Raw genomic sequence first — 55723 nt, forward strand, 5'->3', positions numbered from 1 at the left:
TGAGCTCCTCCCCGAAAATCGGACAGTGACGGAAGCTACTATCTGACGTCTGCTGGTCTCTAAGAACGAGGAGATCAGAACATGTCGAAACGCAGGAACCATGACGCGGGCTTCAAGGCTCGCGTGGCGCTGGAAGCCCTGAAGGGCGAGCGCACGGTGTCGGAGCTGGCCGCGGAATACGGCGTGCATCCGACCATGATCCATCAGTGGAGCGAGCCATTGTGCGCCATTGGTTCAAGAACAATGGCGAGCGCGCTGCTTGAAGGCGCATCTGACATTTTCGAGCGCGGCGGGAAGAAGAAGGCCGAGGTCGACGAGGAGACGGTGCGGTCGCTTCACGCCAAGATCGGGGAACTGGCCGTCGCCAACGATTTTTTGTCCAGAAAGCTCAAGCCTTGGACCGGCAAGTGAGGCGCGGGATGATCGAACGCTCTCACCCCACGCTGTCGGTCGGGGCGCAATGCCGCCTGCTGTCGATCTCGCGGTCGTCGTTCTACTACGCACCGCTGGGCGAGACCGCAGTGAACCTGGCGCTCATGCAACTGATCGACCGGCAGTTCCTCGAAACCCCGTTCTACGGCGTCCAACAAATGACCTGGCACCTGCAGAACGAGGGCCACGCTGTGAACGTGAAGCGTATCCGGCGGCTGATGCGGCTCATGCGTTTGATGCCGATTTATCAGAAGCCGAACACCAGCAAACCGGCCAAGGGGCACAAAACCTACCCCTACCTGTTGGGTGGCCTGCGGGTGGAACGGCCCAACCAGGTCTGGTGCGCCGACATCACGTACCTTCCGATGCGGCGGGGCTTCCTCTACCTGGTTGCCATCATGGACTGGTTCACCCGCAAGGTGCTGACTTGGCGCATCTCGAACACGCTCGAAGCCGACTTCTGCGTCGAGGCGCTGAACGAGGCGGTCCACCGCTTCGGCCCGCCCGAGATCATGAATACCGATCAGGGGTCGCAGTTCACGTCCTTCGCCTGGACCGACCGGCTGAAACGGATCGGCACCCGGATCTCGATGGACGGCAAGGGCCGGTGTCTCGACAACATCTTCATCGAACGCCTCTGGCGGTCCCTGAAGTATGAGTGCGTCTATCTGCACGCCTGGGAGACGGGCTCGCAGGCGAAGGCCGGGGTTGGCCAATGGATCACCTTCTACAACCACCAGCGGCCTCACGCCGCCCATGGCGGACAGCCGCCCGCCGTGGTCTACTTCAACCAGATCGAAACCGACCAGCAGGGGCAGAGAGTAGCTTAAACCACCCCGGAAACTGGCCAAAAGATGGGGAGTAGCTCAAGCGCCAGCTTCGGCTATGTATTCGAAGGATGAAATAGTCTCGAAGACTTCAATAACGCGGTTTCGGAGCCGCTGATAAAGCAACTGACGACTGATCTGTTCCATCCCCTCATTCATGGCGGTGCGTGCGTTGCATTCAAGGGTAGCTTTGCCCCGCATACCCGCCATGCCCAATCCACAACTCCCCCTCTAACCCCCTGAAAACGAGCAGTAGGTGCAGGGGGCACTCGGCAACGGGTGGGATGCGTCACATGGCCTTGCGGCCCCGTGGTACTGGTAAAACCCCCTGCAAGTCTCTAATACGGAACGCAACGTCACATCTTCGCGGGGAAAATACCGTGCGCGATCTCAAGATTCCGTCCGAACGCCATCCCGAAAAGGCCCACCGTCCCGACAACGCCCAGCCGAAGAAGCCGGACTGGATCCGCGTCAAGGCGCCGGGCGGCGAAGGGTACAACACGACGCGCAAGATCATGCGCGAGCACAAACTCGTCACGGTCTGCGAGGAGGCGGGCTGCCCCAACGCCGGCGAATGCTGGAACCAGGGCCACGCGACCATGATGATCATGGGCGAGATCTGCACCCGCGGCTGCACCTTCTGCAATGTCGCCACAGGCAAGCCCGACACGCTCGACGCCTTCGAGCCGGGGCGGGTGGCGGATGCGGTGCAGAAGCTTGGTCTCAATCACGTCGTCATCACCTCCGTCGACCGCGACGATCTGGAGGACGGCGGGGCGGAGCACTTTGCCCAGACCATCCGCGCCGTCCGCCATCGCTCGCCCGGCACCACCATCGAGATCCTGACGCCAGACTTCCTGAAATGCGCCCCGGAGGTGCTGGAGGTTGTCGTGGCGGCCAGACCGGATGTCTTCAACCACAACCTCGAAACCGTGCCGGGCCTCTACCCGACGGTGCGCCCCGGAGCCCGCTACTTTCACAGCCTGCGCCTGCTGCAACGGGTGAAGGAACTCGATCCGTCGATCTTCACCAAGTCCGGCATCATGGTCGGCCTCGGCGAGGATGCCCAGTCGGTGCGACAGGTCATGGACGACATGCGGGCCGCCGACGTCGATTTCCTGACCATCGGCCAGTACCTGCAGCCGACGCCGAAACACCACCGCGTCGACCGTTTCGTGACGCCGGAGGAATTCGCGTCGTATGAAAAGAGCGCCTATGGCAAGGGCTTCCTGATGGTCTCCGCCACGCCGCTCACGCGCTCGTCCTACCACGCGGGCGACGATTTCGCCCGGCTCTGGGACGCCCGCGCCGCGAAACTGGGCAGGGCGTGACAGTCCGGTCCCGGGCGGCGCAGGACTGAGCGGCCCGGAATTGACGAAACCCGTTCAGGCGATTACCCAAAAGCCACTTTCAACGAACTCAGATTACCGGAATCGACCCCAGATGCTTCGCACGATTGCTTTGTCCGCCCTTGCCCTGATCCCGGTTGCCGCCAGCGCCACCGTTATCACTCCCACCGGCTACACCTACACCGTCGGCCCGAACTCCTCCGGCTCCGCCTATGAGGACGACACCTACAACGGCACGACCGGCCAGCTGACGGACGGTGTCAGCGCCACGCTCGACTGGCACTTCACCGATGGCGGCGGCGCTGCTGGGCCGAACGTCGGATGGCTCAACGTCAATCCGGTCATCGTCTTCACCTTCGATCAGGCCTACGACTTCGGCACGATGATCGTGAACATGCAGGACGGCAAGGGCGCCCATGGCGTTGGTCTGGCAAACAGCATCACGGTGAACGGCCTGACCTCGCCGACACTGACCGGCAATGGCACAACCGACATCACCGGCTGGGACGTGAGCATGGACCTCAGCGCGCTTGCGCCGACCGACACGCTGAGCGTGACGGTCAATCGCGGTTTCCAGTGGACCTTCCTGTCGGAGTTCACTTTCAACACCGCCACCTCCGAGGTGCCGCTGCCCGCCGGGCTGCCCTTGCTGCTTCTCGGACTTGGGAGCATCGCGGCCTTGCGCCGACGCAAGGCCGGACACGCGCCGCGCCTACTTCTTTGGTCCGGAAATACCGCGGGGCAGCGCCTCGCAGAGGCGCGTTGGGACAGAGCCCCATCACGCGCCGCAGGCGCGTTCCGCGCGCGAAGCGCGTCGGTCGCCCCGCGCAAGCGGGGCGAAATCCCTCAGTCCGGCGCGGGCAGGGCCTTGACGTAAGCCGCCACGGCGGCGCGGTCCTCGGCGGGCAGTTTCGAGAAATTCTCGACCACCTCCACCATATGCCCGCCGACGCTGTCGAAGTCGGGGGTGAAGCCGGTTTCGAGGTAATAGGCCACGTCCTGCGCCGACCAGTCGAGTTTGTCCGGGGTCAGCGCCGGGATAGTGCCTTGCCCGGAGGGGTTGGGTGCGCCCGAAAGCCACTTCGATGTCTCCAGCCCGCCCAAAGGGTTGCGCGGGGTGTGGCATTCGCCGCAATGAGCCAGCGCCTCGACGAGATAGCGCCCGCGCTCGCCGCCCGCCGCCTCGGAGGCTCCCATGACATAGTCATCCGAGAAGAACAGCAGTTTCCAGCCGCCGAGGCTTCGGCGGATGTTGAAGGGGAAGCCCACGTCATGGGCTTTGGACGGCGTCGCGTCGGCCGGCAGGGTCCGCAGGTAGGCCCAGAGGTCCGCGAGGTCCTGCACCTCCATCTTGGTATAGGCGCTGTAGGGGAAGGCGGGGTAATAGTGCTGGCCCTCGGGCGAAGTGCCTTTCAGAACCGCGTTGGCGAACTCCGGGAAAGCCCAGCCGCCGATGCCCGCCGCCGGGTCGGGCGAAATGTTCGGGGCGTAGAAGGTGCCGAACGCCGTGGCGAAAGCCTGCCCGCCGCTCAGCACCGTCTTGTCCTTCGACTCCGGCGCATGGTGACAGGAGGCGCAGCCGGCGGCGGTGAACACCGCCTCGCCGCGCGCCGCGTCGCCAGTGACGCCTTCGAGCCGTGCCGCCTCCACCGTCTGCGGCGCGGTCAGCACCCAGCCGATCGCCCCGCCGGCCACGGCCAGCAGGACCAACCCTGTCAGAATGCGCTTCATGCGTGGTTACTCCGGAGCCCTGTAGGTATCATGGCAAGCCTTGCAGGCGCCACCGAGCTTGCCGAGCGCCGGGCCGACGGCCTCCTGTCCACCCGCGACGGTGCTCTGGGCTTCTGCCGCGGCCTCGCCGAGCGCCGCCCATTTCGCCTCGAAATCCCCGAAGTTCTCCCAGATCGCCGGTTCCGCCCGGGTGCCGTCGACGCTCATGGTGTCGGTGTCCATCGGGAACAGCGTCGCCTGGTGCACCATGGTGACGCCGACAATCGAATCCGCCGCGGCCTTCGCGCCTTCGGCATCGTAGGGGATCGACCCCTTCGCCATGCCGCCGAGCACGCCAAGGTTCAAGGCCAGGATGTTGAACTGCCCCTGCCGGGCCTTCAGAACCTGCGCGGTGTCCTGCGCGGTCGCGCCACCGGCACAGAGAAGGGCGAAGGCCGCGAGGGCCGCCGTCGTCTTGAACATTGTGATCTCCCTGACTGTTTCTGCTTCGTCTACGTTGAACGGACGGGCCGTGCCGCCACTATGACCAGAGTGCCGCAAGGGCACCATGGGGGTATACCCTGACTTGTGCACAGTGTCGTGAGCACGGATAAACAAGGGAAAGTCTGGCGGATTTGGCCATGCTTTCGCAAAGGTTTTTTGAAGGAGCAGGGTGATGCGCGCGGTTTTTCTCTGTCTTTGGCTCGGGCTGCCGGGCGCTGTTGCGGCGCAGGGCGAGATCGACCTGCCCATGTCCCCGGCGCTGGAGCAGGCGCGGGACAATTGGCTCGCCGGGCGCTATGACGGGATCTGGCCGGTGATCGAGGCGGAGGCGGCGGCGGGCAGCCCGGTGGCGCAGAACCTCCTGGGGGTCGGCCTCACCGAACAGGACGGCGGGCAGGGCATCGCCTACGATCCCGAACGCGGGTTTGCGATGCTGCAGGCGGCCTCGGATGCCGGGTTCCTCCGGGCCACCTACAACCTCGCCATGGTCTATGGCGAGGCGCACCCGGGGTTCGGGCCGGATTACGGGAAGAAGAAGGCGCTGGCGGAGGCGGCGGTGAGGGCTGGCTATGACGCCGGGCAGACGCTGCTTGGCGATCTGTACCACGGCGGGCAGGGGGTTGACCAATCCTACGAGACCGCGCTGCATCACTACCGGCTGGCCGCCGATGCCGGGGTGCCGGGCGGGCTCAGAGCCGTGGGCTACGCCTACTACCGCGGCGAGGGGGTGCACGAGGACGTCGGCCTCGCCCGCCTGTATCTCGACCGCGCCGTGGCGGCCGGGGACAAGGGCGCGATCCGCGACCTCGCCTGGCTCTACGAGGGCAACGATGGCGTCCAGCGCGATCTCGTCAAGGCCTACCTGCTGTACCGCGAAGGCGTGCGGCGGGGCGATGCGCGGTCGGCCTACGACCTCGGCGGCTTCGTCGCCTGGGCCGGATACGAGGGGTACTGGCATGACAGGGTGCAGGGATATGGCTACTGCCTGCTCGCCATCGACTGGGGGCATACGGTGGATGACGGCGAGATTGCCGCGAACTGCGAGGAGATGGCGGAGGGCTTCACCGACGCAGAGCGTGCGACGGCGAGGGCGTTTGCGGACGGGCTGAAGGCGGGCGATTGACCCTCCCCGGCGGGATGCGGGGCAAAGCCCCGCCCTACGAGACCCTCCCGGGAAACCGGGCGGGCGGGATCACTCCGTAAAGCGCACCTTGCCGATGTACGGCAGGTTGCGGTTCCGCTGGGCATAGTCGATGCCGTAGCCGACGACGAACTCGTCCGGAATCTCGAACCCGGTCCAGTCCGCCTTCACTGCGACCTCCCGCCGCGACGGCTTGTCCAGCAGGGCAATCGAGCGCAGCCGCTTCGGCTTTCGCGCCTTCAAGAGCCCCAGCACGTGCTTCATCGTAAAGCCGGTGTCGATGATGTCCTCCACCACCAGCACGTCACGCCCCTCGATCCCGCCGCGCAGGTCCTTGAGGATGCGCACCTCGCGGCTGCTCTCTGTCGCGTCGCCGTAAGACGAGGCTTCGAGGAAATCCACCTCCACGTCGAGATCCAGCTCCCGCACGAGATCCGCGATGAAGACGAAGGAGCCGCGCAGCAGGCCCACCACCACCAGCTTGTCCGTCTCGGCAAACTCGGTCTCGATCTCGCGGCACAATGCCTCGATCCGGGCCGCGATCTGTTTGGCCGAGATCATCCTGTCCACGACATAAGGTCGCCCTGTCATGACCATCCCCTTGAAATTTCGTCCGTAACATACGACATCACACCCCATTGTCACGAACCAAAGGGGCGACATGCCGACCCACTCCGAGACCCGCCACCTGCCGTACACCGCCCAGCAGATGTACGACCTCGTCGCCGACGTGGCCAATTACCCGAAGTTCCTGCCCTGGACGTCCGCCGCACGCATCCGCTCGCGCGAGGACGAGGGCGATCACGAGGTGATGCTGGCGGACCTCGTCATCAGCTTCAAGGTGTTCCGCGAACGGTTCGGCTCCAAGGTCACGCTCTGGCCGCAGGACAAGCGCATCGACACCGAGTACCTCGACGGCCCGTTCAAGCACATGGTCTCGAAATGGGGTTTTGCGGACGCGGAAGGCGGCGGCGTGGACGTGTCCTTCTTCGTCGACTTCGAGTTCAAGAACCGCCTGTTGCAGGGCGCGGCGGGGATGTTCTTCTACGAGGCCATGCAGCGTATCGTAAAGGCCTTCGAGCGCCGCGCGGCGGAGCTGTATGGCTGAGCGCGGGCCTCTCCGAAGGCTGCGTTAACCAGCTGTCAAGGTTCCCGCCACCCTGCCAGATTTAGGACAAATTTGAGCGGCATCCTTTGGGTCAGATCCCGTTACCCGGAGCCAATCCATGTCCATCGAAACCTTCGGCGCCACCGCGCCGGTCGCCCCCACGCCCGCCACCCGGTCCGCCGTCACCTCCACCCCGGCAATGCCGAAACCCGCGCAGGACCCGGCGCGGGTCAACCCGGAGACCTTCGAAGCCCCGGACGTCATCTTCGACTTCGGGCGCGGCTCGGAGGAAGAGGTCGTGCAGGTCGGCTATCCCGATCCCTACGCGCCGGGCACCGGTTTTGTCACCGGCGAGACACGCGAGGCACCGAAGCAGGGGCTGGAGAAAGCCATGGCGACCGCCGAGGAAGATCCCGTCGCCGTGATCCGCCGCCTCGCCATGCTGGCGAAGGCGCATGAGATGTTCTCCATCGCCACCGCGGAAGGGCGGGCGACCGCGGGCGCCATGCTGGACAAGGTCCTCTGACCGTTCAGGCCCCGCGCCGCCTCTGCGCCACCGTGACCAGACCCAGCGCTCCGGCCAGCAGCAGGCCGGTCGCGGGCAGGGGCACGGTGCTCGCCGGTACGCTGGACAGCGTGTAGGTGGCGGTCCACGTCACGTCGTCGTAGAAAGCGTCGGTGTAGTCCGGGGAAAATTGCTGGAAAAGCAGGCTGCCGTCGCCGTTCTGGATGCCGATCGCCGAGTCCAGGGCAAAGTTGTACGCGAGGTCGAACCGCCCTCCGAGCGGCAGGGGCAGCGGCCCGCCGTTGTCGACGAACCGGATCTCGCCACCGGGGTTCACATCCGCGATGGTGAACTGCAGTCCGGTCGGCCGGTCGGCAAAGTACAGCGCGGTCAGCAGCGTGTTGTCGATCCAGCAGCCGAATTCGCAATATTCGCCCGACCCAAAGATCGCGTCGTCAAGCTGGATCCAGCCGAGCCCACCGGAGGTTGCACTGGTGGCGGTGAACTGGATGGTCGCAGCCTCCGCCGCGAGCGGCAGGGACAGACAGGCGACCAGCGCTGTCCGTTTCAGGGTATTCATCACCATCGTTCTCCCGGATATGGCGTGTCACGGCTTTCGACACCGGGAGATTATCCTCTTCCCGAAGTTCGGCAATGCCAAAACAAAAGCCCCCCGCAGCGAGGCTGCGAGGGGCTTGTCTGTCCCGATTGGCCCGATCAGCTGGCGTGGTCGTAGGCGCGCTCGCCGTGGGTGGTGATGTCGAGGCCGTTGTGCTCGGTTTCGGCATCGACGCGCAGCGGGGTGATGGCCTTCACCACGAAGATCAGTGCAACGGTCACCATCGCGGTGAAGACCCCGACGATCACGAGAGAGCCAAGCTGTGCCGCCCACGATCCCGCGCCGAAGACGGCGATCATGATCGTGCCGAAGATGCCTCCGACACCGTGCACTGCGAAGACGTCGAGCGTGTCGTCGATCTTCAGCTTGTGGCGCACGAAGTTCACCGCCTCCTGGCACATCACGCCGGCAATCGCGCCGATGACCAGCGCCTCCACCGGGCCGACGAAACCAGACGCCGGGGTGATGGAAGCGAGGCCCGCGATGGTCCCCGTCACGATGCCCACGAGGCTGGCGCGGCCGAACTTGATCTTCTCCCAGAGTGCCCAGGTCAGCGAGGCGGTGGCGGCGGAGATATGCGTGACGGTCAGCGCCATGGCCGCACCGCCGTCTGCCGCCAGCTGCGAGCCGCCATTGAAGCCGAACCAGCCGACCCAGAGCATCGCCGCGCCGACGAAGACATAGCCGGGGTTGTGCGGCGGATGCTTGGCATCCTTGCGCGGCCCGAGGAAGATGGCGATGAGCAAAGCAGCCAGACCGGCGGTTTCGTGCACCACTATGCCGCCCGCGAAGTCCTTCACCCCGGTCTCGCCGAAGATGCCGCCATCCGCGAGGAAGCCGCCGCCCCAGATCCAATGCGTCACCGGCGCATAGCAAAGCAGCATCCACAGCGCCGAGAACAGCAGCACGAAGCCGAAGCCGATGCGCTCGACATAAGCGCCGACGATCAGCGCCGGGGTGATGATCGCGAAGGTCATCTGGAAGGCGAAGAACAGCACTTCCGGCAGGGTGCCCGAGACCGTCTCCGCGTCGATGCCGCTCAGGAAGGCCTTGCCGAGCCCGCCCCAGACCGCGTTGCCCTCGCCGAAGGCGATGGAATAGCCGAGCGCCAGCCAGAGCACGCTCATCAGGCAGGCGATGGCGTAGCAGTGCATGAAGACGCTGAGCACGTTCCGCGCCCGCACGAGGCCGCCGTAAAACAGCGCCAGCCCCGGCAGGGTCATGAACAGCACCAGGGCCGTCGCGACGATGATCCAGGCGGTATCCGCTCCGTTCATTTCTTGTCCTTCCCTTGTCCCTTTTTCGGATTGCGCGCGGTTGTGACGGAAACCGGGGCTGAGCGGTGCAACATTCTTGCGCGGGTCCGGGATTAAATCGGGAGCGGTTTGCGAACTGATGGAATATTAGGCGAACAATGCGGGTATTGATGGATTTTTGGGCGATATGGAAACGATTTCACCGCGCAAACGCCTGGTGCGGCGCGTGGTGTGCGAATCTTTTTCGCTCAATTCCAGGGCGGATCGGGGTGGGGCTTGCCGCGCTATTGCTTGGGAATTGAGCAGGGCGCGGACGGCGCCGCGTGCGGTCAGCCCAGCCCGGAGATCAGCAGGCGCAGGGCTTCCTGCGTCGCGGCCTGCCGCACCTCGGCGCGTCCCAAAGCCCCGTGCTCGATCGTCTGCGTGGTCACGCCCTCTGTGGTGGCGCAGGCGTAGCAGACCCGCCCCTCGGGCTTGAACTCCGACCCGCCGGGTCCTGCAATGCCGCTGATCGCCACGGCAACATCGGCCTTGGCCCGGGACAGCGCTCCGAGCGCCATCTCCCGCGCGACCTCTTCGGACACAGCGCCATGCGCCTCCAGCGTGGCCGCCGCGACGCCGAGCATTTCCTGCTTGGCGATGTTGGAATAGGTGACGAACCCGCGCTCGAAGATGGCGGAGCTGCCCGCGATGTCGGTGATCGCCGCCGCGACCTTGCCGCCGGTGCAGCTTTCGGCGGTGGTGACGGTCTTGCCCGCCGCCAGAGCCTTCTGAAGCAGGGTTTTCGCCAGCGCCTCCGTCACATCAGCACCCCGTGTGCGATCCCGGCGAGCATGGTGCTGACCACGGCGGCGAAAAGCCCCGCGATGATGTCGTCGAGCATGACGCCAAGCGGCGTGCCGAGCCGGTCCGCGCGGCCCACCAGCCAGGGTTTCCAGATGTCGAAGAGGCGGAAGAGCAGGAAGCCGGAGACCCAGCCCGGCCAGAGCCGATGCACCTCGACCCCCATCATCTGCGCCCCGTAGGCCACCGGGAAAAGCGCGATCCACATGCCGACGACCTCGTCGATGACGATCCAGCCAGGATCGTGGTCGTCGCCTGCCGCCGTGGCGACCTTGGTGGCCTGAAGTCCGGCAAAAAACGTCAGCAGGGTCAGCACCAGCAGCAGCCAGAAGCCGCCGGTCAGCAGGATCAGATAGGCAAAGGGCAGGGCGGCCAGCGTGCCCCAGGTGCCTGAGGCGGGGCGCAGGTAGCCGGAGCCGAAGAAGGACGCGATCAGGCGGGCGGTCTTCACGTTCATGGCTTCACCAGGGTGGCGGTTGCGATGGCGGCGATGCCCTCCTCGCGGCCGGTGAAGCCGAGCCGTTCAGAGGTGGTCGCCTTGACGGAGACGCGGCTACGCTCGATGCCCAGCACGGCCGCCAGCGCGTCCATCATCGCACCGGCATGCGGTCCGACCTTGGGCCGCTCGCAGATCAGCGTGACGTCGACGTTGGAAATCGCGAAGCCCTTGTCGCGGGCGAGGTCCACCGCGTGACGCAAGAAGATGTGGCTGTCCGCGCCTTTCCACTGCGGGTCGCTGGGCGGAAAATGGCGGCCGATGTCGCCCTCCGCCAGCGCACCATAGATGGCGTCGGTCAGGGCGTGCATGCCGACGTCGGCGTCGGAATGTCCTTTCAGCCTGCGCTCATGGGGCACGCGGACGCCGCAGAGGACAACGTGGTCGCCCTCCTCGAACGCATGTACGTCGAAGCCGTTGCCGAGGCGGATGTCCATGGTCTCTCCCTTGAGGATCGTGGCGGCGCGGGCGAAATCGCCCGGCGTGGTGATCTTGAGGTTCCTCTCATCGCCCGGAACGATGGCCACGTCCAGCCCTGCGGCGCGGGCAATCGCGACATCGTCAGCGGCCTGCGCCGCCTCCGGGACGGTGCGGTGGGCGTGCAGGATCTGCGCAAAGTCGAAGCCCTGCGGGGTCTGGGCGCGGTAAAGCCCGCTGCGATCCTGCGTCCCCGCGACGCGGCCTTCCGCGCCGATCCACAGCGCATCCGTCACCGGCAGAGCCGGGGCCGCGCCGGGGCCGGTCCGCAGGGCGTCAAGGACGGCGGCGATCACCGTGCGGGGCGTGCAGCAGCGGGCGACGTCCTGGATCAGCACGTGATCCGGCGCGAGGTCTTCGAGCGCCTCCAGACCCCGGTGAACCGACCCGGCGCGGGTGTCCGCGCCCTCCACAAGGGTCACGGGCAGGCCCGCCACCGCCGCCTCCGCCAGAGCCCGGTCGTCAGGGTGAATCACCATCACCAGAGGCCCGACATGGGCAAAGGCCAGCGCCGTCCAGCGCGCCACCGGCAGGCCCGCAACGTCCTGCCATTGCTTGGGAAACCCGCCGCCCGCCCGCAAACCGCGCCCCGCTGCCACGAGAATGACCGCTGTTGTCATGCCGCCCTCACATTTGTCGGGCCCTGTCTAAGCCGCGGGGGGCGCCGCCGCAATCGACCACACCTGTTTGCCCATTTTTTAATCAACCGCTATTTAACAGGGCGCAAAGCGGCTGCCGACTCATTGAACGGGGTTGGGGCAAGGGATACTCCATGAACAAAAGCACAAGGAACAGGCGCTTGAGCTTCTGCCTCAATAACAAGACCATAACGCCGCCGGTCCTGCTGGCTCCGCTGGCCGGAATCACGGACCTGCCGTTCCGCACCCTGGTGTCCAGCTTTGGTGCGGGTCTGGTGGTGTCGGAGATGATCGCCAGCGGCGAATTCCTGACCGAGCGTCCGGGCACGCGCGAGAAGGCGGAGCTGGGTGCGCAGATCGAGAATACCAGCGTGCAGATCGCCGGCCGCGCCGCAGAGCCGATGGCGGAGGCGGCGAAGATGGTCGCGGACATGGGCGCGAAGGTGATCGACATCAACATGGGTTGCCCGGCAAAGAAGGTGACGGGCGGCTGGTCCGGCTCGGCGCTGATGAAGGTGCCGGACCATGCGCTCTCGCTGATCGAGGCGGTGGTGAAGGCCGTGGACGTGCCGGTGACGCTGAAGACGCGCCTGGGCTGGGACGACGACTGCCTGAACGCCGCCGATCTGGCGAAGCGGGCCGAGGGGGCAGGGGTCCGGATGGTGGTGATCCACGGCCGCACCCGCTGTCAGTTCTACAAGGGTCGCGCCAATTGGGCGGCCATCGCGGAGGTCAAGCAGGCAGTAGGCGTGCCGGTGGTGGCCAATGGCGACATCGTGGATTCCGGCACCGCGCGGACCGCGCTGGAGCAGTCGGGTGCCGATGGCGTGATGGTCGGGCGCGGGGCGCAGGGCGCCCCCTGGGTGCTGTCCGAGATCGCGGCGGAGCTCTACGGCTCACCGAAGCCGGTGGTGCCGGAGGGCGCGGCTCTGGCGGACATGGTCAGCGGCCACTACGAGGCCATGCTGGACTTCTACGGGCCGGAACTGGGCAACCGCGTCGCCCGCAAGCATCTCGGCTGGTACATGGACCGGGTCGGCACCGGGGCGGGATTGCGCAAGGCGATCCTGTCGGAGAAATCCCCGAAGACCGTGCTGTCCCTGATCCCCGAGGCAGTGAACCGCCCGTTTGTTCCTGCGGGAGCAGTTGCGTGATGAACGACGAGACCGAAGCGATGATCTGGTCCTCCCTGCCGGTTCCGGCGATCCTGATCGACCCAGACGAAAACATCGGCGACATGAACCCCGCCGCCGAGGGCTTCTTCAACAACTCCGCCAAGTGGCTTACCGGGCAGCCGATCTGGGACCGGCTGGCGGTGGATGCGCCGCTCGAGGCGAGCCTCGCCCGCGCCCGCGAACATGGCACACCGCTGTTCGTCAACGATGTGGACGTCGGCACCGGCAGCCGACCGCCACTGGTGTGCAACCTGCAGATCGCGCCGCTTCAGGGGCGGGACGGCTGGATGATCATGCTGATCTCGCCGCGCGAGCTTGCGGGCCGCATGACGCAATCGCATTCGGTGAAGTCGGCGGCGAAATCCGCCATCGGCATGGCGGAAATGCTCGCCCATGAGATCAAGAACCCGCTGGCGGGCATCGCCGGCGCGGCGCAGCTGGTGTCGATGAACCTGCCGAAGGAAGACCTCGAACTGACCGACCTGATCGTCGCGGAGACCCGCCGCATCGTGAAGCTGCTGGAGCAGGTGGAGCAGTTCGGCAACCTTTCCGCCCCGGACCGGGTGCCGGTGAACATCCATGACGTGCTCGACCGGGCGCGGCGCTCCGCGGCGCTCGGCTTTGGCGCACACATGAAGATCATGGAGGATTACGACCCCTCGCTGCCGATGGCGGTGGGCGATCCGGACCAGCTCCTGCAGGTGGTGCTGAACCTCGTGAAGAACGCCAGCGAGGCGGCGGACCCGAAGACGGGCGGGGTGATCCGCCTGCACACCTTCTATGACCACAGCTTCCGCACCCGGCGTGCCGATGGCTCCGGCCAGTCGCTGCCGCTGCAGATCGAGATCATCGACGACGGCCCCGGCCTGCCGGACGACATCCGGGGCGACATCTTCGATCCGTTTGTCTCCGGCAAGGAGAACGGCACGGGCCTCGGCCTCGCGCTGGTGAGCAAGATCATCAATGACCATGACGGCTGGATTTCCGTGGACAGCGTCCCGGGCCGCACCGTCTTCCGACTATCACTGCCCCGCTACCGTGGCGAGACCAAGGAGAAAGCATAATGGATGGCACTGTCCTGGTTGCTGACGACGACCGCACGATCCGCACCGTCCTGACCCAGGCGCTGACCCGCGCCGGGTGCAAGGTTCATGCCACCTCCAGCCTGACCACGCTGATGCGCTGGGTCGGCGAGGGGAAAGGCGACGTGGTGATCTCCGACGTCATGATGCCCGACGGCAATGGTCTCGAGATGCTGCCGAAGATCAGCGCCGACCGGCCCGACCTGCCGGTGATCGTGATCTCGGCGCAGAACACCATCATGACCGCGATCCAGGCCGCCGAAGCGGAGGCTTACGACTACCTGCCAAAGCCCTTCGACCTGCCGGACCTGATGAAGCGCACGGCGAAGGCGCTGGAAAGCCGGGGACGCAAGCCGCGCCGGGACGAGCAGGTGGTGGGCGCCGACGAGCCGGACGAGCTGCCGCTGGTCGGGCGGACCCCGGCGATGCAGGCGCTCTACCGGCTGGTGGCGCGGGTGATGAACACCGACCTGCCGGTTCTGGTCGCCGGTGAGAGCGGCACCGGCAAGAGCCTGATCGCCAAGGCGATTCATGACTTCTCCGACCGCCGCACCCTGCCGTTTGTCACCGTTACGGGCGCGGATCTGGCCGATCTGGAAGGCCCGGCCAAGGTGCTGGCGCGGGTCAAGGGCGGCACGCTCCTGATCGACGAGATCGCCGACATCGGCGACGAGGTGCAGGCGCGGATCGTGCGCATGATGGACGTGCCGGGAGAACATGCGCCGCGCTTCATGGCGACGACGCAATACGAACCCAACTCGCTGATGGACGGCGGCAAGGTCCGGCAGGACCTGTTCTATCGTCTCGACGGGGCCACGATCACCGTGCCCAGCCTGCGCGAGCGGGTCGAGGACATCGCGCTGCTGACCGACCACTTCTTTGCCCGGGCCGAACGCGAGGGTGCGCCGAAGCGCTGGCTGTCGAAGGACGCGGCCGAACTGTTCCGCGTCTACAGCTGGCCCGGCAACGTACGGCAGCTGGAGAACGCGGTGCGGCGCCTCAGCCTGACCAGCATGACCGAGGAAATCTCCCGCGCGGAGGTGGAGGCGGTGCTCGGCAATCAGCCGGAGACCGGCCCGGTGATGCACAGCGGCGATACCGAGAAGCTGGGCGCGTCGGTGATGCGGCATCTGCGGCGGTATTTCGACCTGCACGGGGCCATGCTGCCGCCGCCGGGGCTGCACGGGCGGATCATCAAGGAGGTCGAAGGCCCGCTGATCGAGATCGCCCTTGAGGCGACCGGCGGGAATCAGGCGAAATGCGCCGACCTGCTCGGGATCAACCGCAATACGCTCAGGAAAAAAATCACGGACCTTGATATTCGCGTGACACGGCGCCGGAAATTGATGTAAAAGGGCCACATAACTGTGGCACCTGCGCACCGAAGCGGAGGGAGACCACAAAATATGGCGGTCGCTGTCAAAAGGCAGCACATCTTTCCGGGGGCAGGCTGTGTCCACACGAGCACGCCCCGATGACACAGGCAGCGTTTGGGCCAGGCTCAATCGCCTGCGTCGTGCGCGTCGGGTGCAGAACTGGATGACACTCGCGCTGGTTGCGCTGGGGCCGATTCTGGCGCTGGCGACCTTCGCGATCCTCGGGCCTCTGGGCGGCGGGCCATCGCAGATGAGCCTGCGGCTGATCCTGCTGGCCGACCTGGTCTATGTCCTGCTGGTGGCGACGCTGGTTCTGGGCCGGGTGGCGCGGATGATCGCGGACCGGCGGGCGCAATCGGCGGGCTCGCGGCTGCACCTGCGACTGACCGGGGCCTTTGCGCTCATGGCGCTCCTGCCGGCGATCACCGTGGCGGTCTTTGCGGTCATCACCATCAACATCGGTCTGGAGACGTGGTTCTCCAGCCGCGTCCAGAACGTGGTCTCCGCCTCCCGCGCCGCCGCCGAAGCCTATGAAAACGAACAGAGCGCCGCGTTGAAGCAGGACGCCTGGGCGCTTGGCGGCTTCGTCGACCAGAACCGGCGGCTCTTGCTGCTCAACCCCACCGCGACACTGCGCGAACTCCTGTCCGAAGGGCAGGGCCAGATCCAGCGCGGCCTGCGCGAGGCCTTCGTGATCGACAGCGCCGGGGAGATCGTGGCGCGGGGTGAACGCTCCTATCTCTTTGATTACGAACGCCCGTCCGCCGCCGACTTCACCCGCGCCGATGCCGAGCGCGTGGCGCTGATCGCGGACTGGCAGAACAACGAATATCGCGCTCTGGTGCCGCTGGCGGCTTTCGTGGACCGCTATCTCTACGTCAGCCGGGCCGTGGACGGGCGTATCCTGAGCCTGCTGGACGAGGCGCAGCAGACCGCGCAGTTCTACCAGCAGCAGGAGAGCGAACGCGGCCGCCGCCTGTTCGATTTCGCGCTCCTGTACCTCGGTTTCGCGCTGCTGCTGATCCTCGCCGCCACCTGGGCCGGTCTGTGGTTCGCCGAACGGCTGTCGAAGCCGGTGGGGCGGCTGGCGGGCGCGGCGCAGCGGGTCGGCTCGGGCGACCTCAACGTTCAGGTGATCGAGGACGAGGGCGACGACGAGATTTCCATGCTCGGGCGCTACTTCAACCAGATGACCCGGCAACTCAAGGCACAGCGCGAGACGTTGCTGGAGAACACCCGCCAGATCGAACGCCGCCAGCGGCTGTTCGACTCCGTGCTGACCTCCGTGACCTCCGGCGTGGTCGGGCTGGACGAGACCGGCAGTGTCACCTTCGTCAACCGCTCGGCGCAGCGTCTGCTCGGCTGGAGCGAGACCCACCGCGCCGATCCGATTTCCGTGGCGGTGCCGGAGTTTGGAGCGCTGTTCGACCGGATGCGCGAGGAGGGGCGGGAGGTCCTGCAGGAGGAGGTGAAGGTCAGCCGCGAGGGGCAACTGGAACACCTGCTGGTGCGCCTGTCCACCCGGCGGCGCGGCGATGGCTCGCTGGAGGGCTTCGTGGTCGCCTTCGACGACGTGACGGATCTCGTCAGTGCGCAACGCATGGCCGCCTGGGGCGACGTGGCCCGGCGCATCGCGCATGAGATCAAGAACCCGCTGACCCCGATCAAGCTGTCGGCGGAACGCATCCAGCGCAGCTTTACCAAGCGGCTGGGCGAGGCGGACGCGGAGAAGGTGTCGAGCCTGACCGAACGCATCGTCCGCCAGACCGACGACCTGCGCCGCATCGTCGACGAGTTTTCCAAGTTCGCCCGGATGCCGGAGCCGGAGCGCAAGCCCGAGGATGTCGGCGATCTGCTGCGCGGCATCGTGCTGCTGCAGGAAAGCGGCCAGCCGGGGGTCAGTTTCGACGTGCAGATCCCGGGCGAACCGATGCCTGCCGAGCTGGATGCCACGATGATCGGGCAGGCACTGACCAATCTCATCAAGAACGCCGGAGAAGCGATTGAAACGCTTCAGGAAAAGGGCGCACCGGAGGGGCATGAGCCGACCATCCGCGTGACCCTGGACCAGATCGACGGCCCGCGCGCCGAAATCCGCATCATGGACAACGGCATCGGCCTGCCGGAAGACCGCGCCCGGCTGTTCGAGCCTTATGTGACGACGCGCGACAAGGGCACCGGCCTCGGTCTGCCCATCGTCAAGAAGATCATCGAGGAGCACGGCGGCACGCTGACCCTCGAGGACGCACCCGCCTTTGCCGCAGGGGCGCACGCCGGAGCCATGGCGGTCATCCGGCTGGCGCTGAGCCCGGAGGCGGGAGAGGCCGCAAGGGCCCGGAAGGAAAGAGAAGAGCAGGCAAGAAAATTGCAGGAGGTTTGAAGGACAAGATGGCTGAGGGCACGACATGAGCGACATTCTGATCGTTGACGACGAGCGCGACATTCGCGAGTTGATCGGGGATATCCTCGAGGACGAGGGCTTCACCACGCGCCTCGCGGGCAACAGCACGGAGGCGATGAACGAGATCAACGCCGAACCCCCGGCGCTGCTGATCCTCGATATCTGGCTGAAAGACAGCAAGATGGACGGGATCGACATCCTCAAGACCGTCAAGCGCGACAACCCCGATATTCCCGTGGTCATCATCTCCGGCCATGGCAACATCGAGATCGCCGTGGCGGCGATCAAGCAGGGGGCTTACGACTTCATCGAGAAGCCGTTCAACATCGACCAGCTTCTTGTGGTGATCCGCCGCGCCATGGAAACCTCGCTCCTGCGCCGCGAGAACACGCAACTCAAGCGTGGCGAGACCAAGGTGTCCGAGATGATCGGCGACAGCGCCGCCTTCCGGGCGCTGGTCTCGCAACTGGACAAGGTGACGAAGTCCAACGGCCGGGTGATGCTGACCGGTCCGGCGGGCAGCGGCAAGGAGGTGGCGGCACGCTACATCCATTCCCGCTCGAACCGGGCGAATGCGCCGTTCGTCACGGTCAACTGCGCCGGGGTCGAGCCGGAGATGATGGAGGCCATGCTCTTCGGCCGCGAGACACCGCAGCGCGGGGTGGAACCGGGCCTGCTGGAGCAGGCGCACGGCGGGGTGATCTACTTCGACGAGGTTGCGGACATGCCCGTCGGCACCCAGTCGAAGATCCTGCGGGTGCTGGTCGACCAGCAGTTCACCCGCGTCGGCGGCAACGACAAGGTGCGCGTCGACCTGCGCGTGATCTCCTCCACCGGACGTGACCTGCTCGAGGAGATCGCCGGCGGGCGCTTCCGCGAGGAGCTGTATCACCGGCTGAACGTGGTGCCGATCGCGGTGCCCAGCCTCGCGGAGCGGCGCGAGGACATTCCGGTTCTGGCCGAGCATTTCATCGCCGAATGCCATGCTTCGCAGGGACTGCCGATCCGGGCGATTTCCGAGGATGCGGCGGCGCTCATGCAGACCATGGTCTGGCCCGGCAACGTGCGCCAGCTCAAGAACCTCGTCGAACGCGTGCTGATCCTCGGCGACGGCACAGGCCCGATCGCCGCGCGGGAATTGCCGCAGGAGACCGCCCCGGGCGAGGCGGAAGAGGACCGCGTGGTGCTCTCCGGCACGCTGGCGACGCTGCCGCTGCGCGAGGCGCGGGAGGCGTTCGAGCGCGAATACCTGCTGACGCAGATCAACCGCTTCGGCGGGAACATCTCGCGCACGGCGTCTTTCGTCGGCATGGAGCGCTCGGCGCTGCACCGCAAGCTGAAGTCGCTCGGTGTGGTGACCTCGCAGAAGGCGGGCACGCGGATCGCGATGATCGACGAGGACGCGGTCGAGCGGGTGTCCTGACCATGTTGAGGCGGTCGCTGCTCTGCGGGTTGGTCGCGCTGCCGCTGGCCGCCTGTTCGACCGGCGTCGTCTCCAGCGGTGGCGGCACGGACGCGCAGCGCATGGCGGATCTGACCGCCATGATCGCGGCGCTGGGGCCGGACGTGGACCCGGGCGAGGCGGCCCGGGTGGCCCGGATCGCCCTGACCGAACCGCCGCAGTGGGCGGTGCAATGGGGCATGACCGACCCGCCCATCGTGCACAACATGAAGGTCAATTCCGGGCTGCGCCCGCGGGGCCTTTGCAAGGAATGGGCGGACGATCTGGAGGCGCGGATGCGCAGCGAGGCGTTCCGGACGCTGGACTGGCACCGGGCGATTGCCAATCACGACAGCATCCTGATCGAGCATTCGACGCTGATCGTCTCGGCCAGGGGGGCAGGGATGAAGGACGGGATCGTGCTCGACCCCTGGCGGCTCGGCATGGGTCGGCTGTTCTATGTCCGCGTGCCCGAGGACCCGAAGTATCGCTGGGTCGAGCGGGCGGAGGTCTTTGCCTTCAAACGGGCGCGGGATGCACGGCGGGGGCGGTAGCCTTCGCACAACCGGCACCGCGCGGTCCCGCAAGGCCTCGTTAACCGATGCGCGGCAGTGTGAGCCCCGGTACCGATGAAGACAAACGGATCTCCCTGCGCGGCCCTTTGGCAAGGCCGGGGCAGGGCCAGCCCTTCGGGGCTGTTCGATCTAATCAGGCGAACAGGGCCGGGAGTGACACCCCGGCACAGGCTTTCCGTGACTGGCGGCCGCCGATCTTCGTGTTGAAGACAGCAGATGTGAGGGCAACGCCCCGTCCGGCAGATGGCCGCGGCGGGCGTTTGGCGTGTCTTTTTCGGTCCTTCTCCACCCCCCGGGGCTTCGCCCGTCCTTCGCTGAAAACCGTCCACCGGACGGTTTTCCGGGCGCTCCGGACCCCCAACCCTCCCCACGGGGGAGGGCGTCCCGGCGCAGGGCACGGAGCGCGGTCCCTCCCCCGTGGGGAGGGTCAGGGTGGGGCAGGGGCAGGGTGGGAGAAGGTCAGGGTGAAGCAGATCAAGACGTCCGCGACAGGCCCGCCAAACCCCTGCCATCCCCCGCAACACATTGACCCCCGCCGCCACCCATGCCATGCCAAGGGCCAGACAGCATAAGGATCGGCCATGAAGGTCATCATCTGTGGGGCCGGGCAGGTTGGCTGGCAGATCGCGCGGCATCTTTCCGGCGAGCGCAATGACGTCACCGTCGTCGACAGCAACCCCGACCTCGTGCGCCGGGCCACCGACTCGCTCGACGTGCAGGGGATCGCGGGGTTCGCCAGCTACCCCGACGTGCTCGACAAGGCCGGCGCCCGCGATGCGGACATGATCATCGCCGCGACCTATTCCGACGAGGTCAACATGGTGACCTGCCAGGTGGCGCATTCGGTCTTCTCCGTGCCGCGCAAGATCGCCCGGTTGCGCTCGCAGAGCTATCTCAACGCGATCTATTCCGACCTCTACCGCCGCGAGCACCTGCCCATCGACGTGGTCATCAGCCCCGAGCGGGAGGTGGCGGAGGCGGCGCTGCAGCGGCTCAGTGCACCTGCCTCCTTTGACACCGAGACCTTCCTCGACGGCAAGGCGCATCTCATGGGCCTGTCGATCGACGAGGACTGTCCGATCGTCAACACCCCGCTGCGGCAGCTGACCGACCTGTTCAGCACCCTGCGCTCCGTGGTGGTCGGCATCCGCCGCGATGGCACGCTGTTCGCGCCCGAGGCCCGGGACCAGCTTTTCGTCGGCGACAGCTGCTACATCATGGTGCATGTGGACGACGTGCGCCGGGCGCTGGAGATCTTCGGCAAGTCGCAGCGCAAGCAGGAGCGCATCGTCATTCTCGGCGGCGGCAACGTCGGCCTTGCGGTGGCGCAGCGGCTGGAGCGGGCGAAGGAGCGCGTCCGGGTCAAGGTCATCGAACGCGACCGCAAGTCGGCGGAGCGGGCGGCGGAGGCGCTGGAGCGGACCATCGTGCTGCACGGCGACGGTCTCGACGCGGCGCTGCTGAGCGAGGCGGGCGTGGAGCGGGCGGACGCCATCCTCTGCGTGACCGACGACGACAAGTCCAACATGCTCGCCGCGGTGCGGGCCAAGGCGGCGGGCTGTCCCATGGCGATCAGCCTCGTCAACGATCCGACGCTGGTGGAGCTGATGGACCCGATGGGCATCGACGCCTGGATCAACCCGCGTGCCACCACCGTGAGCTCCATCCTGCGCCACATCCGCCACGGCCGCGTCAGCCGGGTCTATTCCATCGGCGACGCCGAGGCCGAGGTGATCGAGGCGGAGGTGCTCTCGACCTCCTCCATGGCGGGCGCGCGCCTGCGAGAGATCGACTTCCCCGAGGGCGTCCTCGTCGGCGCGATCCGGCAGGGTGACAAGATCGTCAAACCCACAGGCGGGTTGCAGATCCAGGCCGGGGACCACGTGGTGCTCTTTGCGCTGGCCAAGGACGTGCCGGAGGTGGAGCGCCTGCTGCAGGTCTCCATCGACTTCTTCTGAGCCATGGCTGCCGTTCTCCTGCGTCTGCCCCTGTTCCTCCTGCTGCTGGGGATGGTCTCCGTCTCCATGCTGCTGCCCGCGGGCTATGCGCTGGCCATCGAGGAGTTCCATGACGCACGCGCCTTCTTCTACAGTGGCATCGTCGGGGTGGTGCTGACCGCGCTGGTGGCGCTGGCGCTGGCCAACCGGACGCCGGGCACCAGCGGGCTGCGGCAGCTGCTGGCCTATCTCGCCGCCTTCATCGTGCTGCCGGTCTTCCTCGCCGTGCCGTTCTTCGAGGCGGTCCGGACGACCTCCTTCCTGTCAGCCTATGTCGAGATGGTCTCGTCCCTGACCACCACCGGCGTCACGCTCTTCGATCCGGCGCGGCTGTCGGGGCCGGAGCACCTGTGGCGCGGGCAGGTTGGCTGGATGGGCGGGCTGATCGTCTGGGTCGCCGCTTCGGCGATCCTCGCGCCCATGACCCTCGGCGGCTTCGAGGTCACGGCGAGCAGCGAGCCGGGCCAGAGCATCGCGCAGGGCGCGGCGCGGGGCGTGCGCACGGGTCCGATGCAGCGTCTGGAGCGCAGCGCCCGCGTGCTGATCCCGGTCTACACCGGCCTGACCCTGGCGCTGGCGGTGATGCTGCTGGTGGCGGGCGAGACGCCGCTGATCGCGCTGATGCACGCCATGGCCGTCATGGCGACCTCGGGCATTTCCCCCGCGGGCGGCATGGCGGGTGCGCAGAGCGGGCTGGCCGGAGAGATGGTGCTCTTCTGCTTCATGTTCTTCGCCCTCTCGCGCCTGACCTTCTCGACCGACACCACCAGCCAGGCCAGCCGCCCCGGCCTCGGCTATGACCCGGAATTCCGCCTCGGGCTCGTGATCATCGCCATCGTTCCTGTGCTGTTCTTCCTGCGCCACTGGCTGGCCTCCTTCGACGTCGGCGAGGAACTCGACTACATCGCCGGCATCCGGGCGCTCTGGGGCGGGCTGTTCACCGCGCTGTCCTTCCTGTCGACCACAGGCTTCCTGTCGAACGACTGGGACACCGCGCAGAACTGGTCCGGCCTCGCCACGCCCGGCACGGTGCTCATGGGCCTCGCCATGGTCGGCGGCGGCGTCGCCACCACCGCGGGCGGGGTCAAGCTGATGCGGGTCTACGCGCTCTACCTCAACGGCTCGCGCGAGATCGAACGGCTGATCCACCCGCATTCCGTCGGCCGTGTCGGCCTCGTCAGCCGCCGCATCCGGCGCGAGGGGGCGTTCATCGCCTGGGTCTTCTTCATGATGTTCGCCGTGACGCTGGCGCTCTTCGCCATGGTCTACGGCATCCTCGGCATCGGGTTCGAGCAGGCGATGATCCTCACCGTCGCGGCGCTGTCCAACACCGGGCCGCTGATCGCCTTTGCCGGGGCGGAGCCGATCAGCCTCGCCAACGCCTCTGCCGGGGTGCAGTTGCTGACCTCCGCCGGGATGATCCTCGGACGTCTGGAACTGCTCGCCATCGTGGTCCTGCTCTCGCCGGACCTGTGGCGCAATTGACGGCGCTTGCCGCGACTGCACGGTGATTTCCGAAGGCCGCTGATTTTTGCGCTGGAAACTCCGGCGCATGCAAGACATACTCAGTCGAGATAGGGGCGCCCCCCGCGGGAGGCGATACAAGAACAAAGGCAATTTCAATGGCTTCGGACAGACAGAACCTGCAGGACGCATTTCTCAACCATGTGCGCAAGACAAAGGTTCCGGTAACAGTCTTCCTGATTAACGGTGTCAAGCTGCAGGGTGTGATCACCTGGTTCGACAATTTCTGCGTGCTTCTGCGCCGGGATGGTCAGAGCCAGCTGGTGTACAAACATGCGATCAGCACGATCATGCCGTCGCAGCCGATCAACCTTTATGACGGTGAAGACGCTTCTTGAGCGGCATAGACCACGCAAAGCCGGTCACCCGCGCCTGGGTACTGCATCCTGACATGAAGGCCGAGAGGGACCGCCGCGACGGGCAGCGGGCGCTCGAGGAGGCCGTTTCGCTGGCGCATGCCTTGCCCGATCTCGAGGTGATCGGCGCCAACGTCGTGCCCCTGCAACGCCCGCATCCGGGCATGCTCTTCGGCTCCGGCAAGATCGAGGAACTGAAAAACCGCTTCAAGGCCGAGGAGATCGAGCTTGTCCTCGTGGACGGGCCGGTCTCGCCCGTGCAGCAGCGCAACCTCGAGAAGGAATGGAAGGTCAAGCTGCTCGACCGCACCGGGCTGATCCTCGAAATCTTCTCCGACCGCGCCGCCACCCGCGAGGGTGTGCTGCAGGTCGAGATGGCGCATCTGAGCTACCAACGCACCCGGCTGGTGCGGGCCTGGACCCACCTCGAACGCCAGCGCGGCGGGCTCGGTTTCGTCGGCGGCCCCGGCGAGACCCAGATCGAGGCGGACCGCCGCGCCATCGACGAACAGCTGGTGCGCCTGCGCCGCCAGCTCGACAAGGTGGTCAAGACCCGAGAGCTGCACCGCGCCGCCCGCGCCAAGGTGCCGTTCCCCATCGTGGCGCTCGTCGGCTATACCAACGCGGGCAAATCCACGCTGTTCAACCGTCTGACCGGGGCGGAGGTGATGGCAAAGGACATGCTCTTCGCCACGCTCGACCCGACCATGCGGCAGGTCGACCTGCCCACCGGGGCGACGGTGATCCTGTCGGACACGGTGGGCTTCATTTCCGACCTGCCGACCGAACTCGTCGCCGCCTTCCGCGCCACGCTGGAGGAGGTGCTCGCCGCCGACGTCATCGTGCACGTGCGTGACATCTCCCATCCGGAGAGCGAGGAGCAGGCCCGCGACGTGCGCACCATCCTTGCCTCGCTCGGTGTCGGGGACGAAACCCGGCAGATCGAGCTTTGGAACAAGGTCGACCGGCTGGAGCCGGACCACGCCGAGGCGATCCGCACCCGCGCCGACCGCGACAAGGGCATCTTCGCCGTCTCCGCCATCACCGGCGAGGGGCTGGACGCCTTCCTCGAGGCGGTCACGCAAGCGCTTGGCGAGGAAAAGCGTATCGAGGAATTGCTGCTCCCCTTTGCCTTGGGTCGCAAACGCGCCTGGCTCTTCGAGAAGGGGCTCGTCGAACGCGAGGAGCAGACCGAAGACGGCTACGCCCTGACCGTCAACTGGACCGCCACCGACAAGGCCCGCTTCGAGGCGCTGTAGGCACGGGGGCGGACGGTCCCCTGTTTCTTCTCTTTGACAAATACCTCCGGGTGAGCCCCGCAGGGGCGAGGGCAGAGCCCTCCTCCCGCGTCAGAACACCGCGCCGTCCTGTGCCAGGATCCACAGCGCCGCCCGCATCCGCGTCGCCTGCCGCCTTGAGTGCGGCAACGGTGTTCGCGCCCAGTAACCCAGCGCAAAGGTCCGCTGCAGGAACAACCTGACCAGCGGATCGCCAAGCTCCACACCATAGCCGCGCCCGAGCGCAGCGAGGGCGCGCCGGTCGCCTCCGCAGGAGGCGAAACCCATCCCGTCCAGCGCCAGCGAGAACAGATCGCGCAGCGCCTCGTCCTCCGCGCCGTTCTCGACATCGATTCCCCAAAGCGTTCCGCCGTCATCCACGAGCAGGTTGCCCGCGTTCAGGTCCTTGTGGGTGACCGCCCGCAGCGAGGGCCGCCGCCGCACCTCGGAGACCATCGCCTGCAGCGCCGTGACTTGCGCCTTGAACCGGGGCAGATCGTCGATCCGCCGCGTCCCGGCCTTGGCCTGCGCCACCAGCTTGTTCAGCCAGTTCAGGTGCGGGGCCGGACGGAACGGCGCCTCGCGCCGGGTCAGCCCATGCAAGGCCGCGATCCAGCCGCCCCCCGCGCTCAGCAGCCGCGCCGCCGCGGTCTCGTCCGATGTCTCCAGCGCCGCGCCGAGGTCCCGCCCGCCGCAATCGTGCATGACCAGCGCCAGCCGGTCTTCATCGACGTGCAGCACCTCCGGCACCCGGAACCGCCCGTCGCCCATCGCCTCCGCCAATGCGCCTTGCCGCGCCACCTGGGCCAAAGCCTTGCCGCGCTGCGCCTCCGGCCAGCATTTGACCACCGCCGGGCAGGGGGCGTCCTTCACGCGGAAGACCGCCCGCTCTCCGGATGTGCCGAGCGGCACCAGCGCCCCGGCCCATCCCGGCCAGAGCCCGCGCACCGCTTCGGCGGCCTGCCTCACGGCTTGGTCAGCCGGGTGATGCCGGTGGAGGCAGCGCGGGCGAGATCCACGTCCAGCGACATCGGGATATACTCGCCGCGCCGCCAGAGTTGTCCGAGGTCGTCGTAATGCCGCGACAGGAAGTGCCCGGACTGGCCGGTGGCGGTGATGAACACGGAGCTGTCCGGATCGGCGAAGTCATAGACGCCACGATACCCCGCCGCGTGCACGTTCTCGAAGGGCGCATCCGGATCGCCGGAGGTGCGCCCGCGCATCAGCGTGTTGTCGCCGCCGGAGGTGCTCTGGTGGATGTTCACGAAGTAGCGCAGCAGCGGCACGTCGCCCAGCACCGGGTGGTCGTGCAGCGCCTGATGCGCGTCGCCCCAGCGCAGGCTCTCCAGCTGGTCGCCGTAGTGCTCGTCGATCCACAGCAGCGCGTCGTCCAGCGCCAGCCGCGCGATGTCCGAACAGGTCTCGACCACCGCCGAGCGGATGATGTCGCACCAGGCCGAGGCGCCGTCCACGTCGCGGTAGACCCGCTCGATGAACAGCGGCTCCACGTGGCGGTAGGCGTCCGCCAGCGTGCCGAGATCGTCGCGGATCAGCCGCTCCTGCAGTGCCCGCACCCAGGCGGCGTAGAGCAGCGGCTCCGGCAGGTGCTCGTTCATCTCGCCGTTCCAGTCCGCCAGCAGCGCCAGCGCCCTTTGTCGTTGCCGCTCCGGTGTGCCCTCGGGCGCCGCCTCGCCGGTGTACCACAGGTCGCGTCCGATGAGCGGCAGCAGGGTGCGGGCGGTGACGGACACGGTGTCGAGCTGCGCCTCGATGAAGCTGTCCCTTGTGTGCACCTGGCGGCCCGTCATGAGGGTTTGCCAGCGCTGCACCCGCTGGCTGTCGCCCCAGTCGAAGCTGACGTGGCGCGGGAAGGGGGCGTCGGTGAGTTTGTTGTTGGTGTTGCCGACGATGCCGCCCTCCGGCGCGAGGAAAGCGGGGTTGGCGGAGTAGGGCAGCATTCCCTGCCAACGGTTCTGCGCCATGTAGCCGAAGGACGGGAAGCGCCCCAAACTCTGGTGCGCGGGATCGCGCGAGGGCATCTGGCCGATCATCTGCATGGCGACGGTGTCTTCGTCGATCAGCGTCAGGTTCTGCGCCGGGGCGACGTGGTTGCGCCCGGCCTCGATCGCCTCCTCGACGGAACCGGCCATCATCAGCCCGATGCCCGCCGTCAGCGAGGTGTCCTCGCCCGACAGCGCCGTCCAGGCCAGCGCGGCCACATGCCCCGGCGGGGTGATGTCCTCCAGGTTGTAGGTGGCGCGGGGCAGCACCGGGCCGTTGTCGGTCCAGCGCAGGGTCACCGTGGCGGGCTCGTGATCCTTGATGGTGATGATGCTCTTGCGCGTGACGAAGCGCTTGAAGCCGTCCGGGGTGCGGTATTCCTCCGGGTTGTCCGGGTTCAGTTCCTCCAGATAGAGGTCCTGATCGTCGACATAAGCCGTGGTCATGCCCCAGCCGAGCCGCTCCGAGCGGCCCACCATGATCAGCGGCATCCCCGGAATGGTGCCGCCGATGACGCCGCCGGTGGTCAGTTGCAGCCGCGCCAGATACCAGATCGTCGGCGCGGTCAGCCCGAGGTGCGGGTCATTCGCCAGCAACGTGCCACCCCCCGCCGAGCGCGAGGCATCTGCGGCCCAGGCGTTCGAGGCGCCCGCAAGGCCACGCGGCGGGGAGGCGGGCAGGAAGGCCTGCTCGGTGCGCTCCGGGGCGAAACGCGGGTGCAGGCCGGGCACGAGGCTGGCATAGCCCGGCAGCGCCGCGACCGCCGCACCGGGCATGTCCGGCAGGATGTCCCGGAGCCGCGCCTGATCCGGGATCAGCAGCGAGGTGCGCGCGCGCAGCACCTCGTCGCGCAGGTGGCCGGTCAGCTGGAAGGCCATGAGCTTGGCGATGGCGATGCTGTCGGCGGGCTGCCAGGGCGCAAGTGGCCCGCTGAACATGAAGAATTCCGGCGCACCGCGGCCCTTGCCGCCGCGGTTGATCTCTTCGAGCCGGGCGTTGATCCCGGCGGAATAGGCCTCCAGCGCATCCAGCGTCGCCGCGTCCTGATGCGGCACCGACTGCACCGCAAGCGGGTAGAGGTCGAGCCGCCGCATCAGCGTGTCGGTCTCCACCGTGCGCGTGCCGAAGACCTCCGACAGCCGCCCCTGCACGGTCCGGCGCAGCAGCATCATCTGCCACAGCCGGTCCTGCGCGTGCACATAGCCAAGCCCGAAGAAGGCATCGCGGTCGGAGAGCGCCATGATATGCGGCACGCCGGCGTTGTCGCGGATGATCTCGATGTCGGCGGTGATGCCGGCGACGGGCATGCTCTTGTCGTAGACCGGCAGGGAGCGCGAGGCGAGATAATAGACGAGGCCGGTGCCCAGCACCGCGAGCACGATCGCAAAGGTGACCAGCCGAAGCAGCCATCGGAACACAAGCGCCATTTCCCTTGCCCTTTTCTTGCGCTAACACGAGGGGTGAAGCGGGCTTAGCCGCCTTCGCGTCCGATGTGAAGGGGCGCGGCAGGCGGTGTTTCGCGGATCGGCCCGCGATGTCACGACAATACCTAGAGAGGGAGAGGACGAATGGCAAAGGTTGCATTCCTGGGGCTGGGCGTCATGGGCTATCCGATGGCCGGATACCTGGCCAAGGCGGGCCACCAGGTGACGGTCTACAACCGCACCGCGTCGAAGGCCGAGGCCTGGGTGAAGGAACACGGCGGCGCCATGGCGGCCACCCCGCGCGAGGCGGCGAAGGGCGCGGCTTTCGTGATGTGCTGCGTTGGCAATGACGACGACCTGCGCGGCGTCTGCCTTGGCGAGGACGGGGCCTTTGCAGGGATGACCAAGGGCAGCATTTTCGTAGACCACACAACGGTGTCCGCCGAGGTGACGCGGGAGTTGTACGCGGTGGCGGAGGCGGCGAACATCGAGTTCGTCGACGCGCCGGTGTCCGGCGGGCAGGCGGGGGCCGAGAATGGCCAGCTCGTGGTCATGTGCGGCGGCGATCAGGGCGCCTACAGCGAGGCGGAGCCGGTGATCGACGCCTATGCCAAGCTGTGCAAGCGGCTGGGCGAGAGCGGCGCCGGGCAGCTGTGCAAGATGGTCAACCAGATCTGCATCGCGGGGCTGGTGCAGGGGCTCTCCGAAGGTCTGCATTTCGCCGAGAAGGCGGGGCTGGACGGGCGCGAGGTGGTTGATGTCATTGGCGGAGGCGCGGCCGGGTCGTGGCAGATGGTCAACCGCTACAAGACCATGCTGGACGACCAGTTCGAGCATGGCTTCGCCGTGGACTGGATGCGCAAGGACCTCGGGATCTGCCTCAAGACCGCCAACGAGACCGGTGCCTCGCTGCCGGTGACGGCGCTGGTGGACCAGTTCTACAAGGACGTGCAGAAGATGGGCGGCGGGCGCTGGGACACGTCGAGCCTGATCAAACGGCTGCGGGCGTTCGATTAAGAGTGCGGCCCGGCGCGCGTGTGGCGGGCCGGGTCTTGGGTATTTTTGCCAAGAAGAAGCTGGGGGCGGGATTGACGGGAACGCTGCCGCAGGCCACGCAGGCGGGGTTTGAGGGCGGTGCGCTTTTCTTGCGTTCGATGTCCCGATGTGCGGCTTCGGGCTGGCGCTGTCAGGGGGCATTTGTGGAGGCTGTGCGGTGAGCGACGCGATCTGGGTGATCGAGAGTATCGAAACGTCGAAGTATCCCATGGCGGAATATGACCATGACCGCTCGAGCATGGAGAGCTACAACACCTTGATCGGCGAGCCTTTTCCCGAGGAGGGCGAGGCAATGCTGACGGTGGACTGTTCCTTGGAGGCCATCGCGGGGCGGTCGATCCTCTCCTGTACGTCGCATTGCCTGTTCCTGCGGGGCCCGGCTTCGGACCTGTTCCGGGAGCTTGGACCGGCGGTGTCGATCAAGCGGGCGACGCTGCGCGCCGAAAACGGCGTTTGCAGCGATGCTGTCCTGGTCAAGCCGCTGGTCATTGCGGAGTGTCTTGACCGGGATGCGAGTCGGATCGACTGGCTCTGGAAGGGGCGTTATGTCAGCAGGGTTCACCGCCTCGTGCTGAAGGCCGGCTGCATGGAAGGCCACGACTTCGTCCGGGACGAGGCTACGGGCCTGCTGCTGATCTCGGACCGGATCAAAGCTGCGCTGGAAGGGATCGATGCCGACGCCTTTGCCGCCGTTCGTCCAAAGGACTACCGAACCGGCCGCAGGTGAGCGGCGCAACGCTCCGCGTGGGTGCGCCGCGGCTCGCATCCCATCCCTGACACCCTCCATTTGATTCAATTGCGGGCAATGCTGCGGGGCGGCGGGCGATTGCCCATTGTCAATGGTCCCTTCATACCCCTATGTTAGCGGACGGAATGCTGCCCCTCGGGCTGGCACCGAAGATTTCGCTGACATGGATGAAGGACAAAACATCCCGTCAGGCCGATCAGGCCCCTCAAAAGGCCGAAGTAGCTGTCCGGACCGCCACAAGCGACGGGCTTTGTAACGGGCGCCCCCGGCTCAGCCGGCTGAGGCGTCGGAGAAGAAACGCGATGAAACGCGCGACACACATGAGGCATGAGGCAAGGGTGCACAGCGCCCGCCATGCCCACGCGCATCCCCTCGCACTGACAAGACACAGCACGCGGACCTCCGCCCCGCCCGGGACGGGGGGCGCCATGCTGCGCAATTGGACTCAATGGCAAAGAAAATGCTCATCGATGCCACCCACGCGGAAGAGACCCGCGTCGTGGTGGTGGACGGAAACAAGGTCGAGGAGTTCGACTTCGAATCCGAAAACAAGCGCCAGCTTGCAGGAAATATCTATCTAGCCAAGGTTACGCGGGTCGAACCCTCGTTGCAGGCGGCCTTCGTGGATTACGGCGGCAACCGGCACGGCTTCCTGGCCTTCTCGGAAATCCACCCGGATTACTACCAGATCCCCATCGCCGACCGGAAGGCGCTGATGGAGGAGGAGGCGGCGCTTGCCGCCGAGGAAGAGGAAGAGCGCGAGAAGCCGAAGAAGCGCTCGCGCACCCGGTCGCGCAAGAAGCCGTCGAACGCCAAGGCGGAGAGCGCGAAGTCGGATGACGTGGTGGTGACCGCGGAGCCGAAGGACGCGCCGCGCGAGATCTCCGGCATGGAGACCATCGACCTGTCGGACGACGCGGGCGAGGACACCGAGGCGGGTGCGCCGGGCGAGGGCCTGTCGCCGATGGAGACCGTGGCGGAAACGCCGGTCGAGGAGCCTGCGGAGCCGGTGGTTTCGGAGGGGCAGGCGGACATCGCGCTGCCGTCCGAGATCGTCGCCGAGGCTGTCGAGGCTCCGGTCGAGGGGGTTTCGGATGCGGCGTCGGACGAGGCAGCCGAAGAGGCGGCGTCGGACGAGGAGGACACTTCCGACGACGAGGACGAAGGCGACGACGAGGACGAGGATGACGGCGTCCACAAGGACGAGACCATCGAGTCGGTGGCGGATGACGACACCGAGGAGGACATCCGTCCGCGCCGCAAGCCGCGCGCGCGCCGTTACAAGATCCAGGAAGTCATCAAGGTGCGCCAGATCCTGCTGGTGCAGGTGGTCAAGGAGGAGCGCGGCAACAAGGGCGCGGCGCTGACGACCTACCTGTCGCTGGCGGGCCGGTACTGCGTGCTGATGCCGAACACCGCCCGGGGCGGCGGCATCTCGCGCAAGATCACCAATGCCGCCGACCGCTCCAAGCTCAAGGAAATCGCCACGGAGATCGACGTGCCGAAGGGCGCGGGCCTGATCATCCGCACCGCGGGGGCGAAGCGCACGAAGACCGAGATCAAGCGCGATTACGAGTACCTGCAGCGGCTCTGGGAGCAGATCCGCGAGTTGACGCTCAAGTCCATCGCCCCGGCGAAGATCTACGAGGAAGGCGACCTCATCAAGCGCTCGATCCGCGACCTCTATAACCGCGACATCGACGAGGTGCTGGTGGAGGGCGAGCGCGGCTACCGCATCGCCAAGGACTTCATGAAGATGATCATGCCGTCCCACGCCAAGAACGTGAAACATTACAACGAGCAGATGCCGCTTTTCGCCCGCCATCAGGTGGAGAGCTACCTGTCGGGCATGTTCAACCCGGTGGTGCAGCTGAAATCCGGCGGTTACATCGTGATCGGTGTGACCGAGGCGCTGGTGGCCATCGACGTGAACTCCGGCCGGGCGACCAAGGAAGGCTCCATCGAGGAGACCGCGACCAAGACCAACCTGGAAGCCGCCGAGGAGGTGGCCCGTCAGTTGCGTCTGCGCGACCTTGCGGGTCTGATCGTGATCGACTTCATCGACATGGACGAGCGCAAGAACAACGCCGCCGTGGAGAAGAAGCTCAAGGACAAGCTGAAGACCGACCGGGCGCGTATCCAGGTGGGCCGCATCTCGGGCTTTGGCCTGCTGGAGATGTCCCGCCAGCGTCTGCGCCCGGGGATGATCGAGGCGACGACGCAGCCCTGCGCCGCCTGCCACGGCACCGGCCTCATTCGCTCGGACGACAACATGGCGCTGGCCGTGCTGCGGCAGATCGAGGAGGAGGGCACCCGTCGCCGCTCCCGCGAGGTGCTGGTGAAGTGCCCGGTCTCGATCGCCAACTACCTGATGAACGTCAAGCGCGAGCATATCGCGATGATCGAAGCGCGGTACGGCATGGCCGTGCGCATCGAGGGCGACGTGCATCTGATCGCCCCGGATTTCTCCATGGAGAAGTTCAAGACCGCGACCCGAGCGGTGCCGGAAGCCCCGGTGCATGTGGTGTCGGTGGATACCTCGCTGATGGACGAGATTGACGAGGAGGCGCTGCTCGACGAGGTCGAGGAGGCCGACGAGGAGGAGGCGCAGGAGGCGGCTCCGGTCGCCGCGAAGGACTCGGGCGAGTCGGATGACAAGCCGAAGAAACGCCGCCGCCGTCGGCGCCGGAAGTCGAAATCCGGTGGCGAATCCGGGGCGGAGTCCGGCTCGGACGACAGTGCCGACGAGTCGTCGGACGAGAGTGACGCCGACGCCGACGAGGCGGCGGCTGAGGCCGGTGCCGATGCCGGGACCGACTCCGAGGCGGAGGCCGCCGCGGCTGGGGCGCAGACGGAGGAGGCCGCGCAGGAGGCTCCGAAGAAGAAGCGGACGCGCTCGCGCAGCGGATCGCGGTCGAAGGCCCGGGACGCGGAGAGCGAAACCGGGGCGGAGGCCGCTGCCGATGGCGCGGCTGCAGAGCCTGCTGCCGAGGCGGCACCGGTGACGGAGACCGAATCCGGTGAGGCTGCGGAAGCGGCCCCGAAACCGAAGCGGACGCGCACCCGCCGCAAGAAGAAGACCGACGAGGAGGCCTCAGAGGCGCCCGCAGAAGCACCCGCCGGGGTCGAAGCGCCTGCCGAAGCGGCAGCACCCGAGGCGGCTCCGGCCCTTGAGCAGGCCGAGCCAGCCGAGCCGGTCGTGGCGGAGGACGCGCCTGCCGTGGCCGAGGTGGTCGCGGCTGAGGAAACGCCTTCCGTGGCCGATCCCGAAGCGACGGCAGAGGCCGCGCCTGCCAAGCCGCGCCGCACCCGGCGCAAGGCGGCTGACGTGATCGCCGAGGTGGTCGGGTCGGCGGACCAGACCTCGCAGGCCGACGTGGCGGTCGAGGCAGAGGCGGAGTCTGAGGCCGGGACAACGGTCGCCGAGCCGGAGGCCGCGCCGGAACCGGAGCCTGAGCCGATGAGCGAGACCGCGGGCGAAGCGGCGGAAGAGGAAGACGCCAAGCCGAAGAAACGCGGCTGGTGGTCACTGGGCCGCTGATCCGGATGGATTGGGGAAAGGGGCGCTTCGGCGCCCCTTTTTCGTTTGCGGGGAAGTGGCACGGGCGTCGTCGTCTTCCGGTGCATTCCTCCCCCCACCCCAACCCTCCCCAAGGGGGAGGGAGTCCCCCCGGGGCTTCGCCCGTCCTTCGCTGGAAACCGTCCACCGGACGGTTTCCCGGGCGCTCCGGACCCCCAACCCTCCCCAAGGGGGAGGCAGTCCCCCCGGGGCCTCGCCCGTCCTGCGCTGGAAACCGTCCACTGGACGGTTTCCCGGGCGCTTCGGACCCCCAACCCTCCCCAAAGGGGAGGGAGTCCCCCCGGGGCTTCGCCCGTCCTGCGCTGGAAACCGTCCACCGGACGGTTTCCCGGTCGCTCCGGACCCCCAACCCTCCCCGAAGGGGAGGGAGTCCCCCCCGGGGCTTCGCCCGTCCTGCGCTGGAAACCGTCCACCGGACGGTTTCCCGGGCGCTTTGGACTCCTGACCCTCCCCATGGGGGCAGAAGACAGCGCCCGCCACGGCGTCGGCGGGCCTTTGCCACCCGGCGCGCCGGAACCCGCCGAGCCTTGGCATGCTGGTACAAACCGGCCCTTGTCAGCCCGGAAAACTATCGCTTAAGTTGAAGGAAAACGGCGCAGGCAGACCGTCGGGGCAGGCAGGAGCGACACGCGCCGGGGCGAGGAGGCCACTGGCGGCGCGATGCTCCGTCCTGACCCGGTCATGGGGCAGGAGGCAGGAACCGCGATGGCACGCGGATGGCGGATGACGATACTCAAGCGATTGTTTCAACTGGGTTTGATCGGCCTCGGGCTGGGCTGGCTCAACAACACGTCCCTGCTGTTCGACCCCGACCGGGGACCGGGCCTGCGGCTCTTGTCGAATCGCGGTGTCCACCAGATCGCGCGCCCGGGGCCTGCAGGCGATGCGGCCTGCACCGCGCGGCGGATCGCGCCGGTTGCCCATCCGTATATCGAAAACACGATTCCCGCCATACGTGCGGCGTTCGACGCGGGCGCGGCGGTGGTGCAACTCGACGTGCAGCTGGTGCCGGACGGGCGTTTCGTGGTGTTCCACGACCAGCGGCTGGAGTGCCGGACGGAGGGCTCCGGGCTGACCGGGGCGCAGCCGCTGACCTATCTGAAATCGCTCGACGTGGGCTATGGCTATACCGCCGATGGCGAGACCTTTCCGCTGCGCGGCACCGGCGTCGGGATGATGCCCACGCTGCGCGAGGTGCTGGAGGCGGAGCTGGGCGGGCGCTACATGATCCGTTTTGCCAGCCAGCGCATCGAGGAGGGCACGGCGCTGGCAGCGCTGCTGGCGCGGCCGGAGTGGCGGCGGCAGGTCTGGGGTGTCTCCGGCAGCGCGATCCCGGTGCGGGCGGCGGAGGCGGCCTTGCCCGGGCTGCGGGGCCATGATGCCGGGCGGGGGGAGGAATGCCTGAAACTCTACATGCTGCTCGGCTGGGCGGGGTATGTCCCGCAGAGCTGCAGCGGCGGCATGGTGGCGGTGCCGGTGGATGTCGGGCCGTGGCTCTGGGGCTGGCCGCACCGGTTCACCTGGCGGATGGCGAAGGCGGGCACGGAGGTGATCCTGCTGGGACCGCGCAGCGGCGGCGGCGGGGCGTCCGGCGTGGACACGCCCGCGCACTGGGCCGCGGTGCCGGAGGGCTTCGACGGGTTCGTCTGGACCAACCGGGTAGAGGTCTTCGCCGCCGGGATGCCGCGGGCGGACCTTGTCGGGCAGCGCTAGGCCCGGATGTCCTCCGGGGCCTGCAGAACAGGTTTGCGCTTGCATTTTCCCTGTCGAAAGGGTTTCACCCGGGGCCATGGGATCAACGCCGCGCGGCTGTCGCGGCTCTGGGAAAAGGACGACGCCATGAAGGCCCGGGTACATGTCATGCTCAAGAACGGGGTTCTCGATCCGCAGGGTGAGGCGGTGCGTCATGCGCTCGGTGCGCTCGGCTTCGACGGCGTGGGCGGCGTGCGGCAGGGCAAGGTGATCGAGCTCGACCTGGCCGACGGCACCACCGAGGAGACCGTGAAGGCGATGTGCGAGAAGCTGCTCGCGAACACGGTGATCGAAAGCTACACCATCGAGCTGAGCTGATGCGGGCGGCGCGGCTGACCGCCTATCGTGCGCCGCTGGAGCTTGTGACGGTGCCGGACCCGGCGCCTGCGCCGGGCGGGGTGGTGCTGCGGGTGCTGGCGAGCGGCATCTGCCGCTCTGACTGGCACGTCTGGACCGGCGGCGATGAAGTCGTGCTGCCGCATGTGCCGGGGCACGAATTCTGCGGCGAGGTGGTCGCGGTGGGCGCGGGCGTGACACGCTGGCAGGTCGGAGACCGGGTCATCGCGCCGTTCATCCTCGCCTGCGGGGCCTGCCCGGATTGCTCGGCGGGGCATCAGACGATCTGCGCCAACCAGGTGCTGCCGGGCTTCACCGCGCCCGGCTCCTTTGCCGAATATGTCGCCGTGGCCTTTGCCGACGAGAACCTCGCGCGGCTGCCCGAGACCATCGCGCCGGACCTTGCGGCGGCGTTTGGCTGCCGGGTGACGACGGCGTGGCAGGCGCTGACCGGGCGGGCGGCGCTGCGGCCTGGCGAGTGGCTGGCGGTGTTCGGCTGCGGCGGTGTCGGCCTGTCGGCGATGCTGCTGGGGCGGGCGCTTGGGGCGCGGGTCGTGGTGGTCGATGTGGTCGAGGAAAAGCTGACCCATGCCAAGGGTCTGGGCGCCGATGCGGTGGTGAATGCCGCTTCGGGCAACGCGGCTGAGGCGGTGCGGGAGATCACCGGCGGCGGTGCTCATGTGGCCGTCGAAGCGCTCGGCATTCCCGCCACAACCGAGGCTGCCATGCGCTCCCTTCGCAAGCTTGGGCGGATGGTGCAGGTGGGTATGCCCGCCGGGGAACACCTCAACATGACATTGCCCTGGGACGTGGTCTATTCCGGGCAACTGGCGATCTACGGCACGCGCGGCATGCCCGCGCATCGCTATCCGGACCTGCTCAACATGGTCGCGGGCGGGCTTGTCGACCTCTCGCCCATCGTGGCCCGCCGGGTGGCGCTGAGCGATGCGACGGCAGAGCTGGCTGCCTTCGATCATGCCGCGCCGCCGGGAGTGGCGGTGATCACCGATTTCGCAGGGTAGTCCCGTGGCCAAGCCCTATTTCGTGCGGACCAATCCGGACGGCACCCGCCAGATCAGCTGGCGGGTCTGGGTTCTGGTCTGGGTCCTGCCGGTCTGCATGATGGGCGGCGGCGTGGTGGAGCTGCTGCTGTCCGACTGGCACGTGCGGCGGGGTGTGACGGTCACCGGGACGGTGGAACGGGTCTACGAATGGGACAATGACATCCCGAAGTTCCTGTCGGACGCGCCGAAGACCTATTCGCCGGTTTTCCGCTACACCGAGCCGGGCGGACGCGAGACCGGGGCGTCCTCGCATATGTCGGACCCTTCGCTGAACCTCGCGGTCGGGAGCCAGCATGAGATCATCGTCTTCCCCGGCGAAGACCGGGATGCGATCGTGCCGGGTAGCCATGTCTACGCCGCCGGGTGGATCGTGCTGAAACTTGGCGTAATGCTCGTTCTGCCGTCGCTGGTGCTGTCGCTGCTGCTCTGGCGCTGGAAGCGGCGCGGGGCGGCCTGAGCGGTCTTGCACCGCTGCCCACAAGGCTGTAGCAGCAGAGCCAAGCCAGCCCCCAGGAGTAAGCCATGAAAGCTGCCGTCATCGTCTTCCCCGGCTCCAACTGCGACCGTGACCTGAAACGCGCCTTCGAGAAGGCCGGGCTGGAGGTCGAGATGGTCTGGCACAAGGACACGGCGCTGCCGCAGGTGGATATCGTCGGCATTCCCGGCGGCTTTTCCTTTGGCGATTACCTGCGCTGCGGGGCCATCGCGGCCCGTTCGCCGATCTGCGGCGAAGTGATCAAGCATACGGAACGCGGCGGCTATGCCTTCGGCGTGTGCAACGGCTTCCAGGTGCTGACGGAGACCGGCATCCTGCCCGGCGCCCTGCTGCGCAACGCGGGGTTGAAGTACATCTGCCGCACCATCGGGCTGACCGTCGAGACCACCGAGAGCGTGTTCACCGAAGGCTACGGCCTCGGCGAGACGATCAACGTGCCGATCGCGCACCACGATGGCAACTATTTCGCCGACGACGCGACGCTGGACCGGCTGGAGGGCGAGGGCCGGGTGGCGTTCCGCTACACCGACAACCCCAATGGCTCGGCGCGGGACATTGCCGGTATCCTGTCGGACAACCGCCGGGTTCTGGGCATGATGCCGCATCCGGAGCGGGCGGCGGAAAGCGCCCATGGCAACGAGGATGGTGCGCGTCTTTTCGCTCATCTGACGCAGGTGCTCAGCCAAGCCTGACTTGAGGCGGCGCAGGCAGGCGCGTATCCTGCGCGGCAAGATGTCAGACCGCCGCTCTTCCCTGACCCGGGCCCGTGCCCGGCGTTCCGGCCCGCTTTCCTGGCGGGTGCGGCTGGCGCTTGGCGTTCTCGTCGTGGCGGCCATCGCGACGATCTGGACCACCAACACGCTGCTGACCGCCCGGTTTACCGAGACCACACGCAACCGGGCGGAGCTGCGTCTCGCGCTCTACTCCGGCAACCTGATTTCCGAGCTGCGCCGCAACGCCATCGTGCCGCAGCTGCTGGCCCGGGACGCGGCGCTGATCGGGGCGCTGAACGCGGCGGATTACACGCAATCGTCGCAGCGGCTGATTTCCTTCGTGGACGAGATCGGCGCGGCCTCCCTGATGCTGCTCGACGGCGAGGGGCGGACGGTGGCGGCGACGGACCGCAACCGGCTGGGCGAGACCCACAAGACGCTGGGCTATTTCGTCGATGCTCTGCGCTCCTCGACCACGGTGTTCACGGTGATCGAGCGCGAGGCCGGGGGCTTCCGCTTTACCTATTCGCGGCGGGTCGAGAGCCAGAACCAGGCCATCGGCGTGATCGTGGTGGAGGTCGACCTCGCCAAGTTCGAACGCGCCTGGGCCGGGATTTCCGACGCGGTCATGGTGACCGACAGCGACGGGCGCATCATCCTGGCGACGGAGCCGCGCTGGCGCGGGCTGACCACGCCGGAGGCGTTGCAGCGCCAGCCGGCAGAGACCGCCATCGAGCGGGCGATCCGGGCGACCTCGGACTGGACCAGCGAACAGCCGGACGCTTACCTGTCGGGCGAGGCGGTGATGCGGATCGACGGGCGTATCCCGTTCCGGGGCTGGACGCTGACCACCTTCACCACCTACGCCTCCGTGCGGGAGAAAGTGAACGCGGTGCTGGCGCTGGAGATCATGGGCTTTGCCATCCTCGCGGCGCTGGCCTTCTACTTCCTGTCGCGCAAGACGGCGCTGCGCATGGCGTTGTTCCAGCGGGAAAGCGCGGAGCTTCGGGCGCTGAACGCGCGGCTGCAGGCGGAAATGGCCGAGCGGGAGCGGGTGCAGGAGAACCTCGCGGTGGCGGAGCAATCGCTCGCGCAGTCCTCCAAGCTGGCGGCCCTGGGCGAGATGTCCGCCGCCGTCAGCCACGAGCTGAACCAGCCGCTGGCGGCGATGAAGACCTATCTGGCTGGTGCGCGGCTGCTGCTGCGCCGCAACCGACCCGAGGAGGCGCTGACCGCCTTCCACCGCATCGACGACCTGATCGAGCGCATGGGCGCGATCACGCGGCAGTTGAAGAGCTATGCCCGCAAGGGCCAGGAGGCGCTCAGCCCGGTGGATATGGCGGAGGCGCTGGCCTCCTCGCTGTCGATGATGGAGCCGCAGCTGAAATCGCGCCGGGTGAAGATCTCCCGCATCCTGCCGGACGAGCCGGTGAAGGTCATGGGCGACCGGATGCGCATCGAACAGGTGCTGGTCAACCTCTTGCGCAATGCGCTCGACGCCACCAAGTCGGTGGACGACCCGCAGGTGGAGATTATCTTGGCGGCAGGAGAGACCGCGACACTGGCGGTCCGCGACAACGGCCACGGCATCGAGGATCTCGATTCGCTTTTCGAGCCATTCTACACGACCAAGCAGCCGGGTGACGGCGTCGGGCTTGGACTGGCGATCTCCTCGGGGATCGTGGCCGACCTGGGCGGCCGGCTGACAGCCCGCAACTCCGAACGGGGTGGCGCGGTATTCGAAATGCAGCTGCCGGTGCTCAACGAGGCATCGCAGGCGGCGGAATGAAGAGTTTGAAGGAACGACAAATGTCCACAGCCATGAAGATCGCCATTGTCGACGACGAGAAGGACATGCGTCAGTCGATCAGCCAATGGCTCGCGCTGTCCGGCTATGACACGGAGACCTATGCCAGCGCCGAAGAGGCGCTCGGCAGCCTTGGCGCGGATTACCCGGGGATCGTGATTTCCGACATCAAGATGCCGGGGATGGATGGCATCCAGTTCCTCAAGAAGCTGATGGGCGCGGATTCGGCCCTGCCCGTGATCATGATCACCGGCCACGGCGACGTGCCGATGGCGGTGGAGGCGATGCGGATCGGGGCTTTCGACTTCCTCGAAAAGCCGTTCAACCCGGACCGCATGTCGGAACTGGCGAAGAAGGCGACGAATGCCCGGCGGCTGACGCTGGACAACCGGGCGCTGCGCCGGGAGCTGGCGGGGGGCGAGCAGATCATGCGCAAGCTGATCGGCGGCTCGCCGATCATGGAGCGGCTGCGCGAGGACATTCTCGATCTGGGGCAGGCGGATGGCCATGTGCTGATCGAAGGCGAGACCGGCACCGGCAAGACGCTTGTGGCGCACGCGCTGCACGCGGTCGGGGCGCGGGCGGGCAAGAAATTCGTGCTGGTGAGCTGCGCGGCCCTGGACGAGGACGCGCTGCTGCACCGTCTCTTCGGCCCGATGCAGCCGGAGGAGACGCGCCTTCCGGCCATCGAGGAGGCTCGCGGCGGCACGCTGGTGCTGGAAGACATCGAGGCGCTGAGCGACGCGGCGCAGGCGCGGCTCCTGTCGGTGCTGGACGAACAGGGCAACCCGCCGGAGACGCGGATCGTGGCGATCTGCAACCTGCAGGACGAGGGCCGCACCTGCGAGAGCACCATGCGCCCTGACCTCTATTACCGCCTCGCGGCGCTGAAGATCGTGGTCCCGCCGCTCCGGACACGGGGCGAGGACATCCTGACGCTGTTTACGCGCCTGTCCGAGCAATATGCGGATGAGTACGGTTGCGACGCACCGAAGGTGTCTGCGCAGGAGGCGGCGCAACTGCTGCAAGCGCCCTGGCCCGGCAACGTGCGGCAGCTGATCAACCTCGCGGAGCGGGCGGTGCTGCAGTCGCGGCGCGGACAGGGCACGATTGCCTCGCTGCTGATGAGCGATCACGACCAGATGCAGCCGGTGATGACCACCGAGGGCAAGCCGCTGAAGGAATACGTCGAAGCCTTCGAGCGCATGTTGATCGACAACACCATGCGCCGCCACAAGGGCTCGATTGCGCAGGTGATGGACGAGCTATGCCTGCCGCGCCGGACGCTGAACGAGAAGATGGCCAAATATGGCCTGCAGCGGGCGGATTACCTCTGAGCGGGTAAAAATTTTCCGGGGCGAAAATTTTGTTCGGGGGCTTTGCCCCCACGGCTCTGGCGAGCCTCCCCCAGGTATTTGTGGACCAAAGAAGCAGGAGGGTGCGCAGCATGACAGGGCAGTTCGACGCGGAACTGGAGGCGCGGCTGGTGCGGTATTGCGCCGTGGATACCCAGAGCGATGCGGCCTCGCCCTCGGTGCCGTCCACGGCTTGCCAGCTGGATCTGTCGCGGATGCTGAAGGCCGAGCTGGAAGAGATCGGCGCGCAGGACGTGGTTCTGACGGAGTATGGCGCGGTGATCGCCACGATCCCGGGAACCGTCGAGGGCCCGACTGTCGGCTTCCTCGCGCATGTGGACACCGCGCCGCAGTTCAACGCGACGGGCGTGAAGCCGCGCGTGGTGCGGGGCTACAACGGCGGGGCGATCAGCTTTCCCGATGCGCCGGACCTGTCGCTGACGCCGGAGGCCTTTCCCTATCTCGCGGGCAAGGTGGGGCATGACATCGTCACCGCCTCCGGCACCACGCTGCTCGGGGCGGATGACAAGGCGGGCATCAGCATCGTGATGACGGCGGCGCGGCATCTGCTGTCGACGCCGGGTCTCCGGCATGGCCCGGTGCGCGTGGCCTTCACGCCGGACGAGGAGATCGCCCGCGGGGTGCATGCGGACCTGCCGAAGGATCTGGCCTGCGATTTTGCCTATACCTTCGACGGCGGCGATCTGGGCGACATCACCTACGAGAGCTTCTCTGCGGACGGGGCGAAGGTGGTGGTGCAGGGGGTGTCGATCCATCCCGGCTGGGCCACCGGCAAGCTGGTGAACGCCACGACCCTGGCCTCGAAGATCGTCTCGATGCTGCCGCATGCCACCATGGCGCCGGAGAACACCGCGGATCGCGACGGCTTTTTGCACGTCACGCAGATGAGCGGCGATGCGGACCGGATGGAGATCACGCTGATCCTGCGCGATTTCGAGCGGGACGGACTGGCGGCGAAGGGCGCGATGCTGCAGAGCATCTGCGAGGCGGTGCAGGCGACGGAGCCGCGCGCGCGCATCACCTGCGAGATCACGCCGCAGTACCGCAACATGCGCTACTGGCTGGAAGAGGACATGACGCCCGTGGACCTCGCCCGGGACTCTGCCCGCGCCATCGGAATCACGCCGATCTCGGTGCCGATCCGGGGCGGCACGGACGGCTCGCGGCTGACGGAACTGGGCCTGCCGACGCCGAACCTGTTCTGTGGCATGCAGAACGTTCACGGTCCGCTGGAGTGGGTCTCGGTGCAGGACATGGCGCAGGCCACCCGGCTGATGCTGGAAATTGCGCAGCGGGCGGTGCGCTGAGCCTGCGTTTTCCTCTTGCCCGAAATATCCTCGGGTGAATGGCCGCAGGCCAGAGGGGCGAAGCCCCTGCCTTTCAAACAGAAAGAGCCCGGCCAAAGGCCGGGCCCCGTTTGACAGAGGTCCGCGACGCGGCTCAGTGCAGCAGGCGGCCCATGGCGCCGGCGACATCGGCCATGCGGGCCGAGAAGCCCCATTCATTGTCGTACCAGGCCAGCACGCGCACGAGGCGCTTGCCGGTGACCTTCGTCTGGTCCGGGGCAAAGACCGAGGAATGCGTCGTGTGGTTGAAGTCGATGGAGACCTTCGGCTCCGGATCGTAGGACAGGACCGAGCCCATGCGGCCCGCGGCGGCTTCGGCGACTACGGCGTTCACGTCATCGACGGTCACGTCCTTGCCGGCGTAGAAGGTCAGGTCAACGGCGGAGACGTTCGGGGTCGGCACGCGCATGGCGGTGCCGTCGAGCTTGCCCTTGAGGTTCGGGAGCACCTCGCCGAGCGCCTTGGCGGCGCCGGTGGACGTCGGGATCATCGCCATGGCGGCGGCGCGGGCGCGGTAGAGGTCCGCGTGGCGGCGGTCCAGCGTCGGTTGGTCGCCGGTGTAGCTGTGGATTGTCGTCATGATGCCGCTCTCGATGCCGATGGCCTCGTCGAGGACCTTGGCCAGCGGCGCGAGGCAGTTCGTGGTGCAGGAGCCGTTGGAGATCATCGTATCGCCCGGCACGAGGTCGCGGTGGTTGACGCCGTAGACGATGGTTTTCTGCACGTTCTTCGCGGGCGCGGAGATCAGCACGGATTTCGCGCCGCGCTGCAGGTGCGTTGCGGCCTTGGTGCCGTCGTTGAACTGGCCGGTGCATTCGAGCACCACGTCGCAGCCGCCCCAGTCGAGCGCGTCGAGGTCGTAGGAGGACATCACGTCGATCGGGCCGCGGCCGAGGTCGATGGCATCGCCCTTGACCTTCACTTCACCGGGGAAGCGGCCGTGGACGCTGTCGTAGCGCAGCAGGTGCGCATGGGTCTCGATCGGGCCGGGGGCATTGATCCTGACCACCTGGACGTCGTTGCGGGCGCTTTCCGCGATGTGGGCGAGCGTGCAGCGGCCGATGCGGCCAAATCCGTTGATACCAACCGTGACGGTCATGCGCGTGTCTCCGATCCAAGCGTTCGTTACCGTGGGTATAGGCGGGCATCCTGCGTCTGCAAAGGCAAAATAGTGTTTTCCGCCAGCATGTTAGCGATAAACCTGTGGTCCGGTCCCTTGGTTGCGCTAACCTTTCCAAAGCGTTTGCGATAACGGGTTCGGACAGGCGCGGAAAGGCGGGAATCGGTCATGCGCTACCAGCGTTACGAGGATTGGACGGCCCTGGCCGGGCGGCTGCTGATTGCGGCGCTGTTCGTGGCGGGCTTCGTGCAGAAGCTCACCGATCCGGCCCCGGCGGCGGCTCTGCTGACGGGGGCGGGCCTGCCGGGGTGGCTGGTCTGGCCGGCGGCGCTGTTCAACCTCGGGGCGGCGCTGGCAGTGATCCTGGGCCTCTGGCTGAGGCCCGTGGCGCTGATGCTGGCGCTCTATTGCATCGTGACGTCGTACTTCCACCTGATCCCCGACGATCCGTGGCAGATGAGCATCTTCGTCAAGAACTGGGCCATCGCGGGCGGCTGCCTGGTGCTGAGCGCCCTGGGCGGCGGGCGGCTTGTCTTGCGCCGGGGGGCGTAGTGGATAGAGTGCAAAAAAGGCTTTCGGGAGCAGGCGGATGAGCGGTTTACTGGCGCTATTGGATGACGTGGCGGGCATCGCTAAGATCGCGGCGGCTTCGGTCGACGACGTGGCGGCGGCGGCGGCGAAGGCCGGGTCGAAAACCGCCGGCGTGCTGATCGACGACGCGGCGGTGACACCGAAATACGTGCAGGGGTTCGAGCCCGCGCGGGAGTTGCCGATCATCTGGCGGATTGCGCGCGGCTCGTTGTTCAACAAGCTGATCATCCTTCTCCCGGTGGCGCTGCTGCTCGGGATCTACGCGCCCTGGATGGTACCGCCGCTGCTGATTCTCGGCGGCAGTTACCTGTGTTTCGAAGGGGCGGAGAAGATTGCCCATGTGGTGATGCCGCATGATGACCATTCGGGTGGGCCGGACGGCAGCCATGACATCGGCGATCCGACGCATCTGGAGGAGAAGAAGGTCAAGGGCGCGATCAAGACCGATTTCATCCTCTCGGCGGAGATCATGACGATCGCGCTGAGCCAGATCGACCAGCCGTCGCTGTGGATGCAGGCGGCGGTGTTGGCGGTGGTCGGGATCGGGATCACCTTCGCGGTCTACGGCGCGGTGGCGGTGATCGTGAAGATGGACGATATCGGGTTGTGGCTGAGCCAGGTCGGGCGGCTCGGGCTGACGCGGGCGCTGGGGCGCGGGATCGTCAAGTTCATGCCGTGGTTCCTGAAGGCGCTGATGATCATCGGCACGGCGGCGATGCTCTGGGTCGGCGGCTCGATCATCGTGCATTCGCTGGCCCAGATGGGCTGGCCCGTGCCGGAAGAGTTCATCCACCATCTGGCGGTGGACTACGGGCAGGGCTCGCCCGCGTTCGAATGGATCATCACGGCGGCGTCGGATTTCGTGCTGGGTCTGGCCTGGGGGCTGGTGTTGATCCCGGTGGGGGTCTACCTCGTGGCCCCGGTCTGGGCGGCGCTGTTCGGCGGCAAGGACGAGGCCGGGGCGCATTGAGGGATTTCGCCCGGGCTGCGCCCGGTCGACCGGCGCGGGCCTTCGGCCCGCGGTTTGGGGTATTTGAGCCAAGAAGAAGCCCATGGGGCATTGCTGCCGTGTCGGGTTTGGCCTGATCGGGTTGGGTCCGGAAAGAAGAAAGCCCCGGAGGATGCTCCGGGGCTTTTGTTCGTTGCCTGGGACGGGGATCAGCCGCGACGGCGGCGGCCTCCGCCGCGGCGACCGCCCGCGGCCTCACCGGCGGCGGCGGGGGCCTTGTTGAAGCGGATCCATTCGCCGCCCGAGGTGTCGTTGTTGGTCAGGAAGTTGGCGGCGCGGATCGCTTCCATTTCCTTGCCCGGGCGGGGCAGGGTGCTGCCCATGCCGAACATCTGGACGAAGGTTTCGTCGTCCATGTCCCCGGGCAGGATGATGCCCGCGGCTTCGACGGCGGCGCGTTTCTCGGCGATGGCTTTGGGGCCGACCGGCAGCGCCACCGGGTTCATGATCGCGGAGGTCATGCCCGCGCCCATGGCCATCGGCAGGAAGGCGTTGTTGATGCCGTGGCGGTTCGGCAGGCCGAAGGAGATGTTGGACGCGCCGCAGGTGGTGTTCACGCCCAATTCCTCGCGCAGGCGGCGCACGAGGGTGAAGACCTGCAGGCCGGCGGTCGCCATGGCGCCGATCGGCATGACCAGCGGGTCGACCACGATGTCATGTGCCGGGATGCCGAAATCGGCGGCGCGTTCGACGATCTTCTTGGCCACGGCGAAGCGGACTTCCGGGTCCTCGGAGATGCCGGTGTCGTCGTTGGAGATCGCCACGACCGGCACGTTGTATTTCTTGACCAGCGGCAGGACGAGTTCGAGGCGCTCCTCCTCGCCGGTGACGGAGTTCAGCAGCGGGCGGCCCTTGGCGGCGGCGAGGCCGTTTTCCAGCGCGCCGGGCACGGAGCTGTCGATGCAGAGCGGGCAGTCGGTGACGGCCTGCACGCATTCCACCAGCTGCTTCATCAGGGTCGGCTCGACGAAGTTGTTGTCGGCGTAGCGCGGGTCCTCGGCCATCTTGTTGGAGAAGACGGCGCCGGAGTTGATGTCGAGCACGGTGGCCCCGGCGGCGACCTGCGCCAGCGCGTCGGCCTCCACGCGGGAAAAATCGCCGCGCTCCAGCTCCTCGTTGAGGATCTTGCGGCCCGTGGGGTTGATGCGCTCGCCGATGACGCAGAAGGGCTGGTCAAAGCCGATGATGGCGGTCTTGGTGGCGGACTCGATCACGGTGCGGGTCATGCGTTCTCTCCTGCGAGGCGGGCGAGGATCTGTCCAAGGCCCGGGTCGGTGTAATCTGCAATGGTTTCATGGGCGCCGGCGGCGCGAAGATGCGGGTCGTCCCCGGCGGAGCGGATGCCGACGGTGTAGGCGCCGGAGGCGCGGGCGGCTTTCAGGCCGGAGGGGCTGTCCTCGAAGGCGATGCAATGCTCGGGCGTGACCTGCAGCGCGCGCATGGCGGCGAGATAGGGCTCCGGGTCCGGCTTGCCCGCGACGCATTCGTCGCCGATCACCAGCACCTCGAAGGCGTCGCGCAGGCCGATGGCCTTGAGCATGTGCTCGGCATTGACGCGCGGCGCGTTGGTCACCACGGCGAGGCCCCAGCCTGCGGCCTTGGCCCGCGCCAGAAGCTCCGGCGCGCCGGGCATCGGGGGCTGGCCGCCGATGAGGCGCTCGCGGAAGCGCAGCTCCTTGAGATCGGAGAGCGCCTGCGCATCCTCGCCCGGGAACAGCCTGGGGAAGCTGTCCAGGTTCAGATGGCCATGGATGTGTTCCATGTAGAAGGCTTCGTCGATGCTCCGGCCGCGTTCCTCGAACATTTCGGAGAACACGGCGAAGTGCAGGGGGTCGGACTGGATCAGCGTGCCGTCCAGATCAAAGAGCAAGGCATGTGTCATGCGTGCGTCTTATCAGCCCGTCTTGGCGGCGGGAACAGCAGAAGCGCCGCCATTGTCGATTGCCCACTGCGCGTTGCTCTTGATCCCGCCGAGCGGGAAGAAATGGCAGGTCTCGATGTTGAAGTCCGGGTTCGCGGCCTTGTGGGCGGCGAGCTTCTGGACGACCTCGGTGGGCTCGTAGGGCAGGAGCAGCTTGGACACGTCCATGGCACGCTTCTGCAGGACCTTGAGCGAGGGGCCGACGCCGCAGGCGATGGCGAACTTGATCAGGGTCTGCAGCTTGGCCGGGCCGGCGATGCCGATATGGATCGGCAGGGTGATGCCGTTCGCCTTTAGGCGGTCGGCCCAGGCGATGATCGGGTCGGCGTCGAAGCAGAACTGGGTGGCGAGGGCCATCTTCGCGTCGGTGCGGGACTGGAAGTCCTGCTTCCAGCGCAGAGCCTCCATCACGAGGCGGTCGCCGCCGTCCGCGTCGATGTCCTTGTTGCCCTCCGGGTGACCGGCAACGTGCAGACGCTCGAAGCCCGCCTCGTCGAAGAGGCCGGTTTCCATCAGCTGCATGGAGCTGTGGAAGTCGCCGTGCGGCTGTGCCACGCCGCCCGCGAGCAGCAGGGCCTGACGCACGTTGGCCTCGCCCTGGTAGCGGGCGATCCAGTCGGCGAGCATCGCCTTGTCCTTGATGATCCGCGCCGGGAAGTGCGGCATGACCTTGAAGCCGTCCGCGTTGAGGCGCTTGGCCGTGGCGACCATGTCCTCGATCGGCGTGCCCTCGATATGGGCGATGTAGACCCGGGTGCCTTCCGGCAGCAGGGCGCGGAAGTCCTCGACCTTCTCGGCGGTGCGCGGCATCACCTCGATGGAGTAGCCCTGCAGGAACGCCTCGGTATCGCCGTTGGCGAAGGCGGGCAGGGTGTCTTCACGCTTGCGGAAATTGAACAGGGCCATGACCGTCTCCTTCAGGTTCATCGTCGGGGCCTCAGGCCCATCCATCGTTTGCGATGAGCGCCTTGATGCGCTCGCCGTCGTATTCCGTGTCCAGCCGCGCCGCTTCGGCGTTGGCGGCGTCCTGGGGGTCACCCTCGACCTCGCCCGACGGCACCTTGCGCCATTCGGCGAGGTAGGCGTCGGTCTCGGAGGCGCCGGTCTTCATGGCGGCGCGGTCGATGGCCTGCTCGAAGCGCTCGGGCAGGATGGCCTTGGCGCCGCGTCGGCCCTTGCCGACGATGACCTGCGCCGGGATGTCGCGCCAGTAGACGATTGTGAGCTCTGCCATCGGCTGTGATTCCAGTTCTGTTGGTGCGGTTCATAAAGGCGAAACTTGTCGCGACAGGGGCCATTTTCGACTTTCGCCACGCAAATTCCGACAGCCGGGACCCTAGGGATCTGCCGCGGCGCGTCCATCTCGAAATTCTCATGGTTTTCATGAGGCTGGTTGGCGGGGTATGAGAGGCGCACGCAACGCGGAAGTGATATGGTCGTCCGGATCGAAGCCTACAAGCTGGCCTATGTGCCCCTGCCGAAAGCGGCCTGCTCCTCGGTCAAGCGGGCGCTGGCGCTCGTGGACCCGGACGTGCGCCTGCCGCCGGAGGCGCGGCGCGATGTGGACACCTGGCACCGGCTCTATCCGACGGAGCGCTTCCGGCCGCAGCGGATGGCCGGGCTGGAGGGATATTTCCGCTTCTGCGTGGTGCGCGATCCTCTGGCGCGGCTGCTGTCGGTCTGGACCAACCGGGTGCTGGAGTTCGGCGACCTGCGCAACGCCTGGTCGTTGCAGAGCGGCAAGGTGGACCTGCCGATGGAGCCCGATCCGGACTTCTTCTTCTGCAACCTGACGGCCTATGCCCGGGCGGTGTCCTCGATCAAGCACCATGTGCTGCCCGCGACGCTGTTCCTCGGCCCGGACCTCGGGTTCTACAGCCGGGTTTACCGGACGGAGGCGCTCGCCGAGCTGGGGCCGGAGCTGAGTGCGCGGACCGGGCGGACGGTCGATCTCGGCCGCACGAACCGCAGCGAAACGCGGCTCCGGGCGGAGGATCTGCAGCCTGCGACTCTGGCTGCTCTGGGGCAGAGGCTGGCGGGCGAATACGACTATCTTTCAGGGTTTTACGAGAATCCTTTGCGGTAGTCCCGTCACGACGCTTGCGCGATACCCGCACGCCGCCTATCCTGAACCCAAGTTGATATCGGAAAAGGCGCAGAACAATGGCGCCCAAGCGTCCCAAGGGTGCGGGCGCTTTCCCGAAACCGGTCGAGAGTTCCGCGCCTGACAGGCCCGATCCGAACGCGCTTTACGCGGCGCTGGATCTGGGCACGAACAGCTGTCGTATGCTGATTGCCCAACCCAAGGGCAGCCAGTTTCACGTCGTCGACAGCTTCTCCAAGTCCGTCCAGCTTGGGCACGGGCTCGAAAAGTATGGGCGGCTCAGCCGCTCGTCCATGGCCCGCACCATCGCGGCGCTGCGCGTCTGCCAGCAGAAGATCGACCGTCACGAGGTGAAGAACATGCGCCTCGTCGCGACCGAGGCCTGCCGGCGGGCCCGCAACGCGCGGGAGTTCATCCGGCAGGTGCGGCGGGAGACCGGCCTCAGCCTGGAGATCATCCAGCCGGAGGAGGAGGCCCGCCTCGCGGTGATCAGCTGCGCGCCGCTGGTCTCGACCAAGACGGAACAGTTGCTGGTGGTGGACATCGGCGGCGGCTCGACGGAGCTGGTGTGGATCGACCTGAGCAAGGTCGAGCCGCGCGACCGGCCCCGGGCGATCATGCGCCTGCACGCCGGCTTCCACGCCCCCGCCAGCCCGTTTCCGACCGCGCGGGTGGTGGACTGGATCAGCGTGCCGCTGGGCGTGGCAACGCTGCGCGACCAGTTCGGCGACGTGGAGGACGACGCGGCGCGCTATGCGCTGATGAGCTGGTTCTTCGAGGAGAATCTCGCCGAGTTCGCGCCTTACAAGGACGAGCAGCAGCGCGAGGGCTTCCAGATCGTCGGCACCTCCGGCACGGTGACGACGGTGGCTGCCTCACACCTGGGGCTGCGGCGCTACGACCGGACGAAGGTGGACGGCCTCAGGATGTCCAGCGACCAGATCGAGGCGGTGATCCAGCGCTATCTCGACATGGGCCCGGCGGGGCGGCGGCGCGATCCGCGGATCGGCCCGGACCGGCATGCGCTCATCATGTCGGGCAGCGCGATCCTGCAGGCACTGCTGCGACTCTGGCCGACGGACCGGCTGTCGGTCGCGGACCGGGGGCTGCGCGAGGGGCTGCTGTATGCGCAGATGTCTGCGGATGGTGTTCTCGAAGACGGTCCGCTATAGCGGCGGTTCGGGGTGAGCATGATTTTAGACTGAAATCATGCTCATCGGGGCTCCGCCCCGTCGCCTGCGGCGACTCCCCGAGGTATTTTGGGACCAGAGAAGAGCGGGTTGGCGAGACATGGCGAAGGGGCCGAAGAATTCATCCGGGCGCGGGCAGCGCGATCTCAAGGTCAAGGTGAAGACCGCGCGCGGCCGGTCGCTGTCCTCGACACGCTGGCTGCAGCGGCAGCTCAACGATCCCTATGTCAAGCGCGCCAGGGCGGACGGCTATCGCGGCCGCGCGGCCTACAAGATCCTGGAGATCGACGACAAGTACCGCTTCCTCGTGCCCGGTGCCCGCGTGGTCGACCTAGGCGCCGCGCCGGGGGGCTGGTGCCAGGTGGCGGTCAAACGGGTGAATGCGCTCGGCGAGAAGTCCGGCAAGGCGAAGGGCACGGTGCTCGGCGTCGACCTGCAGGAGATGGACCACATTCCCGGCGCGGAGCTGCACCAGCTCGACTTCCTGTCGGACGGCGCGGATGACCTGATCAAGGGCTGGCTGGGGGGCGGCGCGGATGTGGTGATGTCCGACATGGCGGCGGCCTCCTCCGGACACAAGCAGACCGACCACCTGCGCATCATCGCGCTCTGCGAGGCGGCGGCGGAGCTGGCCTTCGACGTGCTGGACGAGGGCGGCACCTTCGTGGCCAAGGTGCTGGCCGGGGGCGCGGAGGGCACCTTGCAGCATATCCTGAAGCAACGGTTCCGGAAGGTTGCAAATTTCAAGCCGCCGGCCAGCCGCTCCGATTCCTCCGAGAAGTTCGTGGTTGCGACGGGCTTCCGGGGGCGGGACGCCGCCGGTCCGGCCTCAGAGCCAGACGAAGGCTGACCAGGCTGGCGCACGGGCGACGGGGGGCCGGTCCAGAGACTGCGCGGCGAGTCGCTGGAACTGGCGGGCAAAGCCGGGGGAGACCGTCTTGTACGGTGTCGGCACCGGCCTGTCGCCGCCGTCCGGCCGCATTGGCCGGTCCTGCACGCGGGTGCGCAGGCAAAAGCGCAGCGGACCCAGCCGGGCGCGGGCCTTCAGGCGTTCGAGGGCAAGATCGTGGATCATGGGTCAAGTCTCCGACCGGCAGCAGGTCGATGCCCGCAGCCTGCACGGACATTGCGGCGGAAGTGGTCCGACCGCGTGCCGGAACCGCGGCAGCGTTGCGAAATTCGGGATTGACCCCCGGCCCATCGATGGCCTTGATGGCCGGACAACCCGGGAGAGGGAGACTACGGCGATGGCGGTGATCCTGTGTTACGGCGACAGCAACACCCACGGCACGAAGCCGATGGAGATCGCCGGGCAGTCGGACCGGCACCGCGCCAGGGACCGCTGGCCCGATGCCATGGCGCGGGCGCTTGGAGCGGAGCACAGTGTGCTCTCCGAGGGGCTGCCGGGGCGGACCACCGTGCATGAGGACGTGGTCGAGGGCGGCATGCGCAACGGCCTTGCGGTCCTTCCGGCGATTCTGCATTCGCACAAGCCGCTTGACCTGATGGTGCTGATGCTGGGGACCAACGATCTGAAGAACCGCTTCTCGGTCAGCGCCTACGAGATTTCCCGTTCGCTGGAGCGGATCGTGCTGGCCGCCCGCGCCGAGGGCGTGGTCGGGCGCGTGCTGCTCGTCGCCCCGCCGCCGGTGCGGGAATGCGGCACGCTGGTCGACGTCTTTGCCGGGGCCGAAGCCCGGCAGGTGGACATGGCCATGCATATCCGCGCGGCGGCCGGACGGCTGGGCTGCCCCTTCGTCGATGCGGGCGAGACCGTCACGGTGTCCGGCAAGGATGGCGTGCATTGGGACGCGGACGCGCATCTGCGGTTTGGCGCGGTGATGGCGGACGCGGTGCGGGCCGCGCTGGCATGAGAGCACTGCGATCATGCGGGATTTGCCTTTTTTCGGCCTGGCTCGCCGGATGTTCGGCGCCGATCGTGCAGGATTTGACCATTCCCGTGCGCAATCCGACCGCGCAGGTGGCCAGCCAGGCGGACGTGACCTTGGACCGGCTGAGCGGCGATTGGGTGGTTGTCGAAGGCTACGGCATCGCGCCCGGGGCTCGCATCCGCATCGCGGACGGGCTGTTCGTGCTCGACGGACGGCCGATGCCGATGGTGGTGGAGCGGGCCGGACGGCTGATGGTGCAGGGTCGTCCGGTCTGGGTGCACTGGCTGGATGTGGACAACCGCACGGCGGCGCTGGGAGACCCCAACGGCAGCCAGGTGTGGATCATGGACCGCACCGGCAAACCCGGGGAACGGCGGCAGGCGGCGCGGGACATTCTCGCCTGGTACGGTTACGATCTGGGCCGCATGCAATCCGAATGATCGGGCAAGGCTGGCGGTGCGCCGGGGAAGGGACGCAGGAGACATGGATAAACGGGCCTTTCTGAGCGGGTTGTTCGATGCGGCGGTTTCGGCGGCGGACCCGATGACCGCGCTGGCGCAGGCCTTGCCGGACAAGCCGAAGGGCCGAACCGTGGTTGTCGCGCTTGGCAAGGGCGCGGCGCAGCTGGCGGCGGCCTTCGAGACGCTTTGGCAGACACCGGTCGAAGGTGTTGTGGTCACGCGCTACGGCTACGCTGCGCCCTGCCGGTATCTGCCGGTCCTGGAAGCCGCGCACCCGGTGCCCGACGCGGCGGGCCTCGCGGCGACGGACGCGGTGTTCCGGGCGGTGCAGGGGCTCAGCGCGGATGATCTCGTGGTGGCGCTGGTCTGCGGCGGCGGCTCGGCTCTGCTTCCTGCGCCGCCGGAGGGGCTGACGCTGGAGGACGAACAGGCGCTCAACCGGGCCTTGCTGGCATCCGGCGCACCTATCGGCGTGATGAACGCCATCCGCAAACACGTCAGCCGGATCAAGGGCGGCAGGCTGGCCGCCGCGGCGGCGCCGGCGAAGGTGGTCAGCCTCGTTGTATCGGATGTGCCGGGCGACGATCCGGCCCAGGTGGCCTCGGGGCCGACCGTTCCGGACGCGGTGACGGCAAGCGACGCGCTTGGCTACATCGAGGCGAGAAATATCGTTCTTCCAGAACGGATTATGCGTCATATTTCAAGTGATGCATCAGCGGCGCCGGTCCCGAACGATGCCGCCTTTGCGGGGCACGAGGTCAAGGTCATCGCTTCGGCTCGACTGTCGTTGGAGGCGGCGGCGGCTCGGGCGGAGGCGCAAGGCATCCCGGCGGTGATCCTGTCCGACGCGATCGAAGGCGAAGCGAAGGACATCGGATTGATGCACGCGGCGCTGGCGCGGGAGGTTGCCCTGCGCGGCCGTCCCTTCCCGGCGCCGGTCGTCTTGCTGTCCGGGGGGGAAACCACTGTCACGCTTCGGGAAAATCCCGGACGCGGCGGGCGGAACACGGCGTTTCTGCTCAGCCTCGCGGCGGGTATCGAGGGCTTGCCCGGGATCGCCGCGCTGGCCGCCGACACGGATGGCATCGACGGCTCGCAGGACAACGCCGGTGCCTTTGCCGACGGCTGCAGCCTCGCACGGCTGCGAGCGATGGGCCGGGACCCCGGCGATTTCGTCAAGGCGCAGGACCCTTACGGAGCCTTCGAGGCGCTGGGGGATCTCTTCGTGCCCGGTCCTACCGGAACGAATGTGAATGATTTCAGGGCGATACTGGTCGATCCTCAATCATAGGTATAGCCGAAGGAGGCTTCCAGCTCCGCATCCAGATGCGCCAGCATGAAGGCCCGGTCCGCCTCGGGCAGCGGATCGGGCGGCGCGGGGCGCGCGTCCGTCGCGGCTCTGAACCGGGTGCCGAGGCGGCGCAGGACGGGTTTGTAGAACGGCGGTTTCTTTTCAATTTCAAAGGCTTCCGAGAGCTTTTCCAACATGCCGCCCGGATCGGCGGTAAAGGCCTCCATGCGCAGGAACACCACGTTGCGCTCCCGGTTGGCCATGCCCGCCAGCGCCCGCAGCTTGGCGGTGCGCAGGGCAAAGAGGTTTTCAAAGGCGCAGCCGGTGATCGGGTGACGATCCATCTGCAGCACCGCGCCGGTGACCTCCATCTCCGGGTGGATCATCTCGAAATCCGCCGGACGATCCACGATGCTGATCCATTCGTGCCGGATGAATCCAGCGAAATCAAGCTGTTGCAGGTCGGGGTGCACGTGCCACGGCCGTTTGTACATGGAGCGGGCCCAGTCGGCGGCATTGCGCACGATGCAGATGACGAGCAGCCCTTCCGGGATCGCCACCATGCGCGGAAAACCGTGTTTCCAGCCGAGTCCCTCGGTGCGGGCGATGTGCAGGTTCTTCTCGATACTCTTTCGCAGCAGGTTCGTGCCGCTGCCGCGCTCACCCAGCACCTGGAATTGCGTCATCGGGGCCGCGATGCGGCGGATCGCGAGGAAGCCGGAGGGGCCGATCTGGACGGGGGGCTTGGGCATCGTCGTTTGGGGATTCTCAATCTGCGGCGGTCAGGGTAGGGTGGCGAAAAAGGATCGGGGCCGATGCAGAGCACAGCCGCAGCGCTGACCATGGTGCGCGATGACGCGTTCTTCCTCAAGGCGTGGTTGCGTCATTACGGGGAGATTTTCGGTCGGGAGAACTGTTACATCGTGAACCATGGCCGCGGGTCCGAGGTCGCGCGGCTGGCGGAGGGGTGCAATCTCATCGGCATTCCCGGCGATCCGCACCGCAACTTCGACATGAAGCGCTGGCGGATGCTCAACAATCTCGTGCAGGGGCTGCGGTGCTACTACAACCACGTGATCGTGGGCGATGTGGACGAGCTGGTGGTGGTCGACCCGGCGGCGGGGATGAGTCTGCTGGAGTTTCTCGAAACGGCGAAGCTGCGTCGGGTGCTGACGCCGGTGGGGCTGGAGGTGATCCACAGGATCGACGTGGAGGACCAGCCCATCGTGGACCGGATCATCGGCCCGCGCCGGCATGTGCGCCTCGCGCCGCATTATTCCAAGCCCTGTATCGTCAGCAGCGGCGACAAGATCGCGCGAGGCGGGCATTACACGCA

Annotated in this window: 53 protein-coding genes (1 of these 53 cut by a window edge); 36 read left to right on the forward strand and 17 right to left on the reverse strand. The window is 67.2% G+C overall.

Features of this window, described 5'->3' with window-relative positions; all coding sequences use genetic code 11:
* Positions 1–81 precede the first annotated feature (81 nt).
* The 3 genes from ACP159_RS23105 (at position 82) to ACP159_RS23115 (ending at position 3485) form a co-directional block, all read left to right on the forward strand.
* A protein-coding gene (locus ACP159_RS23105) for an IS3 family transposase (RefSeq protein ID WP_425098180.1) occupies positions 82–1262 on the forward strand; the annotation gives its coding sequence in 2 pieces (ribosomal slippage) (positions 82–379 and positions 379–1262; 1182 coding nt in all).
* Between the two features lie 377 nt (positions 1263–1639).
* Positions 1640–2590, forward strand: coding sequence for a lipoyl synthase (gene lipA / locus ACP159_RS23110; protein WP_425102097.1), 951 nt, complete (start codon positions 1640–1642; stop codon positions 2588–2590).
* Between the two features lie 112 nt (positions 2591–2702).
* Positions 2703–3485 (forward strand): VPLPA-CTERM sorting domain-containing protein, encoded by a 783-nt coding sequence (locus ACP159_RS23115; RefSeq protein WP_425102098.1) that lies wholly within the window; start codon positions 2703–2705, stop codon positions 3483–3485.
* On the opposite strand, the gene ACP159_RS23120 is transcribed toward ACP159_RS23115, so the two are convergent.
* Together ACP159_RS23120 and ACP159_RS23125 are read right to left on the reverse strand one after the other, a co-directional pair.
* Complete coding sequence (locus ACP159_RS23120) at positions 3455–4339, reverse strand: c-type cytochrome (RefSeq protein ID WP_425102099.1); 885 nt, start codon at positions 4337–4339, stop codon at positions 3455–3457. The genes ACP159_RS23115 and ACP159_RS23120 overlap by 31 nt on opposite strands.
* Positions 4340–4345: 6 nt before the next feature.
* Positions 4346–4801: a c-type cytochrome gene (locus ACP159_RS23125; protein WP_425102100.1), complete on the reverse strand. Its 456-nt coding sequence runs from the start codon at positions 4799–4801 to the stop codon at positions 4346–4348.
* Positions 4802–4994: 193 nt separating this feature from the next.
* Here ACP159_RS23125 and ACP159_RS23130 point away from each other — a divergent pair, with 193 nt between their 5' ends.
* On the forward strand, positions 4995–5945 hold the full coding sequence (locus ACP159_RS23130; RefSeq protein ID WP_425102101.1) for a tetratricopeptide repeat protein: 951 nt from the start codon (positions 4995–4997) through the stop codon (positions 5943–5945).
* 69 nt (positions 5946–6014) lie between these two features.
* Here ACP159_RS23130 and hpt read toward each other — a convergent pair whose 3' ends face one another.
* On the reverse strand, positions 6015–6554 hold the full coding sequence (hpt, locus tag ACP159_RS23135; protein WP_425102102.1) for a hypoxanthine phosphoribosyltransferase: 540 nt from the start codon (positions 6552–6554) through the stop codon (positions 6015–6017).
* Positions 6555–6624: 70 nt separating this feature from the next.
* Between hpt and ACP159_RS23140 the strand changes: the two genes are divergently transcribed.
* On the forward strand, positions 6625–7071 hold the full coding sequence (locus ACP159_RS23140; protein WP_425102103.1) for a type II toxin-antitoxin system RatA family toxin: 447 nt from the start codon (positions 6625–6627) through the stop codon (positions 7069–7071).
* A gap of 118 nt (positions 7072–7189) precedes the next feature.
* Positions 7190–7597 carry a hypothetical protein gene (locus tag ACP159_RS23145; RefSeq protein WP_425102104.1) on the forward strand — a complete coding sequence of 136 codons (408 nt, stop codon included), beginning with the start codon at positions 7190–7192 and terminating at the stop codon, positions 7595–7597.
* Positions 7598–7601: 4 nt separating this feature from the next.
* Here ACP159_RS23145 and ACP159_RS23150 read toward each other — a convergent pair whose 3' ends face one another.
* From ACP159_RS23150 to ACP159_RS23170, 5 genes are all read right to left on the reverse strand, one after another.
* On the reverse strand, positions 7602–8156 hold the full coding sequence (locus ACP159_RS23150) for a hypothetical protein (RefSeq protein ID WP_425102105.1): 555 nt from the start codon (positions 8154–8156) through the stop codon (positions 7602–7604).
* A 137-nt stretch (positions 8157–8293) separates the two neighbouring features.
* On the reverse strand, positions 8294–9472 hold the full coding sequence (locus ACP159_RS23155) for an ammonium transporter (protein ID WP_425102106.1): 1179 nt from the start codon (positions 9470–9472) through the stop codon (positions 8294–8296).
* Positions 9473–9780: 308 nt separating this feature from the next.
* Entirely contained in the window at positions 9781–10254 is a 474-nt protein-coding gene (locus tag ACP159_RS23160; RefSeq protein WP_425102108.1) for a CinA family protein, read from the reverse strand.
* Positions 10251–10751 (reverse strand): phosphatidylglycerophosphatase A family protein, encoded by a 501-nt coding sequence (locus ACP159_RS23165; RefSeq protein WP_425102109.1) that lies wholly within the window; start codon positions 10749–10751, stop codon positions 10251–10253. The genes ACP159_RS23160 and ACP159_RS23165 overlap by 4 nt, the downstream gene beginning before the upstream one ends.
* Positions 10748–11887 carry a bifunctional 2-C-methyl-D-erythritol 4-phosphate cytidylyltransferase/2-C-methyl-D-erythritol 2,4-cyclodiphosphate synthase gene (locus ACP159_RS23170; RefSeq protein ID WP_425102110.1) on the reverse strand — a complete coding sequence of 380 codons (1140 nt, stop codon included), beginning with the start codon at positions 11885–11887 and terminating at the stop codon, positions 10748–10750. The genes ACP159_RS23165 and ACP159_RS23170 overlap by 4 nt, the downstream gene beginning before the upstream one ends.
* Positions 11888–12066: 179 nt before the next feature.
* Here ACP159_RS23170 and dusB point away from each other — a divergent pair, with 179 nt between their 5' ends.
* The 10 genes from dusB to hflX all read left to right on the forward strand — a co-directional run bounded on the left by dusB (position 12067) and on the right by hflX (position 25091).
* Positions 12067–13059, forward strand: coding sequence for a tRNA dihydrouridine synthase DusB (dusB, locus tag ACP159_RS23175; RefSeq protein WP_425102111.1), 993 nt, complete (start codon positions 12067–12069; stop codon positions 13057–13059).
* Positions 13059–14144, forward strand: a complete 1086-nt coding sequence (locus ACP159_RS23180; protein ID WP_425102112.1) for a two-component system sensor histidine kinase NtrB — start codon at positions 13059–13061, stop codon at positions 14142–14144. Before dusB ends, ACP159_RS23180 begins: the two co-directional genes overlap by 1 nt.
* Positions 14144–15514, forward strand: coding sequence for a response regulator (locus ACP159_RS23185; RefSeq protein WP_425102113.1), 1371 nt, complete (start codon positions 14144–14146; stop codon positions 15512–15514). Before ACP159_RS23180 ends, ACP159_RS23185 begins: the two co-directional genes overlap by 1 nt.
* Before the next feature lie 187 nt (positions 15515–15701).
* Positions 15702–17918, forward strand: a complete 2217-nt coding sequence (locus ACP159_RS23190; RefSeq protein ID WP_425102114.1) for an ATP-binding protein — start codon at positions 15702–15704, stop codon at positions 17916–17918.
* 25 nt (positions 17919–17943) lie between these two features.
* Positions 17944–19362, forward strand: a complete 1419-nt coding sequence (locus tag ACP159_RS23195) for a sigma-54-dependent transcriptional regulator (protein ID WP_425102116.1) — start codon at positions 17944–17946, stop codon at positions 19360–19362.
* 2 nt (positions 19363–19364) lie between these two features.
* Positions 19365–19934, forward strand: coding sequence for a hypothetical protein (locus ACP159_RS23200; protein WP_425102117.1), 570 nt, complete (start codon positions 19365–19367; stop codon positions 19932–19934).
* A 602-nt stretch (positions 19935–20536) separates the two neighbouring features.
* Positions 20537–21913 (forward strand): Trk system potassium transporter TrkA, encoded by a 1377-nt coding sequence (trkA, locus tag ACP159_RS23205; protein WP_425102118.1) that lies wholly within the window; start codon positions 20537–20539, stop codon positions 21911–21913.
* Positions 21914–21916: 3 nt separating this feature from the next.
* Positions 21917–23437, forward strand: a complete 1521-nt coding sequence (locus tag ACP159_RS23210) for a TrkH family potassium uptake protein (protein ID WP_425102119.1) — start codon at positions 21917–21919, stop codon at positions 23435–23437.
* Between the two features lie 137 nt (positions 23438–23574).
* On the forward strand, positions 23575–23814 hold the full coding sequence (hfq, locus tag ACP159_RS23215) for an RNA chaperone Hfq (protein WP_097802888.1): 240 nt from the start codon (positions 23575–23577) through the stop codon (positions 23812–23814).
* Positions 23815–23819: 5 nt separating this feature from the next.
* Positions 23820–25091 carry a GTPase HflX gene (gene hflX, locus ACP159_RS23220; RefSeq protein WP_425102158.1) on the forward strand — a complete coding sequence of 424 codons (1272 nt, stop codon included), beginning with the start codon at positions 23820–23822 and terminating at the stop codon, positions 25089–25091.
* Positions 25092–25181: 90 nt separating this feature from the next.
* On the opposite strand, the gene ACP159_RS23225 is transcribed toward hflX, so the two are convergent.
* Together ACP159_RS23225 and ACP159_RS23230 are read right to left on the reverse strand one after the other, a co-directional pair.
* On the reverse strand, positions 25182–26078 hold the full coding sequence (locus tag ACP159_RS23225) for a phosphotransferase family protein (RefSeq protein ID WP_425102120.1): 897 nt from the start codon (positions 26076–26078) through the stop codon (positions 25182–25184).
* A complete protein-coding gene (locus ACP159_RS23230; protein WP_425102121.1) occupies positions 26075–28537 on the reverse strand; it encodes a penicillin acylase family protein in 2463 nt (820 codons plus the stop codon). The genes ACP159_RS23225 and ACP159_RS23230 overlap by 4 nt, the downstream gene beginning before the upstream one ends.
* A 141-nt stretch (positions 28538–28678) precedes the next feature.
* Here ACP159_RS23230 and ACP159_RS23235 point away from each other — a divergent pair, with 141 nt between their 5' ends.
* The 11 genes from ACP159_RS23235 (at position 28679) to pepT (ending at position 42769) form a co-directional block, all read left to right on the forward strand.
* Complete coding sequence (locus ACP159_RS23235) at positions 28679–29551, forward strand: NAD(P)-dependent oxidoreductase (protein ID WP_425102122.1); 873 nt, start codon at positions 28679–28681, stop codon at positions 29549–29551.
* Positions 29552–29747: 196 nt separating this feature from the next.
* Positions 29748–30317: a hypothetical protein gene (locus tag ACP159_RS23240; RefSeq protein ID WP_425102123.1), complete on the forward strand. Its 570-nt coding sequence runs from the start codon at positions 29748–29750 to the stop codon at positions 30315–30317.
* A gap of 469 nt (positions 30318–30786) precedes the next feature.
* Positions 30787–33879, forward strand: a complete 3093-nt coding sequence (locus tag ACP159_RS23245; RefSeq protein ID WP_425102124.1) for an Rne/Rng family ribonuclease — start codon at positions 30787–30789, stop codon at positions 33877–33879.
* Positions 33880–34578: 699 nt separating this feature from the next.
* Positions 34579–35631 carry a glycerophosphodiester phosphodiesterase family protein gene (locus tag ACP159_RS23250; protein WP_425102125.1) on the forward strand — a complete coding sequence of 351 codons (1053 nt, stop codon included), beginning with the start codon at positions 34579–34581 and terminating at the stop codon, positions 35629–35631.
* Between the two features lie 126 nt (positions 35632–35757).
* Complete coding sequence (gene purS / locus ACP159_RS23255) at positions 35758–35988, forward strand: phosphoribosylformylglycinamidine synthase subunit PurS (protein ID WP_425102159.1); 231 nt, start codon at positions 35758–35760, stop codon at positions 35986–35988.
* Complete coding sequence (locus ACP159_RS23260; RefSeq protein ID WP_425102126.1) at positions 35988–37028, forward strand: zinc-dependent alcohol dehydrogenase family protein; 1041 nt, start codon at positions 35988–35990, stop codon at positions 37026–37028. The genes purS and ACP159_RS23260 overlap by 1 nt, the downstream gene beginning before the upstream one ends.
* A 4-nt stretch (positions 37029–37032) precedes the next feature.
* Positions 37033–37527 carry a hypothetical protein gene (locus ACP159_RS23265; protein ID WP_425102127.1) on the forward strand — a complete coding sequence of 165 codons (495 nt, stop codon included), beginning with the start codon at positions 37033–37035 and terminating at the stop codon, positions 37525–37527.
* Between the two features lie 65 nt (positions 37528–37592).
* Complete coding sequence (gene purQ, locus ACP159_RS23270) at positions 37593–38258, forward strand: phosphoribosylformylglycinamidine synthase subunit PurQ (RefSeq protein ID WP_425102128.1); 666 nt, start codon at positions 37593–37595, stop codon at positions 38256–38258.
* Between the two features lie 40 nt (positions 38259–38298).
* On the forward strand, positions 38299–40068 hold the full coding sequence (locus ACP159_RS23275) for a sensor histidine kinase (protein ID WP_425102160.1): 1770 nt from the start codon (positions 38299–38301) through the stop codon (positions 40066–40068).
* Positions 40069–40088: 20 nt separating this feature from the next.
* Positions 40089–41423 carry a sigma-54-dependent transcriptional regulator gene (locus tag ACP159_RS23280; protein ID WP_425102129.1) on the forward strand — a complete coding sequence of 445 codons (1335 nt, stop codon included), beginning with the start codon at positions 40089–40091 and terminating at the stop codon, positions 41421–41423.
* A gap of 110 nt (positions 41424–41533) precedes the next feature.
* Positions 41534–42769 carry a peptidase T gene (gene pepT, locus ACP159_RS23285; protein ID WP_425102130.1) on the forward strand — a complete coding sequence of 412 codons (1236 nt, stop codon included), beginning with the start codon at positions 41534–41536 and terminating at the stop codon, positions 42767–42769.
* Positions 42770–42902: 133 nt separating this feature from the next.
* Here pepT and gap read toward each other — a convergent pair whose 3' ends face one another.
* The gene (gene gap, locus ACP159_RS23290) at positions 42903–43907 is read right to left on the reverse strand and encodes a type I glyceraldehyde-3-phosphate dehydrogenase (protein ID WP_425102131.1); all 1005 of its coding nucleotides are present in this window, start codon (positions 43905–43907) and stop codon (positions 42903–42905) included.
* A 189-nt stretch (positions 43908–44096) separates the two neighbouring features.
* On the opposite strand from gap, the gene ACP159_RS23295 reads away from it, so the two are divergent.
* Together ACP159_RS23295 and ACP159_RS23300 are read left to right on the forward strand one after the other, a co-directional pair.
* On the forward strand, positions 44097–44480 hold the full coding sequence (locus ACP159_RS23295) for a DoxX family protein (RefSeq protein WP_425102132.1): 384 nt from the start codon (positions 44097–44099) through the stop codon (positions 44478–44480).
* Between the two features lie 37 nt (positions 44481–44517).
* Positions 44518–45489 carry a DUF808 domain-containing protein gene (locus ACP159_RS23300; protein ID WP_425102133.1) on the forward strand — a complete coding sequence of 324 codons (972 nt, stop codon included), beginning with the start codon at positions 44518–44520 and terminating at the stop codon, positions 45487–45489.
* Between the two features lie 188 nt (positions 45490–45677).
* On the opposite strand, the gene ACP159_RS23305 is transcribed toward ACP159_RS23300, so the two are convergent.
* The 4 genes from ACP159_RS23305 to ACP159_RS23320 are packed head-to-tail and all read right to left on the reverse strand — an operon-like array spanning position 45678 to position 48683.
* Positions 45678–46754, reverse strand: coding sequence for a methyltetrahydrofolate cobalamin methyltransferase (locus tag ACP159_RS23305; protein WP_425102134.1), 1077 nt, complete (start codon positions 46752–46754; stop codon positions 45678–45680).
* Positions 46751–47410 carry an HAD family hydrolase gene (locus tag ACP159_RS23310; protein WP_425102135.1) on the reverse strand — a complete coding sequence of 220 codons (660 nt, stop codon included), beginning with the start codon at positions 47408–47410 and terminating at the stop codon, positions 46751–46753. Before ACP159_RS23310 ends, ACP159_RS23305 begins: the two co-directional genes overlap by 4 nt.
* A 12-nt stretch (positions 47411–47422) precedes the next feature.
* Positions 47423–48355 carry a methylenetetrahydrofolate reductase gene (locus ACP159_RS23315; protein WP_425102136.1) on the reverse strand — a complete coding sequence of 311 codons (933 nt, stop codon included), beginning with the start codon at positions 48353–48355 and terminating at the stop codon, positions 47423–47425.
* Positions 48356–48386: 31 nt separating this feature from the next.
* A complete protein-coding gene (locus ACP159_RS23320; RefSeq protein ID WP_425102137.1) occupies positions 48387–48683 on the reverse strand; it encodes a virulence factor in 297 nt (98 codons plus the stop codon).
* Positions 48684–48881: 198 nt separating this feature from the next.
* Between ACP159_RS23320 and ACP159_RS23325 the strand changes: the two genes are divergently transcribed.
* From ACP159_RS23325 to ACP159_RS23335, 3 genes are all read left to right on the forward strand, one after another.
* The gene (locus ACP159_RS23325; RefSeq protein WP_425102138.1) at positions 48882–49535 is read left to right on the forward strand and encodes a sulfotransferase family 2 domain-containing protein; all 654 of its coding nucleotides are present in this window, start codon (positions 48882–48884) and stop codon (positions 49533–49535) included.
* 77 nt (positions 49536–49612) lie between these two features.
* Complete coding sequence (locus ACP159_RS23330) at positions 49613–50725, forward strand: Ppx/GppA phosphatase family protein (RefSeq protein WP_425102139.1); 1113 nt, start codon at positions 49613–49615, stop codon at positions 50723–50725.
* 118 nt (positions 50726–50843) lie between these two features.
* Positions 50844–51593 carry an RlmE family RNA methyltransferase gene (locus tag ACP159_RS23335; RefSeq protein ID WP_425102140.1) on the forward strand — a complete coding sequence of 250 codons (750 nt, stop codon included), beginning with the start codon at positions 50844–50846 and terminating at the stop codon, positions 51591–51593.
* On the opposite strand, the gene ACP159_RS23340 is transcribed toward ACP159_RS23335, so the two are convergent.
* Positions 51573–51818: a hypothetical protein gene (locus ACP159_RS23340; RefSeq protein WP_425102141.1), complete on the reverse strand. Its 246-nt coding sequence runs from the start codon at positions 51816–51818 to the stop codon at positions 51573–51575. The two genes, ACP159_RS23335 and ACP159_RS23340, sit on opposite strands and share 21 nt — an antisense overlap.
* Positions 51819–51990: 172 nt before the next feature.
* Between ACP159_RS23340 and ACP159_RS23345 the strand changes: the two genes are divergently transcribed.
* The 3 genes from ACP159_RS23345 to ACP159_RS23355 all read left to right on the forward strand — a co-directional run bounded on the left by ACP159_RS23345 (position 51991) and on the right by ACP159_RS23355 (position 54387).
* A complete protein-coding gene (locus tag ACP159_RS23345) occupies positions 51991–52617 on the forward strand; it encodes an SGNH/GDSL hydrolase family protein (protein WP_425102142.1) in 627 nt (208 codons plus the stop codon).
* A 65-nt stretch (positions 52618–52682) separates the two neighbouring features.
* Positions 52683–53075 (forward strand): lipocalin, encoded by a 393-nt coding sequence (locus tag ACP159_RS23350; protein WP_425102143.1) that lies wholly within the window; start codon positions 52683–52685, stop codon positions 53073–53075.
* 43 nt (positions 53076–53118) lie between these two features.
* Positions 53119–54387: a glycerate kinase type-2 family protein gene (locus ACP159_RS23355; protein ID WP_425102144.1), complete on the forward strand. Its 1269-nt coding sequence runs from the start codon at positions 53119–53121 to the stop codon at positions 54385–54387.
* Here the strand turns inward: ACP159_RS23355 and ACP159_RS23360 are convergent.
* Positions 54378–55139 carry a hypothetical protein gene (locus ACP159_RS23360; protein WP_425102145.1) on the reverse strand — a complete coding sequence of 254 codons (762 nt, stop codon included), beginning with the start codon at positions 55137–55139 and terminating at the stop codon, positions 54378–54380. The two genes, ACP159_RS23355 and ACP159_RS23360, sit on opposite strands and share 10 nt — an antisense overlap.
* A gap of 63 nt (positions 55140–55202) precedes the next feature.
* Here ACP159_RS23360 and ACP159_RS23365 point away from each other — a divergent pair, with 63 nt between their 5' ends.
* A protein-coding gene (locus ACP159_RS23365) for a glycosyltransferase family 2 protein (RefSeq protein ID WP_425102146.1) crosses the window boundary here: on the forward strand, positions 55203–55723 show its 5' portion. 355 nt of this gene lie beyond the right edge of the window; the window shows 521 of its 876 coding nt (coding positions 1–521); it begins with the start codon at positions 55203–55205; the stop codon falls past the right edge of the window.

The sequence above is a fragment of the Tropicibacter sp. S64 genome (assembly GCF_049803835.1).
Lineage (GTDB): Bacteria > Pseudomonadota > Alphaproteobacteria > Rhodobacterales > Rhodobacteraceae > Pacificoceanicola.

Excerpts from the sequence above, each read along its gene's own strand:
- ACP159_RS23330 (WP_425102139.1), top strand. The coding sequence starts at position 49,613 with ATGGCGCCCAAGCGTCCCAAGGGTGCGGGCGCTTTCCCGAAACCGGTC.
- ACP159_RS23210 (WP_425102119.1), top strand. The coding sequence starts at position 21,917 with ATGGCTGCCGTTCTCCTGCGTCTGCCCCTGTTCCTCCTGCTGCTGGGG.
- ACP159_RS23310 (WP_425102135.1), bottom strand. The coding sequence starts at position 47,410 with ATGACACATGCCTTGCTCTTTGATCTGGACGGCACGCTGATCCAGTCC.
- ACP159_RS23125 (WP_425102100.1), bottom strand. The coding sequence starts at position 4,801 with ATGTTCAAGACGACGGCGGCCCTCGCGGCCTTCGCCCTTCTCTGTGCC.
- ACP159_RS23305 (WP_425102134.1), bottom strand. The coding sequence starts at position 46,754 with ATGACCCGCACCGTGATCGAGTCCGCCACCAAGACCGCCATCATCGGC.
- ACP159_RS23295 (WP_425102132.1), top strand. The coding sequence starts at position 44,097 with ATGCGCTACCAGCGTTACGAGGATTGGACGGCCCTGGCCGGGCGGCTG.
- ACP159_RS23130 (WP_425102101.1), top strand. The coding sequence starts at position 4,995 with ATGCGCGCGGTTTTTCTCTGTCTTTGGCTCGGGCTGCCGGGCGCTGTT.
- ACP159_RS23165 (WP_425102109.1), bottom strand. The coding sequence starts at position 10,751 with ATGAACGTGAAGACCGCCCGCCTGATCGCGTCCTTCTTCGGCTCCGGC.
- hpt (WP_425102102.1), bottom strand. The coding sequence starts at position 6,554 with ATGACAGGGCGACCTTATGTCGTGGACAGGATGATCTCGGCCAAACAG.
- ACP159_RS23260 (WP_425102126.1), top strand. The coding sequence starts at position 35,988 with ATGCGGGCGGCGCGGCTGACCGCCTATCGTGCGCCGCTGGAGCTTGTG.
- ACP159_RS23235 (WP_425102122.1), top strand. The coding sequence starts at position 28,679 with ATGGCAAAGGTTGCATTCCTGGGGCTGGGCGTCATGGGCTATCCGATG.
- ACP159_RS23195 (WP_425102116.1), top strand. The coding sequence starts at position 17,944 with ATGAGCGACATTCTGATCGTTGACGACGAGCGCGACATTCGCGAGTTG.
- ACP159_RS23200 (WP_425102117.1), top strand. The coding sequence starts at position 19,365 with ATGTTGAGGCGGTCGCTGCTCTGCGGGTTGGTCGCGCTGCCGCTGGCC.
- ACP159_RS23355 (WP_425102144.1), top strand. The coding sequence starts at position 53,119 with ATGGATAAACGGGCCTTTCTGAGCGGGTTGTTCGATGCGGCGGTTTCG.
- ACP159_RS23120 (WP_425102099.1), bottom strand. The coding sequence starts at position 4,339 with ATGAAGCGCATTCTGACAGGGTTGGTCCTGCTGGCCGTGGCCGGCGGG.
- ACP159_RS23140 (WP_425102103.1), top strand. The coding sequence starts at position 6,625 with ATGCCGACCCACTCCGAGACCCGCCACCTGCCGTACACCGCCCAGCAG.
- trkA (WP_425102118.1), top strand. The coding sequence starts at position 20,537 with ATGAAGGTCATCATCTGTGGGGCCGGGCAGGTTGGCTGGCAGATCGCG.
- ACP159_RS23245 (WP_425102124.1), top strand. The coding sequence starts at position 30,787 with ATGGCAAAGAAAATGCTCATCGATGCCACCCACGCGGAAGAGACCCGC.
- ACP159_RS23275 (WP_425102160.1), top strand. The coding sequence starts at position 38,299 with ATGTCAGACCGCCGCTCTTCCCTGACCCGGGCCCGTGCCCGGCGTTCC.
- ACP159_RS23230 (WP_425102121.1), bottom strand. The coding sequence starts at position 28,537 with ATGGCGCTTGTGTTCCGATGGCTGCTTCGGCTGGTCACCTTTGCGATC.
- purS (WP_425102159.1), top strand. The coding sequence starts at position 35,758 with ATGAAGGCCCGGGTACATGTCATGCTCAAGAACGGGGTTCTCGATCCG.
- ACP159_RS23170 (WP_425102110.1), bottom strand. The coding sequence starts at position 11,887 with ATGACAACAGCGGTCATTCTCGTGGCAGCGGGGCGCGGTTTGCGGGCG.
- ACP159_RS23150 (WP_425102105.1), bottom strand. The coding sequence starts at position 8,156 with ATGAATACCCTGAAACGGACAGCGCTGGTCGCCTGTCTGTCCCTGCCG.
- ACP159_RS23320 (WP_425102137.1), bottom strand. The coding sequence starts at position 48,683 with ATGGCAGAGCTCACAATCGTCTACTGGCGCGACATCCCGGCGCAGGTC.
- pepT (WP_425102130.1), top strand. The coding sequence starts at position 41,534 with ATGACAGGGCAGTTCGACGCGGAACTGGAGGCGCGGCTGGTGCGGTAT.
- ACP159_RS23360 (WP_425102145.1), bottom strand. The coding sequence starts at position 55,139 with ATGCCCAAGCCCCCCGTCCAGATCGGCCCCTCCGGCTTCCTCGCGATC.
- ACP159_RS23115 (WP_425102098.1), top strand. The coding sequence starts at position 2,703 with ATGCTTCGCACGATTGCTTTGTCCGCCCTTGCCCTGATCCCGGTTGCC.
- ACP159_RS23300 (WP_425102133.1), top strand. The coding sequence starts at position 44,518 with ATGAGCGGTTTACTGGCGCTATTGGATGACGTGGCGGGCATCGCTAAG.
- gap (WP_425102131.1), bottom strand. The coding sequence starts at position 43,907 with ATGACCGTCACGGTTGGTATCAACGGATTTGGCCGCATCGGCCGCTGC.
- ACP159_RS23190 (WP_425102114.1), top strand. The coding sequence starts at position 15,702 with ATGACACTCGCGCTGGTTGCGCTGGGGCCGATTCTGGCGCTGGCGACC.
- hfq (WP_097802888.1), top strand. The coding sequence starts at position 23,575 with ATGGCTTCGGACAGACAGAACCTGCAGGACGCATTTCTCAACCATGTG.
- ACP159_RS23280 (WP_425102129.1), top strand. The coding sequence starts at position 40,089 with ATGTCCACAGCCATGAAGATCGCCATTGTCGACGACGAGAAGGACATG.
- ACP159_RS23340 (WP_425102141.1), bottom strand. The coding sequence starts at position 51,818 with ATGATCCACGATCTTGCCCTCGAACGCCTGAAGGCCCGCGCCCGGCTG.
- ACP159_RS23155 (WP_425102106.1), bottom strand. The coding sequence starts at position 9,472 with ATGAACGGAGCGGATACCGCCTGGATCATCGTCGCGACGGCCCTGGTG.
- purQ (WP_425102128.1), top strand. The coding sequence starts at position 37,593 with ATGAAAGCTGCCGTCATCGTCTTCCCCGGCTCCAACTGCGACCGTGAC.
- ACP159_RS23145 (WP_425102104.1), top strand. The coding sequence starts at position 7,190 with ATGTCCATCGAAACCTTCGGCGCCACCGCGCCGGTCGCCCCCACGCCC.
- ACP159_RS23185 (WP_425102113.1), top strand. The coding sequence starts at position 14,144 with ATGGATGGCACTGTCCTGGTTGCTGACGACGACCGCACGATCCGCACC.
- ACP159_RS23345 (WP_425102142.1), top strand. The coding sequence starts at position 51,991 with ATGGCGGTGATCCTGTGTTACGGCGACAGCAACACCCACGGCACGAAG.
- ACP159_RS23315 (WP_425102136.1), bottom strand. The coding sequence starts at position 48,355 with ATGGCCCTGTTCAATTTCCGCAAGCGTGAAGACACCCTGCCCGCCTTC.
- ACP159_RS23250 (WP_425102125.1), top strand. The coding sequence starts at position 34,579 with ATGCTCCGTCCTGACCCGGTCATGGGGCAGGAGGCAGGAACCGCGATG.
- ACP159_RS23335 (WP_425102140.1), top strand. The coding sequence starts at position 50,844 with ATGGCGAAGGGGCCGAAGAATTCATCCGGGCGCGGGCAGCGCGATCTC.
- ACP159_RS23325 (WP_425102138.1), top strand. The coding sequence starts at position 48,882 with ATGGTCGTCCGGATCGAAGCCTACAAGCTGGCCTATGTGCCCCTGCCG.
- ACP159_RS23180 (WP_425102112.1), top strand. The coding sequence starts at position 13,059 with ATGAACGACGAGACCGAAGCGATGATCTGGTCCTCCCTGCCGGTTCCG.